Annotated in this window: 49 protein-coding genes and 2 tRNA genes (2 of these 51 cut by a window edge); 27 read left to right on the top strand and 24 right to left on the bottom strand. The window is 35.5% G+C overall.

Translation table 11 applies throughout. From position 1 onward, the window contains the following. Positions 1-85, top strand: the 3' portion of a protein-coding gene (locus A9G24_RS04460; RefSeq protein ID WP_065637952.1) for an ATP-binding protein. Its footprint begins 1,214 nt before the window's first position; only the last 85 of its 1,299 coding nucleotides appear in the window; its start codon lies beyond the left edge, outside the window; its stop codon occupies positions 83-85. Positions 86-95: 10 nt separating this feature from the next. Here A9G24_RS04460 and A9G24_RS04465 read toward each other — a convergent pair whose 3' ends face one another. Further along, positions 96-845 (bottom strand): M15 family metallopeptidase, encoded by a 750-nt coding sequence (locus A9G24_RS04465; RefSeq protein ID WP_065637953.1) that lies wholly within the window; start codon positions 843-845, stop codon positions 96-98. A 158-nt stretch (positions 846-1,003) separates the two neighbouring features. On the opposite strand from A9G24_RS04465, the gene A9G24_RS04470 reads away from it, so the two are divergent. The 3 genes from A9G24_RS04470 to A9G24_RS04480 all read left to right on the top strand — a co-directional run bounded on the left by A9G24_RS04470 (position 1,004) and on the right by A9G24_RS04480 (position 3,418). Continuing rightward, positions 1,004-2,137 (top strand): bifunctional tRNA (adenosine(37)-C2)-methyltransferase TrmG/ribosomal RNA large subunit methyltransferase RlmN, encoded by a 1,134-nt coding sequence (locus A9G24_RS04470; protein WP_065637954.1) that lies wholly within the window; start codon positions 1,004-1,006, stop codon positions 2,135-2,137. A 27-nt stretch (positions 2,138-2,164) separates the two neighbouring features. After that, positions 2,165-2,779: a tetratricopeptide repeat protein gene (locus A9G24_RS04475; RefSeq protein WP_065637955.1), complete on the top strand. Its 615-nt coding sequence runs from the start codon at positions 2,165-2,167 to the stop codon at positions 2,777-2,779. Positions 2,780-2,842: 63 nt separating this feature from the next. After that, positions 2,843-3,418, top strand: coding sequence for a manganese efflux pump MntP (locus A9G24_RS04480; RefSeq protein ID WP_065637956.1), 576 nt, complete (start codon positions 2,843-2,845; stop codon positions 3,416-3,418). A gap of 498 nt (positions 3,419-3,916) precedes the next feature. Here A9G24_RS04480 and groL read toward each other — a convergent pair whose 3' ends face one another. From groL to A9G24_RS04495, 3 genes are all read right to left on the bottom strand, one after another. Next, positions 3,917-5,563, bottom strand: coding sequence for a chaperonin GroEL (gene groL / locus A9G24_RS04485; protein ID WP_065637957.1), 1,647 nt, complete (start codon positions 5,561-5,563; stop codon positions 3,917-3,919). Between the two features lie 47 nt (positions 5,564-5,610). Further along, positions 5,611-5,904, bottom strand: a complete 294-nt coding sequence (locus tag A9G24_RS04490) for a co-chaperone GroES (protein ID WP_034915350.1) — start codon at positions 5,902-5,904, stop codon at positions 5,611-5,613. 145 nt (positions 5,905-6,049) lie between these two features. Next, positions 6,050-6,487, bottom strand: a complete 438-nt coding sequence (locus A9G24_RS04495; protein ID WP_065637958.1) for an FxsA family protein — start codon at positions 6,485-6,487, stop codon at positions 6,050-6,052. 159 nt (positions 6,488-6,646) lie between these two features. Between A9G24_RS04495 and A9G24_RS04500 the strand changes: the two genes are divergently transcribed. The 6 genes from A9G24_RS04500 to A9G24_RS04525 all read left to right on the top strand — a co-directional run bounded on the left by A9G24_RS04500 (position 6,647) and on the right by A9G24_RS04525 (position 13,045). Then, positions 6,647-6,722 (top strand) — tRNA-Phe (locus A9G24_RS04500). A gap of 630 nt (positions 6,723-7,352) precedes the next feature. Beyond that, the gene (locus A9G24_RS04505; RefSeq protein ID WP_065638032.1) at positions 7,353-8,966 is read left to right on the top strand and encodes an ABC transporter substrate-binding protein; all 1,614 of its coding nucleotides are present in this window, start codon (positions 7,353-7,355) and stop codon (positions 8,964-8,966) included. Positions 8,967-9,111: 145 nt separating this feature from the next. Then, positions 9,112-10,128: a dipeptide ABC transporter permease DppB gene (gene dppB, locus A9G24_RS04510; protein ID WP_065637959.1), complete on the top strand. Its 1,017-nt coding sequence runs from the start codon at positions 9,112-9,114 to the stop codon at positions 10,126-10,128. 14 nt (positions 10,129-10,142) lie between these two features. Then, positions 10,143-11,066: a dipeptide ABC transporter permease DppC gene (gene dppC / locus A9G24_RS04515; protein WP_065637960.1), complete on the top strand. Its 924-nt coding sequence runs from the start codon at positions 10,143-10,145 to the stop codon at positions 11,064-11,066. A gap of 13 nt (positions 11,067-11,079) precedes the next feature. Beyond that, positions 11,080-12,057 (top strand): dipeptide ABC transporter ATP-binding protein, encoded by a 978-nt coding sequence (dppD, locus tag A9G24_RS04520; RefSeq protein WP_065581539.1) that lies wholly within the window; start codon positions 11,080-11,082, stop codon positions 12,055-12,057. After that, on the top strand, positions 12,047-13,045 hold the full coding sequence (locus A9G24_RS04525) for a peptide ABC transporter ATP-binding protein (RefSeq protein WP_065637961.1): 999 nt from the start codon (positions 12,047-12,049) through the stop codon (positions 13,043-13,045). Before dppD ends, A9G24_RS04525 begins: the two co-directional genes overlap by 11 nt. A gap of 287 nt (positions 13,046-13,332) precedes the next feature. Here A9G24_RS04525 and A9G24_RS04530 read toward each other — a convergent pair whose 3' ends face one another. Beyond that, positions 13,333-14,730: an RtcB family protein gene (locus tag A9G24_RS04530; RefSeq protein WP_065637962.1), complete on the bottom strand. Its 1,398-nt coding sequence runs from the start codon at positions 14,728-14,730 to the stop codon at positions 13,333-13,335. 553 nt (positions 14,731-15,283) lie between these two features. Here A9G24_RS04530 and A9G24_RS04535 point away from each other — a divergent pair. Then, the gene (locus A9G24_RS04535) at positions 15,284-16,444 is read left to right on the top strand and encodes a restriction endonuclease (RefSeq protein ID WP_141673064.1); all 1,161 of its coding nucleotides are present in this window, start codon (positions 15,284-15,286) and stop codon (positions 16,442-16,444) included. Between the two features lie 165 nt (positions 16,445-16,609). On the opposite strand, the gene rtcR is transcribed toward A9G24_RS04535, so the two are convergent. After that, complete coding sequence (rtcR, locus tag A9G24_RS04540) at positions 16,610-18,223, bottom strand: RNA repair transcriptional activator RtcR (RefSeq protein WP_065637963.1); 1,614 nt, start codon at positions 18,221-18,223, stop codon at positions 16,610-16,612. Positions 18,224-19,319: 1,096 nt separating this feature from the next. Here rtcR and A9G24_RS04550 point away from each other — a divergent pair. The 3 genes from A9G24_RS04550 (at position 19,320) to A9G24_RS04560 (ending at position 23,540) form a co-directional block, all read left to right on the top strand. Further along, complete coding sequence (locus tag A9G24_RS04550; protein ID WP_065638034.1) at positions 19,320-20,462, top strand: slipin family protein; 1,143 nt, start codon at positions 19,320-19,322, stop codon at positions 20,460-20,462. A 75-nt stretch (positions 20,463-20,537) separates the two neighbouring features. Further along, positions 20,538-21,764, top strand: a complete 1,227-nt coding sequence (locus A9G24_RS04555; RefSeq protein ID WP_065637964.1) for an RtcB family protein — start codon at positions 20,538-20,540, stop codon at positions 21,762-21,764. Positions 21,765-21,932: 168 nt separating this feature from the next. Beyond that, positions 21,933-23,540, top strand: coding sequence for a hypothetical protein (locus tag A9G24_RS04560; protein WP_065637965.1), 1,608 nt, complete (start codon positions 21,933-21,935; stop codon positions 23,538-23,540). 342 nt (positions 23,541-23,882) lie between these two features. Here the strand turns inward: A9G24_RS04560 and A9G24_RS04565 are convergent, their stop codons facing one another. From A9G24_RS04565 to A9G24_RS04580, 4 genes are all read right to left on the bottom strand, one after another. Further along, on the bottom strand, positions 23,883-25,664 hold the full coding sequence (locus A9G24_RS04565; protein ID WP_065637966.1) for a DUF2326 domain-containing protein: 1,782 nt from the start codon (positions 25,662-25,664) through the stop codon (positions 23,883-23,885). Beyond that, on the bottom strand, positions 25,651-25,899 hold the full coding sequence (locus A9G24_RS04570) for an ABC-three component system middle component 8 (protein WP_065636373.1): 249 nt from the start codon (positions 25,897-25,899) through the stop codon (positions 25,651-25,653). Before A9G24_RS04570 ends, A9G24_RS04565 begins: the two co-directional genes overlap by 14 nt. Continuing rightward, positions 25,883-26,857 (bottom strand): ABC-three component system protein, encoded by a 975-nt coding sequence (locus tag A9G24_RS04575; protein WP_065636372.1) that lies wholly within the window; start codon positions 26,855-26,857, stop codon positions 25,883-25,885. The genes A9G24_RS04570 and A9G24_RS04575 overlap by 17 nt, the downstream gene beginning before the upstream one ends. A gap of 110 nt (positions 26,858-26,967) precedes the next feature. Then, a complete protein-coding gene (locus A9G24_RS04580) occupies positions 26,968-27,681 on the bottom strand; it encodes a JAB domain-containing protein (protein WP_065637967.1) in 714 nt (237 codons plus the stop codon). Positions 27,682-27,835: 154 nt separating this feature from the next. Here A9G24_RS04580 and A9G24_RS04585 point away from each other — a divergent pair, with 154 nt between their 5' ends. The 3 genes from A9G24_RS04585 to A9G24_RS04595 all read left to right on the top strand — a co-directional run bounded on the left by A9G24_RS04585 (position 27,836) and on the right by A9G24_RS04595 (position 30,573). Then, a complete protein-coding gene (locus A9G24_RS04585; RefSeq protein ID WP_065637968.1) occupies positions 27,836-28,585 on the top strand; it encodes a hypothetical protein in 750 nt (249 codons plus the stop codon). A 156-nt stretch (positions 28,586-28,741) separates the two neighbouring features. Next, the gene (locus A9G24_RS04590; protein ID WP_065637969.1) at positions 28,742-29,497 is read left to right on the top strand and encodes a nucleotidyltransferase domain-containing protein; all 756 of its coding nucleotides are present in this window, start codon (positions 28,742-28,744) and stop codon (positions 29,495-29,497) included. Positions 29,498-29,511: 14 nt separating this feature from the next. After that, positions 29,512-30,573, top strand: a complete 1,062-nt coding sequence (locus A9G24_RS04595; protein ID WP_065637970.1) for a nucleotidyltransferase domain-containing protein — start codon at positions 29,512-29,514, stop codon at positions 30,571-30,573. Between the two features lie 132 nt (positions 30,574-30,705). Here A9G24_RS04595 and A9G24_RS04600 read toward each other — a convergent pair whose 3' ends face one another. The 6 genes from A9G24_RS04600 to A9G24_RS04625 all read right to left on the bottom strand — a co-directional run bounded on the left by A9G24_RS04600 (position 30,706) and on the right by A9G24_RS04625 (position 39,173). After that, entirely contained in the window at positions 30,706-31,257 is a 552-nt protein-coding gene (locus tag A9G24_RS04600) for a hypothetical protein (RefSeq protein ID WP_176701164.1), read from the bottom strand. A 172-nt stretch (positions 31,258-31,429) separates the two neighbouring features. Further along, a complete protein-coding gene (gene treC / locus A9G24_RS04605; protein WP_065637972.1) occupies positions 31,430-33,103 on the bottom strand; it encodes an alpha,alpha-phosphotrehalase in 1,674 nt (557 codons plus the stop codon). A gap of 74 nt (positions 33,104-33,177) precedes the next feature. Further along, positions 33,178-34,605 carry a PTS trehalose transporter subunit IIBC gene (treB, locus tag A9G24_RS04610; RefSeq protein ID WP_065638035.1) on the bottom strand — a complete coding sequence of 476 codons (1,428 nt, stop codon included), beginning with the start codon at positions 34,603-34,605 and terminating at the stop codon, positions 33,178-33,180. Between the two features lie 190 nt (positions 34,606-34,795). Next, complete coding sequence (treR, locus tag A9G24_RS04615) at positions 34,796-35,761, bottom strand: trehalose operon repressor TreR (RefSeq protein WP_065637973.1); 966 nt, start codon at positions 35,759-35,761, stop codon at positions 34,796-34,798. Between the two features lie 152 nt (positions 35,762-35,913). Continuing rightward, positions 35,914-37,026: a 5-methylcytosine restriction system specificity protein McrC gene (locus A9G24_RS04620; protein WP_065637974.1), complete on the bottom strand. Its 1,113-nt coding sequence runs from the start codon at positions 37,024-37,026 to the stop codon at positions 35,914-35,916. Beyond that, entirely contained in the window at positions 37,026-39,173 is a 2,148-nt protein-coding gene (locus A9G24_RS04625) for an AAA family ATPase (protein WP_065637975.1), read from the bottom strand. Before A9G24_RS04625 ends, A9G24_RS04620 begins: the two co-directional genes overlap by 1 nt. A gap of 453 nt (positions 39,174-39,626) precedes the next feature. Between A9G24_RS04625 and A9G24_RS04630 the strand changes: the two genes are divergently transcribed. After that, entirely contained in the window at positions 39,627-40,154 is a 528-nt protein-coding gene (locus tag A9G24_RS04630; RefSeq protein ID WP_065637976.1) for a hypothetical protein, read from the top strand. Between the two features lie 29 nt (positions 40,155-40,183). On the opposite strand, the gene A9G24_RS04635 is transcribed toward A9G24_RS04630, so the two are convergent. After that, positions 40,184-40,516, bottom strand: coding sequence for a winged helix-turn-helix transcriptional regulator (locus tag A9G24_RS04635; RefSeq protein WP_065637977.1), 333 nt, complete (start codon positions 40,514-40,516; stop codon positions 40,184-40,186). A gap of 140 nt (positions 40,517-40,656) precedes the next feature. Between A9G24_RS04635 and A9G24_RS04640 the strand changes: the two genes are divergently transcribed. Further along, positions 40,657-41,292 (top strand): NAD(P)-dependent oxidoreductase, encoded by a 636-nt coding sequence (locus tag A9G24_RS04640; protein WP_065637978.1) that lies wholly within the window; start codon positions 40,657-40,659, stop codon positions 41,290-41,292. Between the two features lie 333 nt (positions 41,293-41,625). Here the strand turns inward: A9G24_RS04640 and A9G24_RS04645 are convergent, their stop codons facing one another. Continuing rightward, positions 41,626-42,114, bottom strand: coding sequence for an NADAR family protein (locus A9G24_RS04645; RefSeq protein WP_065637979.1), 489 nt, complete (start codon positions 42,112-42,114; stop codon positions 41,626-41,628). A 655-nt stretch (positions 42,115-42,769) separates the two neighbouring features. Here A9G24_RS04645 and A9G24_RS04650 point away from each other — a divergent pair. Continuing rightward, positions 42,770-42,846 (top strand) — tRNA-Met (locus A9G24_RS04650). A 39-nt stretch (positions 42,847-42,885) separates the two neighbouring features. Here A9G24_RS04650 and metF read toward each other — a convergent pair. From metF to A9G24_RS04670, 4 genes are all read right to left on the bottom strand, one after another. Next, positions 42,886-43,761, bottom strand: coding sequence for a methylenetetrahydrofolate reductase [NAD(P)H] (gene metF / locus A9G24_RS04655; protein ID WP_065637980.1), 876 nt, complete (start codon positions 43,759-43,761; stop codon positions 42,886-42,888). A 132-nt stretch (positions 43,762-43,893) separates the two neighbouring features. Further along, on the bottom strand, positions 43,894-46,167 hold the full coding sequence (gene metE, locus A9G24_RS04660) for a 5-methyltetrahydropteroyltriglutamate--homocysteine S-methyltransferase (RefSeq protein ID WP_065637981.1): 2,274 nt from the start codon (positions 46,165-46,167) through the stop codon (positions 43,894-43,896). Positions 46,168-46,342: 175 nt separating this feature from the next. Next, a complete protein-coding gene (locus A9G24_RS04665; protein ID WP_065637982.1) occupies positions 46,343-46,894 on the bottom strand; it encodes a YagU family protein in 552 nt (183 codons plus the stop codon). 597 nt (positions 46,895-47,491) lie between these two features. Beyond that, a complete protein-coding gene (locus A9G24_RS04670) occupies positions 47,492-48,055 on the bottom strand; it encodes a hypothetical protein (protein WP_065637983.1) in 564 nt (187 codons plus the stop codon). Between the two features lie 304 nt (positions 48,056-48,359). Between A9G24_RS04670 and recN the strand changes: the two genes are divergently transcribed. The 5 genes from recN to A9G24_RS04695 all read left to right on the top strand — a co-directional run bounded on the left by recN (position 48,360) and on the right by A9G24_RS04695 (position 53,226). After that, positions 48,360-50,021: a DNA repair protein RecN gene (gene recN / locus A9G24_RS04675; protein WP_065637984.1), complete on the top strand. Its 1,662-nt coding sequence runs from the start codon at positions 48,360-48,362 to the stop codon at positions 50,019-50,021. A gap of 51 nt (positions 50,022-50,072) precedes the next feature. Continuing rightward, positions 50,073-51,299, top strand: coding sequence for a bifunctional phosphopantothenoylcysteine decarboxylase/phosphopantothenate--cysteine ligase CoaBC (gene coaBC, locus A9G24_RS04680; protein ID WP_065637985.1), 1,227 nt, complete (start codon positions 50,073-50,075; stop codon positions 51,297-51,299). Then, on the top strand, positions 51,283-51,741 hold the full coding sequence (gene dut, locus A9G24_RS04685; RefSeq protein ID WP_065637986.1) for a dUTP diphosphatase: 459 nt from the start codon (positions 51,283-51,285) through the stop codon (positions 51,739-51,741). Before coaBC ends, dut begins: the two co-directional genes overlap by 17 nt. Further along, positions 51,738-52,331 (top strand): nucleoid occlusion factor SlmA, encoded by a 594-nt coding sequence (gene slmA, locus A9G24_RS04690; RefSeq protein WP_065637987.1) that lies wholly within the window; start codon positions 51,738-51,740, stop codon positions 52,329-52,331. Before dut ends, slmA begins: the two co-directional genes overlap by 4 nt. 61 nt (positions 52,332-52,392) lie before the next feature. Then, the gene (locus A9G24_RS04695; RefSeq protein WP_065637988.1) at positions 52,393-53,226 is read left to right on the top strand and encodes a mechanosensitive ion channel domain-containing protein; all 834 of its coding nucleotides are present in this window, start codon (positions 52,393-52,395) and stop codon (positions 53,224-53,226) included. 58 nt (positions 53,227-53,284) lie between these two features. Here A9G24_RS04695 and cysE read toward each other — a convergent pair whose 3' ends face one another. Beyond that, the gene (gene cysE / locus A9G24_RS04700) at positions 53,285-54,046 is read right to left on the bottom strand and encodes a serine O-acetyltransferase (protein ID WP_065638036.1); all 762 of its coding nucleotides are present in this window, start codon (positions 54,044-54,046) and stop codon (positions 53,285-53,287) included. A gap of 188 nt (positions 54,047-54,234) precedes the next feature. After that, the gene (locus tag A9G24_RS04705) at positions 54,235-55,476 is read right to left on the bottom strand and encodes an oligosaccharide MFS transporter (protein WP_065637989.1); all 1,242 of its coding nucleotides are present in this window, start codon (positions 55,474-55,476) and stop codon (positions 54,235-54,237) included. Positions 55,477-55,684: 208 nt separating this feature from the next. Here A9G24_RS04705 and A9G24_RS04715 point away from each other — a divergent pair, with 208 nt between their 5' ends. Together A9G24_RS04715 and A9G24_RS04720 are read left to right on the top strand one after the other, a co-directional pair. Further along, complete coding sequence (locus tag A9G24_RS04715) at positions 55,685-56,689, top strand: LacI family DNA-binding transcriptional regulator (RefSeq protein WP_065637991.1); 1,005 nt, start codon at positions 55,685-55,687, stop codon at positions 56,687-56,689. 461 nt (positions 56,690-57,150) lie between these two features. Continuing rightward, on the top strand, positions 57,151-57,671 hold the beginning of the coding sequence (locus tag A9G24_RS04720; protein ID WP_065637992.1) for a SulP family inorganic anion transporter. 961 nt of this gene lie beyond the right edge of the window; 521 of the gene's 1,482 nt are visible here — the first part of the coding sequence; its start codon is at positions 57,151-57,153; the stop codon falls past the right edge of the window.

The raw sequence follows: 57,671 nt of genomic DNA on the forward strand, positions 1-57,671 counted from the left end.
TAACGGTACTATCCAAGCAACTAATCGCGATGGTGGTGGTCTTATTGTAACAATAAGTTTGCCATATTGGAGAAAGCTTCAATAATAAAAACATGTTAATAACAATCAGTATTAACAGTTAACACATACTCTTTAACTAGGTTTTCTAACTTGATTTTATCGTGACCTGTAAAAGTTAAAGCTTTCATGATAGCATTTGGATCGCTTTCTAATATAGCTTTATATTGTGCAATATATTGGCTAGCGATCGGTTTGTATGACCAATGCCATTCTTCCGGTTGATATCCTCCTTTTCTTCCATCATTAAATGCTTGGCAAAATCCATATTTGGGAAGATTTTCTTGAAGCCACTTATAAAGAATTACGCCTTTTTTATCATTTCTAAAATATGCTGAAGAAACACTCGTAATATCGATATCTGTACCCCAATGATGGCGAGAAGTACCTGGCATGGATGAATATTTTAAAATCTGTTTCGCAATTTTTTGCGGATCATTGAACTTAGTAGACAATGCATCCCATTTCCGTTGCCAAATTCCATTTTGGTAAGTGTAATTTCGCGTTGCACTTACTACAACAAAAGGGATATCTGGGTGAACTTTTTTAAAGTCATTATAAGCCTTTATAAGTTGTCTAGTTGGCTCTTTCTGCAGGTACATTCCTTTTTTATTAACAGGCAGTATGGTTGAGTCCAAGGCGATAAAGTTATCGTCTTTTTTTTCATCAAACTGTCCAATCAGTTTATTTAATGGGATTTGTTTTGCCATAGTAAAAGTAGAAAATAGAAGTAACGCTAAGTTTAAAGCCAAACTGCCAGTTTTTTTAAATATTATGGATTTTATCATCTTTTAGCATTACCAATATTCTATTAGCCAGATTAAGTTAAAAACAGTATAATCTTTTTCCTAAAAATTGAAATAGCCATAATGTGTAAAAACGAGGCCTTATGTTAACACCATCTACACCCAACACGTCTATTAATTGTTCAGGCGTTACAAATACAATGAATCTTAATACAACTAATCACACAAACGAAAAAATAAATTTACTCAATTTTACACGCCAGCAATTAAGAGAGTTTTTTATATCACTTGGCGAAAAGCCATTTCGAGCCGATCAAGTGATGAAATGGATCTATCATTTTGGGATAGATGATTTCGATCAAATGACCGATATCAATAAAAAGTTACGTGAGCAACTCAAAACTTTAGCTGAAATTAAAGCACCGATGATTGCAATGGAGCAACGCTCATCAGACGGCACAATTAAATGGGCGCTTGATGTTGGAAACAATCAAATGATTGAGTCTGTTTATATTCCTGAGCGTGATCGTGCAACATTATGTGTTTCATCACAAGTTGGCTGTGCATTAGCGTGTAAATTTTGTTCCACAGCACAACAAGGATTTAATCGAAATTTAACCGTCTCTGAAATTATTGGTCAAGTATGGCGGGCATCAAATGCCATTGGTGTAACCGGTAAATTGGCTGATAGGCCTATCACCAATGTCGTTATGATGGGAATGGGAGAGCCACTACTTAATTTATCTAATGTGGCACCAGCTATGGAAATCATGTTAGATGATTTTGGTTATGGTTTATCAAAAAGACGTGTCACACTATCAACGTCAGGAGTTGTTCCCGCTTTAGATAAACTAGCTGGTATGATTGATGTAGCATTAGCAATCTCGCTCCATGCGCCAAATGATACTATTCGCAGTGAAATTATGCCAATAAATGAAAAGTATAACATGGCAATGCTACGAGATTCTATTTTACGCTATCTTTCTACTTCAAATGCAAATCATGGTAAAGTAACAATTGAATATGTATTACTTAATCAAATTAATGATGGCGTTGAGCATGCGCACGAGCTGGCAAAATTTCTTAAAGATGTACCTAGTAAAATTAATTTAATTCCTTGGAATCCATTCCCTGGAGCACCGTATGCTCGCTGCTCTAATACACGCATTGACCGCTTTATGAAAACACTGATGGGATACGGTTTTACAGTAATTGTTCGTAAGACCCGTGGTGATGATATTGATGCAGCATGTGGACAATTGGCTGGCGAGGTTGTTGACCGTACCAAAAGAACACTTTATAAAAAACAAAATCTAGTTCAGCAAACAATATAAAGATAACTCTTTATAAAGGAAGAATAGATGCAAAAATCATTAATTATATCTAGCTGTTTTTTGATGGTGATACTATCGGGCTGTCAAATGAAAAACGGCAATGAGTTTGATCCAGAAAAGGCGGCTTTAGCTAGAATGCGACTTGGATTAGGTTATCTTGCTAAAGCAAATGAATCAGCAGAAAATATCAAAGCAGCACATTATAATCTGAAATTAGCAGCACAATATTCCCCAAATAATCCTAAAGTTATGTTAGCTATGGCAATGTTTGATCAACATGTTGGCGAATACAACGAAGCCGAAATAATTTACAAACGTATTACACAAATGCAACCAGGTAATGGATTATATCATGTGCATTATGGTTCTTTTTTATGTGGACGGGATCGTTATCAAGAAGCAAAGCAGCAATTTCAGCAAAGCCTTGATTTAGATCGTCACCGTTGGAAAGCCGATGCTTATGAGCAATATGGCTATTGTGCTATCCAAAATAAAGATAAAAAAACAGCTGACTTAATGTTTAACCTACTTTTTCAATATGATGCAAACCGTCGAGATAGCGTCAAACAAACAGCTGAACTATATCAAAGTAAAGGCGATATAAAAGTCGCAAATTATTTATTTTCAGTAACAAAAAAATAAATTATAACGAATTATTATTCAATAATAATTAAATTAATATAATGTAAAGCAAGAGTATATGTCATGAGTTTTTGGGCTATTTTGTTGTTAGCACTGGCTATGTCAACCGATGCCTTTGCTGTCGCTGTATGTCGTGGAGTTTCGCTTAAATCAACCCCATTTTTAGGAGCACTCAAAGTCGGTATTTTATTTGGTGTTGTCGAGGCTATTACGCCATTACTGGGTTGGTTAATTGGCTATATTGCACTGCAATATATAGAACAATGGGATCATTGGGTTGTTTTTACTGTCATGTTATTTTTGGGTATTAACATGATTTACAGTAGTTTTAAAAATTCTGATGAAGATTGCCAAGATGATAAAGGAGCCTCATCAAAAAAATCTTCTTTAATATTAATTTTTACAGCTATATCAACCAGTATCGATGCATTTGCTGTTGGGGTTGGGCTGGCATTAGCGAGCGTCAATATCTGTTTTGCTGCAACAATGATTGGGATAGCAACCTGTTTAATGGTAACGATTGGATTATTATTAGGTAATAAATTAGGATGTTTAATTGGTAAACGAGCAGAATTTTCAGGTGGCTTGGTACTTATTGTGATTGGTATAATTACACTTTATCAACATCTATCCAATTAACCTTTTCTGACTTTCATCTAGCATAATACCCCTTGATTTTTTAAAGGGGGAATTATCATAACAATATACTCTAACATTGAGATACCCAACGGGTAACATTGGAACCAATTTTGGTAATTTTCCATAAACCGTTACAGCCTAAAGGTAACAGTTTATAAAAAGCACTTCTACTTTCTCCTTTTTAAATTTTACAAAATGTTATATCAAAACTATGTGTATCTTGATTATAAACTGCTTTGAATGTGCCTTTATCATGATGGTTTTATAAATTGAGTAATCATTTGTTAACGATTAAGTTGCAAATCTTTACTGGCTAACATGACCATTTTTTTATTTTGTAGAATTTCTATATCAATTTATATTTTATGTTTATCAACTAAATTTTATATTTTTATTTAGCTCTAACTAATAGTTCTCGGAAGGGGGATATTACGAAAAAGCCATCCGCATCAGCGGATGGCTTTAGTTGATTTGTATCGGTTGGATTATCGACGAAAATTACATCATTCCGCCCATACCACCCATGCCACCCATACCACCAGCAGCACCTAAATCAGCTTTATCATCTTTAGGCAAATCTGTCACCATACATTCAGTAGTAATCATAAGACCAGCAACAGATGCAGCATATTGTAATGCACTACGAGTTACTTTAGTTGGATCTAAAATACCCATTGCAATCATATCGCCATACTCTTCAGTCGCAGCATTATAACCATAGTTACCTTGGCCACCTTTAACTGCATTGATAACAACAGATGCTTCTTCACCACAGTTAGTCACGATTTGGCGTAATGGTGCTTCCATTGCCCGAAGTGCAACTTTGATACCGACATTTTGATCTTCGTTCGCACCTTTAAGTTCTGCAATTGCCGACGCAGCACGAACAAGGGCAACACCACCACCAGCAACAACACCTTCTTCAACAGCTGCTCGAGTAGCGTGTAACGCATCTTCTACACGCGCTTTCTTCTCTTTCATTTCAACTTCAGTTGCTGCACCAACTTTAATTACTGCAACACCGCCAGCAAGTTTGGCAACGCGTTCTTGAAGTTTTTCTTTATCATAATCAGAAGTTGATTCTTCGATTTGTTTACGAATTTGTTCAACACGCGCATTAATTAAAGACTCTTCACCAACGCCATCAATAATGGTTGTATTATCTTTATTGATAACAACACGTTTAGCTTGACCTAAATCTTCAAGTGTTGCTTTTTCAAGTTCTAAACCGATTTCTTCTGAAATAACAGTACCAGCAGTTAAGATAGCAATATCTTGTAACATTGCTTTACGACGATCACCAAAACCAGGTGCTTTTACCGCAGCAACTTTAACAATACCACGCATGGTGTTAACAACTAATGTTGCTAATGCTTCACCTTCAACATCCTCTGCGATAATTAATAAAGATTTTCCTGCTTTAGCTACAGCCTCTAAAACTGGTAATAATTCACGAATGTTAGAGATTTTTTTGTCTACTAATAAGATATAAGGGCTTTCTAATTCAACAGTTGCCGTTTCTGGTTTGTTGATAAAGTATGGAGATAAATAACCACGATCAAATTGCATACCTTCAACAACATCAAGCTCATCTTGTAAGCCTGTACCATCTTCAACGGTGATGACACCTTCTTTACCTACTTTTTCCATTGCTTGCGCAATTAATGTACCAACAGTTTCATCCGAGTTTGCAGAAATTGTACCAACTTGTGCAATTGCCTTAGAATCGGCACATGGCGCAGATAATTTTTTAAGTTCTTCAACCGCAGCAACAACCGCTTTATCAATACCACGTTTTAAATCCATTGGATTCATACCCGCAGCAACAGCTTTTAAACCTTCATTAACAATTGCTTGAGCAAGCACGGTTGCAGTAGTTGTACCATCACCCGCTGCATCATTCGCTTTAGAAGCGACTTCTTTCACCATTTGTGCGCCCATGTTTTCGAATTTATCTTCTAATTCGATTTCGCGAGCAACAGAAACACCGTCTTTAGTAATTGTTGGTGCACCAAATGATTTATCTAATACTACGTTACGTCCTTTTGGACCTAAAGTTACTTTAACTGCATCAGCTAATACATTAACGCCTTGAAGCATTTTGATGCGAGCATCATTACCAAATTTTACATCTTTAGCTGCCATCTTCGTATTTCTCCTAAATTCTGTCTATAAGTTTAATTATTTGCTGGTTATGCTTGAACAATAGCTAGAATATCGCTTTCTGATAAGATAAGCACTTCTTCATTATCGATTTTTTCTGTTTTAACGCCATATCCTTCATTAAAAATTACGATATCACCAACTTTAACATCTAACGGCTGAACTTGGCCATTTTCTAAAATGCGACCATTACCAACAGCTAAAACTTCACCACGTGTTGATTTACCAGCTGCTGAACCAGTTAAAACAATACCACCAGCTGATTTTGATTCTACTTCTTTGCGTTTAATGATCACACGATCATGCAATGGACGAATTTTCATTAGTTATCTCCTAGCACTAATTTTTAAATAGACAATTATTAAAAATAAATCATAAAATTACGATTTTATAATATAGTTCACTTTACATGGGGACTATTTTAAAATCTTCAAGAGGACAAAATTAAAAAAAATTTCAATTGATTGTTTATTCATCATCCTTACGTTTAAACTCTCCCTCAATAATATCCTCATTGTGGTAACGTGTTTGTGATGATGCAAATGTTGATTTAATCGGCATTTTTTTAACAATAAATTTAACAATATGTTCTTGAACATTGGGTATTAATAAAATTGCACCTAAGATATCCGTCAAAAAACCCGGGATAAGCAATAAAAAACCAGCAAAAAGCAAGGCTACACTTTTAATGATTTCATTTTTAGGACTTTGGTTATTTGCTATTTTTTGTTGCATAATACCAAGATTCTTCAAGCCTTGAGATTTAACTAATGAAAAACCAAGAATAGACGTTGCAATAATACAAATTAAAGCAAGGAAAACCCCCATTGTATTTGCAACTGTTATGAAAAAACTAACCTCAAAATAAACATAAATAAAAAAAATAATAAAACCAATAAATCGCATATAACAATTCCTATAAGCATAGAGACATATTATTAGAAACTAGCTATTAATATGAAGATGATTAGCTATTTTTCAACCGAACGATATGTTTTTTTCAAAATATCTTACAAAAGGGATTGACTGATAATCACAAATCGTGTTTAATGTGCATCCATTGTTGCCCGGATAGCTCAGTCGGTAGAGCAGGGGATTGAAAATCCCCGTGTCCGTGGTTCGATTCCGCGTCCGGGCACCAATCACCAAATTCTAAGACCTGCTTCTAGCAGGTTTTTTTATGCCTAAGGCCTTTTCAGATAAGCCTTTCACCTTGTTGTACTCCTCTACAGTGTTCAATTGAAATTAAGCTAAATCCAGTAATAAGTTAATTTTTCATCAATAATTTAATGATTATTTTATTTACAATAATTATAATACATTCTATAAAAATCAATTATTAAGCCACAAGCTCTATAATAAATCTAGAACTAAACATAAATTGAGAACAAATCAAAGAATATATTTATATGTTCTTTTTTAGTCATACCTTTAATATGAATTGAAATTGGCACTATTTTTGCATGCTATATCGGTTACACAGTATTTAACTACCGTTATGCTTGTGTTAGAAATTATTTTCAATAAAAAATGGAATGTTATTGTAAATTCTTAGGCAATATCGTAATTTTAATTATGGTGCATTTTGCACCATATTAGTGCGATAAATAGCGAAAATATGAATTTAAACAAAGTAAAAGTTAATTGATGTAAAAATCAAAATTAGAGCGTTTTACTAAATCTGTATTTAAAAAATATTAGAAATACGAAGATTTTAACTTTGTTTAATTATGACAAAATAGGTTTACTGTTAAATAATTGGGGTGGTTTTATGAGTAATCTAAGGAAATATAAACATAAATTTTTGTTGGGAGCAGGGCTAATAACGATGCTTGCTAGTGCACAACTTCATGCTGCAGGGACGTTAGTTTATTGTGCAGAGGCTTCACCTGAAACATTTAGTCCACAGTTAGTGACAAGCGGTATTTCAATGGATGCTAGTGCAGTTCCTGTTTTTAACCGTTTGGTGGAATTTAAATTAGGTACTACCGAAATCGAACCTGCTTTAGCAAAATCTTGGGATATTAGCCAAGATGGTTTGGCTTATACTTTCCATTTACGCGATGATGTTAAGTGGCATAGCAATAAAGAATTCAAACCAACACGAAACTTAAATGCTGATGATGTTATTTTTACATTTATGCGACAGAAAGATAAAAATCATCCTTATCACAAAGTTTCTGGTGGACAATATGAATACTTTGAAAGCATGGGATTCCCAGATTTAATCAAAGAAATTAAAAAGATAGATGACCATACTGTTGTATTTGAATTAAACCATCCAGAAGCTCCTTTCTTAGCAGATTTAGCAATGTCATTTGCTTCTATTTTATCAGCCGAATATGCCGATGCTATGCTTAAAAATGGCACACCCGAAAAAGTTGATTTAGTCCCCGTTGGTACTGGTCCATTTACTTTTGTTCAATACCAAAAAGATTCAAGAATTCTTTATAAAGCAAATCCCGATTATTTTGGCCCTAAAGCCCAGCTTGATCGTTTAGTGTTTTCAATTACACCAGATCCTGCAATTCGTTATGCCAAGTTACAAAAAGGAGAATGTCATGCGATGCCATATCCAAATGTAGCAGATATTGAACGAATGAAGTCAGACAATAATATTGTTGTTAAAGAAATGGCAGGGGTTAATATTGGTTATTTAGCCTACAATATGGATAAACCACCACTTGATAACTTGCAAGTTCGTCAAGCATTAAATATGGCCGTGAACAAAGATGCGATTATAAAAGCTGTTTTTCAAGGTGCGGCAGAACCAGCTAAAAACTTTATTCCACCATCAATGTGGGGTTATAACGATGAAGTAAAAGATTATCCTTATGATCCAGAACAAGCAAAAGAGTTATTAAAATCAGCGGGATTAGAGAAAGGGTTTACTATCAATTTATGGGCAATGCCAGTACAACGTCCATATAATCCAAATGCACGCCGTATGGCTGAAATGATTCAAGCTGATTGGGCTAAAATTGGTGTAACAGCTAAAATTGTGAGTTATGAATGGGGAGAATATCTATCTCGTATTCGTGATGGTGAACATGATGCGGTGTTAATGGGATGGTCGGGAGATAATGGTGACCCTGATAACTTTTATTCTGTTTTAATGAGTTGTGATGCGGTTAAAGCAGGTTCAAACTATTCACACTGGTGTTATAAACCATTTGATGATTTATTACAGCAAGCTCGCATTGAGCCTGATCATGAAAAAAGGGTTAAGCTTTACAAACAAGCGCAAGTTGAGATGCATGACCAAGTGCCTGCATTAATGATTGCTCATTCAATGATTTATCTACCGATACGTAAAGAGGTTAAAGGCTATATTATGGCTCCTTTAGCATTACATAATTTTAACCAAGTTACGCTTGAAAAATAATATTCCTTGCGATTAACCACCTGTGTGGTTAATCGCTGCATTAGGTTTGATTGAATTGAGTACTATAAATATATTTTTTTAATAACAATAAAAAATTATCTATTTAATAAACGATAGTTTAGAAGCAATATTTAAGAGCCACTACATGTTTCAATTTATTTTAAAACGGTTAGGTGTACTTATCCCGACTTTTATCAGCATTACACTGCTGACTTTTATTTTCGTTCACCTCATTCCTGGTGATCCTATTACAGTACTTGCAGGAGAGCGAGGTTTAACGCCAGAACGCCATGCTGAACTAATAACACAATTTGGTTTAGACAAGCCTCTGTATGAGCAATATTTTCAATACATTATAGGCATGTTTCATGGCGATTTAGGCATCTCTTTTAAAAGCCAAATTCCAGTATGGGATGAATTTGTACCCCGATTTAAAGCAACTTTTGAGCTTGGATTTTGCGCGATGTTGTTTGCAATTAGTTTTGGGATTCCAATTGGCGTGCTTGCAGCAGTAAAACGCGGTTCAATATTTGATCATACAGCAATAGGTTTGTCTTTAACGGGTTATTCCATGCCAATTTTTTGGTGGGGAATGATGCTCATTACGTTAGTTTCTGTGCATTTAAATTTAACTCCGGTATCAGGTCGTGTTAGTGATATGCTTTTCTTAGACGAAAGTAAACCTTTAACCGGATTTATGTTAGTTGATACTTTATTATGGGGTGAAAAAGAAGATTTTATAGACGCAGTTACTCACTTAATTTTACCTGCCATTGTATTAGGTACCATTCCATTAGCGGTCATTGTCCGCATGACCCGTTCTTCTATGTTAGAAGTATTAAGTGAAGATTATATTCGAACTGCACGAGCTAAAGGCGTTAGTCGAATGCGAATCATCCTTATTCATGCATTACGCAATGCGATGATCCCTGTGATGACAGTCATCGGTTTACAAGTTGGTACAATGCTTGCTGGTGCAATATTGACCGAAACCGTCTTTTCATGGCCGGGAATTGGTCGTTGGTTAATTGAAGCGCTACAACGTCGAGATTATCCCGTAGTGCAAAGTGGCGTTTTAATTGTTGCGGTCATGATTATTTTGGTGAATTTATTAGTTGATATGTTATACAGCGTTATCAATCCGCGTATTAGACATAAATAAGAGTGTGTTTAAAGATGAATAAACAGGTTATTACTGAATCGACCAATACGAGAGACACCAGTTTGGTTGAACCTAAGCCATTAACGCCTATGCGTGAGTTCTGGTTTTATTTTTCAAAAAATAAAGGTGCTGTCGTTGGATTAGTCTTTATTATTATTGTTGTTTTACTCGCTATTTTTGCTAATTTTGTTGCACCACATTCTCCTTCTGAACAATTTAGAGATGCCTTATTAGCGCCACCTGTTTGGATGAAAGATGGCAGTTGGCAATTTATTTTAGGAACTGATGATGTGGGGAGAGATATCTTATCGAGGCTCATTTATGGTGCACGTTTATCTTTGTTAGTTGGTTGCTTGGTCGTCATCATCTCATTGATTTTAGGGATTACAGTGGGATTGATTGCTGGTTATATAGGCGGTTTTTTAGACAACATCATTATGCGTGCTGTCGATATCATGCTTGCTTTACCCAGCTTATTACTTGCACTTGTTTTAGTTGCGATATTTGGCCCATCGATTGTTAATGCCTCAATCGCATTAGCTTTCGTTGCGTTACCTCATTATATCCGTTTAACCCGCGGAGCGGCGCTTGCTGAAATTAATAAAGACTATGTGATTGCTTCCCGAGTTGCTGGGGCTGGTGCTTTACGGCAAATGTTTATAAATATTCTGCCAAACTGTTTAGCGCCATTAATTGTGCAAGCTTCATTAGGATTTTCAAATGCGATTTTAGACATGGCAGCATTAGGTTTTTTAGGTATGGGCGCACAGCCACCGACCCCTGAATGGGGAACAATGCTTGCTGACGTATTGCAATTTGCACAATCTGCATGGTGGGTAGTCACCTTTCCGGGCTTAGTAATTTTAATGACAGTGTTAGCTTTCAACTTAATGGGAGATGGTTTGCGAGACGCGCTTGATCCTAAATTGAAGCAGTAATGGAGATACAGTCATGGCACTATTAGAAGTAAAAGAATTATCTGTTCAATTTGGTGGATTTAAAGCGGTAGACCACATTAGTTATGACGTTGAACAAGGGCAAGTTGTTGGCATTGTGGGTGAATCAGGCTCAGGCAAGTCAGTGAGTTCACTCGCCATAATGGGATTAATTGATTTTCCAGGTAAAGTCAATGCCAATGCATTACATTTTGATGGCAAAGACCTTCAACAAATCTCAACCAAAATGCGTCGTAAAATTGTGGGTGCAGATGTGGCAATGATCTTTCAAGATCCGATGACGAGCTTAAACCCATGTTTTACCATAGGTTACCAAATCATTGAAACCTTGAAAATTCACCAAGGTGGCAGTAAAAAAGCACTCAAAGCAAGAGCGATTGAATTGCTTAAATTAGTGGGTATTGCTGATGCAGAAAATCGATTAAATGTTTATCCGCATCAGTTATCTGGTGGCATGAGCCAACGCGTCATGATCGCAATAGCCATTGCATGTAACCCAAAGCTCTTAATTGCTGATGAACCAACAACCGCGCTTGATGTTACAATTCAAGGGCAAATTATCGAGTTATTGCTTGAGTTGCAACGCAAAAATAACATGGCATTAGTTCTTATTACACACGACTTAGCGCTAGTTTCTGAGGCTGCGCAAAAAATTATTGTGATGTATGCTGGACAAGTCGTTGAAATAGGTGATGCTGAAATTATCTTTAAAAAACCATTACACCCTTATACACAAGCATTATTACGCTCGCTGCCTGAATTTACGCAAGACAAAGAGCGATTAGCATCATTAGCGGGTGTCGTTCCAGGAAAATATGATCGGCCAACGGGCTGTTTACTCAATCCGCGTTGTCCTTATGCTACCGAACGCTGTTATACCGAAGAACCCGCATTAATGAGTTATTCTGCAACTAGAAAAGTAAAATGCCATTATCCATTATCAAGCGAAGGGATACCACAATATGAACAATAATATGGAAAATAAAGAATTACTGCTTGATGCCCGAAACCTGACAAAATATTATCATGTTAAAACGGGATTCTTTTCTGAAGCTAAACAAGTTAAAGCCGTTGACGGTGTATCTTTTACATTAGGTAAAGCCAAAACACTTGCGATTGTTGGTGAATCGGGTTGTGGTAAATCCTCATTAGCAAGATTATTGACCATGATCGAAAAGCCCACATCAGGAGAACTTTATTTTAAAGATCAGAATCTGTTGGATGATGACCTGCAAGCTCAAAAATTGCGTCGCCAAAAGATCCAAATTGTTTTCCAAAATCCATACTCATCACTCAATCCACGCAAAAAAATCGGTTCCATATTAGAAGAACCGCTAATTATCAATACCGATTTAACAGCCAATGATCGTAAAGCAAAAGTACTATCAATGATGAAAAAAGTTGGATTAAAAGAAGAGTTTTATAATCGTTATCCGCATATGTTTTCAGGGGGACAACGTCAACGCATTGCTATCGCAAGAGGTTTAATGCTTGATCCCGAAATAGTGGTTGCTGATGAACCCGTTTCAGCATTAGATGTTTCTGTGCGTGCACAAGTGCTAAATTTAATGATGGATCTACAGCAAGATCTAGGTTTATCTTATGTTTTTATTTCTCATGACCTTTCTGTCGTTGAGCATATTGCTGATGACGTAATGGTGATGTATTTAGGGCGTTGCGTTGAACAAGGACGGAAAGATGAAATCTATCGCAATCCAAAGCATCCATACACTCAAGCGCTATTATCAGCAACTCCAAGATTAAATCCAGATCTTAGGCGAGATAGAATCAAATTAGAAGGGGAATTACCAAGCCCTCTTAATCCTCCTTTGGGGTGTGCTTTTAATGCCCGGTGCCGTTTAGCATTTCCACGTTGCACAATTGAACAACCGCAACTTATTAACTATAACGAACATAAAATTGCCTGTTTCTGTATAGAGGAAAAAAATCATAATGAATAATAAAGGTGACAGTTAATTCTGTCACTAAATTCTATAATAAACCTACTTATTGTATTTCTCTTGTTTACAATAGGAATTGTTGATTGTTATATGTGAATGCTAAATCGGTTAAAAGGAAAAAATATTGTCTCAAACTTATTGGGTTAATAACGCTGAGATCTGGATGAGTAAAACTAACTCAATACCTAGTGATATTGCAACATAAACAAAATACAATGGTAAAAATTTAGAATAGCAATTGATTATAAAAACAGCCCAAACTAACAAAGCTTGGGCTGTTTGCTTGATCACGCTTTAAACGTGATCCAAGGTTTAAGTTTTACCACAGACTGGATTAAATCAGCATTTTCTTGCGATTCGATTACAGGTGTGATCGGTTTATAAGCCGCAGGGGCTTCTTCACGTAGACGTTCCTCTTTTAAGGTAATACATTGCCATGGCAAATTAACCTTATCAGTCACCACTTTTTTGCTACGCATTGATTGCCGTCTTTCAGCTCTACCCGCACCATGCGAGCAAGACCATAACCAATCTGAATTCCCTTTACCAACCGCCACATAAGAGTAATCGCCCATCGAGCCGGGAATTAATACTATTTCCCCTTGATTAGCTGGCGTTGCTCCTTTGCGGTGAATATTCATGCCATGCTCAGGTAAAATAATATTATGCGAAATATCCACGATTAACTGACTATTATCGTGTTTAAAAATCGCCATGAATTCTTTACGTATCAATTCCGTGATAACAATTCGGTTGATCCAAGCATAACGTGCTGCAACGCCCATAGCTTGCAAGTAATTTTGAGCATTATCATCGGCCAAACCAAATAATCCTGATGTTGGATATTTTTCGTTTACTGGCCATAATTCTTTGGCTTTATCTTGCCAACGCTTGCCAATATAAAATCCCACATCTCGTGAACCAGTATGAATCATTATCACAACAGCATCTTTCTTTAGCCCCATTTGATAAGCTAAATGTCGATCAAGGATTTCATCAACAATTTGTAACTCAACAAAATGGTTACCTGAACCAACGGTACCTAAGCTTGCTGGACGGATAATACTGCGTGACTCAAAAAAGGCCTCTGGCGCGTATTTACTATCGGCGGTGACTAACGTCTGTCCTGATATTTGATTAATTTCGGCAAGTAATCGCTTAACGTTAACCTCTTGCCACAACCCTTGTTGTGGTAGTGCTGCAATCCATTCTGCGATTCCTTGATCAAACAACGCTTGAAAGGATTGTGGCGTAACAGGAACATCTCGCTCATCTTGCAATAATACACGTTTTAGTTGCGCAATAATTGTTGATTTTTGGTCATGCACTTGATCATAACTTAAGCCCGTTGTTAAAAGGCGCATACCACAGTTAATATCAGTGCCAATAGCTGCTGGAATAATTAAATCTTCCGTTGTTGCCACAATACTGCCCACTGGCGCAATTGCACCTGGGTGAAAATCGGGAGTAGCTCGAGCGGCACACACGTGTCCTAAGCTATTAGGTACCTTGACCGATGCAAAATCCAGTAACTGCTTGACAGCTTTTTCTTCTAAAGGTAAAGCCTGCGGTAATAAAACTTGAGCGGTCGTATTTTGTTGATTAAAAGTATAAATATCATTATAAAAATGACTTTCAATCCCTAGTCGGAATAAACGTTTTTGTAAACGGGTAAATGTAGACATCATTGCCACCTAGAAAACAATAAAAAACGGTCTCCTCTGTTGAGAAGATAATTACTGTTTTCCTGCAGCAGCACGATTCAGGAAAGCGGGCTTATTCTATACAAAAGGTAACAATCTGTAAAGTGTCAGTAATTATTAAGTTTTGTGCAAATTAAACAACCTCTTTTCGACTTAATAAAGTCAATATAATTAAGTAATAACATATGGCTTTGGTCGAGACTGAAAAATTTTTCTTCTAATATCATATTATTAACAGGAAAAGTAGCTAACTTTAGTTTACCTATTATCTATTTGGATGTAAAAAACATTGAATCTTTTCAAGACAACGACAACAATTCGTTAAACCATATCGAGTTAACAAATTGTAGAGCAAAGCTAGATCGGTATAACCGCATTGCAACCATAATTTAGTTTTCTAATAGATTATTTTTGCTTTTATTTCTGATATGCTTTTTTCGTTATAAAATAAATTAACTTTTAGATTAACTAAATATTATTGCATGTTAAGTGATAATTTTATTGTTTTAAATCACTGAAATACTTTAAGGAATAAATTGTGACCTATAAAACTATAACACCACTATTTCCAACATATGCCCAGACAGCAGCAATGATTAAAGCAGTATCTGGATATACTAAAAAGTCTGTACATGGCATGATTAGTGAGATTCGAGGACAGTCTGGGACACCACAAAAACCAGTGGACTGGTCAATCCCTAATAGCTGGATCGATGAACGACTAAGTGGCGAATACGCTGAAATAGCGAATAAAATATGGTCGCAGGATAACCACGTATTAAATCCTCGCCATAGTTATGGTACTTATATGTTTATAAATAATGGCAACCTAATGACTGTCGATATGCAAGGCTGTTGGCAACCCTCAGCAAAAGGGAAAGCTTTTTTAAAAGGTGATAAAACAGTTTTGCGAGAATTGGATGATGCAGAAGCAATATTACAACTATTAGAATTACTTAGTGTACGTGGACAAGCTAAAAATGGCGATTTATTACCAGAATGGATCACTTATTTGCGCCAGAATTCAAAATGGAATAGTGAACGTGCATGTAAATCAACTTTATATGCTCGACTAGTGAATTTAGTCGATCGCAAACTTGTTAAACGTAATGGTATTGTTTATCAGATAACGGATAGTGGTCAAAAATGGTTAGATGATCTTCCACAAACTAAATTACGTGACCCATTGGATGATATTATGGATTCTGTTGTTCGATATAATGAACAACAAAAAGCATTATTATCAGAACAATTACATAATATGAACCCTTATCATTTTGAAATATTAATTGGTCAATTATTACAAGCGATGGGTTATGAAGATGTTACGGTTACTAAAGCTTCGGGCGATAAAGGTATTGATGTAATAGGTAATGTACAAGTGGGTATTACGCGTATTACAGAAGTTGTTCAAGTAAAACGAATGCAAAATTCAGTTAATCGCCCATTGATCGATCAATTAAGAGGAGCTTTACCTTATCATAAAGCTATACGAGGCACATTAATCACAACAAGCAAATTTTCATCAGGTTGTGCAGAAGCAGCTAACTACCCTGGTGCTGCGCCAATTACCTTAATTGATGGCTCAAGATTAATTGAATTACTTATTGAAAATGGGGTAGGTATAAAACGTAATAATTCTTTAGAATTACTTAGTATTGATATGTCAGTATTTGAAGAACAAACAGAAGATTAAAATAAGAGTTTTGTCGTTGTATGCAGAATCTAATAATTTGTTAACCAACCTTTCAACATTTAATCATCAGTCATAATTAAATTGAATAGCTAAGACTTTGGTCAAAATAAATCCACTTTTGATACCAGTGGATTTACCTCTATCATGTTAGGATTAAATGATTTGCTATTGATGAATCACCTCCCAACTCAAACCAAATTTAGCTAAATATTTCTTTAGCCGATCAGCATCATTACTGCGTTGTTTTTTGGTGCGAGAAACGGCAAATAAATGCCGGCCTGCGGCAGATAATGTTTCACTTTTTTGGCATATTTCGATCACTTTTTCTAGTTGGTAGCGATCAAATTCATCGATATCAATTGGGATTAAAGAATGATCATTTCTGCTTTGTCCCCAGTTTTGTTTTAAGCGCGCAATCTCTTTTTCAACTTGTTCAAGCGTAATATTAGCTTGTGGAGCTAACGTCGCCATTCGAATAATCGAACTATTTAGTTCACGAAAGTTACCCAACCATAAAGCATCGGGACTGGTGGCAAAGGCCAAATAGGCGCGTCGTGATTGTTGATTAAAGCGTGGCATTATGCCATATTCTTTGGCATAACGTGCCAACTCATAATCAATGTTCGGTTCAATGTCTTCTTTACGTTGAGCTAAACTTGGCAGTTGATAACTCCACAAGTTAATTCTGGCGAACAGATCTTCTCGAAACTCGCCTTGTTTTATTGCCTGTTTCAGATCTTTATTCGTGCCAGCGATTAACTGAAAATCACTCTGTATCGGTTTATCACTACCAAATGGATAAAATTGCTTTTCTTCAATCGCTTTTAATAACATGGCTTGCTCATCAAGCCCAAGTTCACCAATTTCATCTAAAAACAATAAACCGCCATCAGCATTTTTAAGTAATCCAGTGCGGGCAAGATTAGCACCTGTAAAGGCGCCTTTGACATGACCAAACAAGGTTGACATTGTACTATCTCCACGCAAAGTGGCGCAATTGACTTCAACAAACTGACCGCTAATTTGATGATTACTGTGTTTGAGTAAATAAATCTGTTTAGCCAAAAATGATTTACCGGCACCTGTAGGTCCACACAATAAAATAGGTGCATGCGATCGACTAGCGACTTGTTCTATTTCAGCAATTAACTGATTGAATTGTTGATTACGCGTTGCGATACCTGACTTTAATAAATCGGTTGCTTGATGGGCATATTGTTGAAAACGCGTTAAGATTTTATCGTAACAATGCAAATTTAAATCGATGATATTCATTTTACCGCAAGGCACTTGCCTAATCAGTTCATTTTCGGTTAACTCCATATAAGATTGCGAGGCAGACTGATGTTTATCTGGCGGTGACATTTGTAATAATTTAGCGGGATAATAGCGTGACTCAGCCAGTAAAAACCAACAAATCTGAGCAACATGCGTGCCTGTTGTAATATGAACATAATAGTTTTCTTGTTCTGGATTAAATGCGTAATTCTTCGAAATATCAAAAAGGCAGGTATAAACTTGCTCAAAATCCCATGGATCGTCTATGTTTATTGCAATTGGTCTTACTTCGATTTGTGGTGATAAAGTTTTAATATCTTTAATCACTTCACAAAGCAGATGATAATCATTTTGATAATAAAGTAGTTCTAACCGATTAAAGCCTATCTCTGACTGATAACATAAATCAATAGTCGGTCGCCAATGCCGCCAGCGTCGTTTACCTTTACCACGTTGATCCAGTACATTTCCTAAAAAACCAAATACTACATTCTTTTTCATTTTTATAAATATTTATAAAACAATATATAAAATTATAATAAATCAGTAATAAAAAAACCATTACAATTCAATCTTAATATATAAATTATTTTTTATTTAATTATAAATCAATTAATTATGTTTTTATTTCAATATTTTGTATTTTTTGGCACGCTTTTCGCAATATTACCTATACCTAAGCAAACAAAACTGTTTTTGATAACAGTAAGGTACATAGCGAATACTTAAGCGAATTATCTATAAGATGAAAACGTAAAAGATTATCAACATGTATTCCTGATTGGGTGATTAGGTTGCTGAGTAAAAGCAATTTTTGAATAGTTCATCAGGTAGAACAATCGATACCATCGATATGTAGTAGGTTCGAGTCCTACTTCAAAAACCAAGAAACAAAAGAAGTAATAAACACAGTCAGTGATCGTGTTGGATAAGAAAGGTATAAAGTTGTATGGCATCAAACTTATCCATTAGTTTAAACCGATTAACTTAGTGATTAATTAGGATGACTAAGATAAAAAAACTGGATAATAGGCAGAAAGTTAAATACCAATAAGAAGGGTTATTTTCTTATTCACTTTAATGCTCCCCCTATTATTTCGTTACTTAAGCCGTTTAAATTAGCACAAACACGATGGCTGATTGTCATAAAAAGGACAATAAAATGATTAAAACAATTAAAGTAAAAAAATATGAAATTGCCGTGTTATATAAACATGACGAGATTGATCAGATCTTAACTGCGGGTGTATACCGAAAAATCGATCCGCTAAATACAATAAGCTACAAAATCATAGATTTAGCATTTCCTAGAGTATCAGATGAAATGACCGAACAGTTACTTAACTTCTATCCAGACATCGTTAAACAATATTGTTATTTGGTTGATGTAGCTGATAATGAGATAGCGTTACGTTATGAACAACAAAAACTGGTTGAAGTGATTTTACCTGCGACCAAAACATTGTATTGGAACAGCTATAAATCGCACTCAATAAAAAAAGTGTTATTACAACAGGATTATGAATTACCAACAGAGATCGCTAACGAATTACTTGAAGCAAAAAATACTAACGCAACAATTACTCATATCGATAAATTGGTTCTACATCATTTTATTCATGAACAAATCGGTACCTTATTTGTTGATAATCAATTAATAAAAATCATTGCGCCAGAAACTATAGTCGGTTACTGCCAATTTAAACACACCATCGTACTGGGTAAATTTAATTTACGAGAAAGCCGTATTGATGATCGGATCGCTAATGCAATCGAACAACGTGCGCCACAACAACTATTACAATTTTGTGTTGCGATGGAAGTTGGAGCCAATGAAGTAGGGCTACGTTATGAAAATGATTTACTTGTTGAAATTCTATCACCTGGAACCAAACGGCTTTACTGGCAAAACGGTGATAAACAACATATAACCAAAATTGATTTAAACCAAGGATATACCTTAAGTGATGAAATAATTGAACAATTATTACAACCAGAATTACGACAAAAAAATATCATTGGTAATAGTGGCGTATTGATTGCCCAAGTGCCTGCTTATTATGTTGGAATACTAAAGGTAAATGGCAAAATCGAGCAACTGTTAACCGCTGGCATTACCGCCTATTGGCGCTTTAACCGTGAAATATCGGTTGATATTGTTGATATGCGCTTACAGGCTTTAGAAGTAACGGGACAAGAGATTTTGACCAAAGATAAAGTAAATTTACGTATTAATCTAGTCGCAAACTGGCACTATACCGATGTATTAACGGCATTTGAAAAAACAGCAACCCCAGTAGAATTGCTCTACCGAGAGTTACAATTTGGTTTACGTGAAGCGATTGGAACCCGAACACTAGATGAATTGCTTGAAAATAAAAATATTATTGATGAAGTAGTAACTAAACATGTGCAAATACGTTTAGACGGTTTTGGATTAACAACGGTTTCACTTGGCGTAAAAGATATTATTTTACCCGGTGATATGAAATCGATTTTATCGCAAGTTGTAGAAGCTGAAAAATCAGCACAAGCCAATGTAATTCGCCGTCGAGAAGAAACCTCAGCCACTCGTTCATTATTAAACACGGCTAAAGTGATGGAAAACAACCCTGTTGCTTTACGCTTGAAAGAGATGGAAACACTAGAACGCATTGCCGAACGGATCGACAAAATCTCGGTGGTCGGTGGGCTTGATCAAGTGTTACATGGTTTGATTAATATCCAACCGAAAATGTAGATATAACCGTAAATATAACCAAAGATATAACATCATGCCATTAACCACGGCATAATAAAACCAAGGAATGAAAAAATGAGACAATATGAAGTATTAAAAACCGAAAATACTAAGCCGATAAAAATGTGGACAAAAGGCGTACCAGTAGAACTTGAAGCCAAAGAACAACTATTAAAATTGGCACAATTACCGTTTATTTTTAAACATATCGCTGTAATGCCTGATGTGCATGTAGGTAAAGGCTCGACTATTGGTAGTGTGATTCCAACTATTGGTGCAATTATACCCGCTGCGGTTGGTGTAGATATTGGCTGCGGAATGATGGCAGTACAAACTTCATTAACCAACGCTGATCTACCTGACAACCTAGCACCCTTACGTTTAGCGATTGAAAAAGCCGTACCGCATGGCTTAACGCCCAAAAAAATAGGACGCGATCAAGGGAGTTGGCAAAATCCACCATTAATTGTGGATCAATATTGGCAACAGCTATTACCAGAATTTGAAAAACTGACTGAAAAATATCCACGTTTTTTAAATACCAATAACTACCATCATTTAGGAACATTAGGAACGGGTAATCATTTTATCGAAATTTGTTTAGACGAAGCTGATCGGGTTTGGATTATGTTACATAGCGGTTCACGTGGTGTGGGTAATGCTATTGGAGAATATTTTATCAACGTAGCTAAACAAGATATGGCTACTTACTTGATTGATAACTTTTTACCAAGTAAAGATTTAGCCTACTTTGTTGAAGGCACTAAGCATTTTAATGATTATCTTATGGCGGTAAATTGGGCTCAAGAGTTTGCCCGTTTAAATCGTGAGGCAATGATGCATAACACAATTAAAGCTATCGGTAATACACTAAATATTGAGTATATTAGTCGTCTACAAGCAGTTAACTGCCACCATAACTATGTTCAAAGAGAGCATCATTTTGGTCATAATATTTTTGTGACACGCAAAGGAGCGGTATCAGCTCGTAAAGGTGAGCTAGGGATTATTCCGGGCTCAATGGGCGCTAAAAGCTATATTGTCCGTGGACTTGGTAATGAAGAAAGTTTCTGTTCATGCTCACATGGTGCAGGGCGAGTTATGAGCCGAACAGAAGCCAAAAAGAAATTTACCATTGAAGACCAAATCAAAGCCACCGCACATGTTGAATGCCGTAAAGATGCTGATGTGATTGATGAAATACCAATGGCATATAAAGATATTGATGCGGTAATGACTGCCCAAAATGAACTGGTCGAAATTGTCCATCAATTACGGCAAGTCGTGTGTGTGAAAGGGTAAAAAATATCGAGGAGTAATCCTCGGTATTGGTGGAAATAAAAATATAAACAACTTAAATTATATCAATTACAATCTAAAAATAATGCATGACTATCGCGATTATTCAATTCAATTTAATTTAAATAACTGATTAATCATTCTAACAATAAAATATTTAAAGGATTAACGATGAAAGAAAATACTCAAAATTCAACCACAGAACCCTCAAATAGGGCGACGACTCAACCATTTCCAATGGTATGGGATAACAATAAAATCAGTATTTATCAATTTTTACTGCTTTATCAACATGCTGAAAAACTACCTGAAATAGCCCAAACACTTCCTGATGAATCATCTGATGATACAAAATTAAAATGGGCCGCAGGGGCGATGGATGGGGTTAGCAATCATCATGGCGCATCATCTGAACACACATGTGTTGAAGAAATTTTAACGTTACTAATCACAATATCAACACAACCCAATAAACACGATATCGAAAAACTTTACACCTTAATAAATACGGAAGGTACTTTAAGTTTTATTGATGATTTAAGTGATGCAATACCAAAAATTGACATTGATTTTGATAAGTTATATGAATTTACCTATTGGTTAGCAACAAATAGCCCTGATCGTGAAATCATTAAATTTAGTATTGCTGTATTAGGATGTTTTACTACCGAACAAACAGACTTATTTTTATTATTAGGCATGCATGAAGAGTTTACCTTGTATTCAGCAGTTGCATTACAAAATACCTTATCATCACCCAAAGAAGTCGAAAATGCCTTAGTTACTTTAGCTAAAAAAGTGGATGGTTGGGGTAGGATCCATATCGTTGAACGATTAGCCGGATATCAATTATCATCAACAACTAAAGATTGGTTATTAAGAGCGGGTTATCAAAATAGCGTTATGAACGAATATCTTGCTTATACTTGTGCAACCACAGGTGAATTAAATCAGGTTTTAGAACAAGATTATGTTGATTTACCTTTATTAGAATCTGCGAGTGAAATTTTAGAGGCACTCATCATGGGCGGACCAGCTGAAGATATGCATTGTTATGAGGAGGGGGCTATTGTTTGTTTAAATTATTTAAAACATTTACTAAAACTACCCTCATTAGCTGAACTCCCCCCTTTACGGACAGTACTGACTATACGTGATTTTGTTAGCAACCAGCTTAATGAAAGCTATCCTAATTGGAATGAAAAAATAAAAAACGCAATTATTGAAAAAGCGAATGAGTTTATTCATCAAGATAAATGGTTAGCATTAATTGAACATGATTTAATGACCGATGATAGCAGTAAATTTTGCCTAGCTGCTGATCTTTACACGCAATTTGGATTTGATGCATGGGAGGCGCGTTTTACATATCAAAAAAATCATCAGGGTGAACAGTGGTATTATTTAATGCAAACCGATGATATACAAAGAGTACAACAAGTTATACAGTTAGCTGGGCAACAATATGACTTTACAAAAATCGCAACTGGGCCAGCGCTAGAATCTGCATTTGGCATCAAATATAAAGCACACCGTGCATTGGATGCTATTTTACAAGAGCTCAATCGATTTCCGGGTATGGGTGAAGATCTTATATTAATAGGTCTAAACAGCCCAGTAATACGCAACCGAAACATGGCATTAAATGCCATTGAAGCTTGGGATCGGCAATGTTGGACAGATAAACTAACGCTTGCCCTGCAAGAACTTATTGCAAACGAACCTAATGATGAAATTAAACAAAGGTTAGTAACGCTACTTGCTTCGCACAATAGTTAAATATTCTATTTACGTGCTAACAAACTTAAAAAGATCGACGCAGTTATGACCGCCCCAAATGGGGGGCGGAATTGTATATTAATGACGGTTGGTGGTGTGCGTTATGGGGTAATACCCCCTTTTATTTTTTGCGAAATGCTCACGATATCACTACATCGATATCAAACTCACCGATAACTTATCCAACCGATAATGTGGCATAAATCAAAACATTCTGAACAGTTTTTTACTATCCTTTTAAAATTCAAATTTCTTCTTCAATGAGAGAATTCATTTAATGTATTCAGACTTAATCAATAATAAGACTTTCATTTACTCAACTTTGTTTTTCGATTAATTTAATTACCAAGATGGTAATTTAAATAATCTTCCTTGTATTCCTTCATCATGTAATACCAATGCAATTTCATCTTTATTAAAGAAAATATTGTTATCAAGTGGAATATCTGAATCAATTACAGTAATAATTTGTTGAATACCTAAAATAGAATATTGCCTTATCACATTCAGAAGATTGATCTTTGTTCTGTCATCTAAAGATTCAAATATCCCATCATGATAAACAAAACGAGGAAAATTATCTTTAAGATGAGCGCGTAATATAGCTAAATCAAAAGCCACACATAATAATTTTTTATAAGTATGCCCATCATCAGCACTTGTTGAATAACCAGCTTCATCTAAAATATCAGCACTAAAGTCAAGATGACCTTCTCGATTAATTTTGACATTAAGTAATGCTTTTCGAGAAATAACATCTTCAATAATGCGACTGAAATACAACCTAATTTCTGAAAATAAACTTGTTTCCTGTTTATTTTGCATCTCTAAATCTTTTTCCATATCAATTTGAATTTTTTGATATTTTTCATTTAACTGCCTAATTTCAGTCCTAAGCTCTTGCAATTTGTGAATAAACTCTTTTTGCCTTTCTAAAAAAGCAATATCAGCTTTTAAGGTAATTAAATCATTAGATATTTGTTTATATTTATCAAAAATATCTGTTTCACCTAAAAATGATAAAGTTTGTGTTCTTTCTTCACCTAATTGCAATAAGGTTTGATTAATATCTATTAACTCTTTTTTTATTGATGATAGTTCTTCTTTTAAATATTTATGTCGTTCTTCCGTAATCGCGCGGTTAAACTTAATAAGTTGATTAAAATCTTTTTTTAATTGCTTAGGGAAAAGAATCCCGACTTCTTTGTATAAGCTTTCGGCCTTATCAGGATCAAATAATATTTGTTGTTTTTGTAAAGATAATTCTATCTTTTTTCGATTAAACTCTAATGAATAACGTCTTTTATTTAATGTGGCTATTTTCAAATCTAATTCATCAATGAGTTTTTTTGTTTTTACTTGATCTACTGAATGAAAATCAAACTGATCCAATAGCCGTTGTCGCTCATTAACATCTTGTTGTTTTAATAATAAGAGCCCATCAATCCGACTAATATCTTCAATTGAACCGCCCAACTCTTTTTGTACTATATCTTCTCTATTTCTTGCATCCTTAAGTTGAGATTCAAGTTCATAGTGTTTTGTAATTAAATCAGAATTAAAACCAAGAATATGAGCAAGAAAGGGTTTCCAGTCTTTATGTTTAGATGCAAATTTTCTTAATTGAAAAACATTACGATAATCATCTTGAGAACGTAATAAATAACCTAATATTTTGCGATAAGGCCATGGTTTGAGGCAGTAAAAATTCAATATACTATCTAAAATTTCTTTCGCTTTATCAAATGGCACATTTTCATGATCCCAATTCGTTAATTGAGTAAAATCTTGGTGTGAATCGTTATGTTTCTTTATACTGATACGAGCTGCATTAGTGACACCTCGACGAATAGTGAGGTAAGAACCATCTTCTAATTCTAATTCTAAAAAAAATACAAATTGGTTAAACAACTGTTCATGCTTAAATAAAAAGAATTCTGATTTTTTTTGAGATAAAAAACAAAAATCAAGTAATTTGCCTAACGTCGATTTACCTAAATTATGGGTATCTTTTTTCTTATTTTCAGGCAAACGGATTTCAGCTTGAATTACGTTCAAACCTGATGAAAAAATAATTGTTTCAAATAAATCTGGTTTATTTGAATATAATTTAGATAGTTTCATTTATCCCCACATATTCGATTGAATCAGTTTTTGCATGATACTCAACTAACCCTAATAAAAAAAGAAGATTAAGCGCAGGTAGAAATAAAAAATGTCCACCTTCAACGGATTTTTTAGCATATTCTAATAAACTATCATACTTTTTTAGTCTCTTTTTCTTAATATAAGTAAGCAATAAAAAAGACATGTTAATAATAGTCTTATCCGGATGAGTATGTTTATTGGGTCTTAGCATCTTCATTCTTACCTATATCACAACTCCAATACATAAAAAACAACATGACATTCACTAATCGTTTATGTTTAACTTGTCTTAAAATTGGGTCTCTATCAACTAATAACTTTGATAAGTAATTCATTATGTCATCAAAAGTCTGATAATCTTTTCTTTTTGCAATAATATTTAAACAAAACTCATTTGCAGCAAGATCATAACGTTCACGTAATTCACTATTTTCAGCTAAAGATAGAAAAGATTCAATTTCATTAACATCTTTGAGGTAACGCCGCTTAAGCTCATTAGCATAAGCCTCAGTCATATTATTTAGCTGATTTTTTCTAGCATAAGTGGTTCGCTCAATATTGATATCGGTTAAACTTCTTTCAAGTGTTCGCGCTTGATTTGCAAATGCCTGGATAACTTCTGCTAAATCGTCAGGACTAACAATTAACGGACTATCGATAGGATCTAGTTCAGCGATTCTCATTATTTCAGGATATCGTTTAAGATAAAGTTCTATCTGATTAATATCTATGATCTTTACTGATACTATATCGACTTCAATATAGTCTGAAATCGTTTTACATATTTCACTCTCTGCATTACCAGTTAAACGACGATTAGTAAACAAGACATAATTATCTAGCTCGCCTTGATCTTTTAACTTTTTGATACGAATCAGTTCACCACCAATCACGGTATTTGGGTTAGTTTTCTTTTCTTTATTATAAAAATCAGATTCAGAGCAATTACGATTATAGCCATTAGTATGTTTGGCTTGAATAATTGTTGTTCCAACCCAAGGTGAACTTCTACTGGGAAATAATTCGGCAGTACCAATAAATTTAGCGTCTCGCCCACCATCAGGCCCCTTAGCAAATCCTTGTGTAGAAATACCCATTATATGTTGGCAGATAACAACAACTAATTTTTCAAATTGCTCATCACTCATATCTTCATAAGCATATTTCATAAAATGTGTATTCCTTGCTACTAAAAATTTCAAATATTATAACTGTGTTTATATACATGACAATAATAAGCTTATTATTTTACGAGACAGTTCACATTTTTTGAAACTCATTACTCTTTCATCGTTTTCTTTTTCAGAATTTTTTGTACTTCTTTAGCATCAATTTCCATAATTGTAGCTATTTGTTCAATGGAACTATCTTTTTGAGATAGTGCATGTACTAACCTTTCTTTTTGCTCTCGTTCATGCTTTGCGACCAGTTTTGCAGTTCTAGCTTTTTCCTCAGCAGTTTTTACTTTATCATTTGCTACCGCCAACTTCTCTTTCGCAATTTGCTTTTCTTGTTTACGAATGCGTTCAACCACTTGGTAAGTCGGAACATATTTCAGGCTTTGTTCGAGTTCTTCCATAAGTTTTATGCTGCGAAAGCTGATATAGGTTTTTGGGGTGATAATTAAGTGGTCGGTAAGTTCGATATTTAAAATATGGGCAACTTGAATTAAGCGGTCGGTGATGTCTTTATCGGCCGCTGAGGGGATCAGCGATCCGGACGGGTGATTATGCACCAAAATCACGCGAGAGGCGTTTTTCATCACCGCAACACGAAATACGTTCATTGGCTCAATGTTGACCGATTTATACGATCCAAGCGCAATTAGTTCAATATACAGGATATAACCGGCTTGATTCATACCAATAATCCAAAGATGTTCCTTTTCTTGGTCGATCTTGTTTTCACGCAATAACACACGTTGCATAATACTGTACACGTCGTCCGTGCTTTCAATATAGCGTTTGTCATGTTTGGTTAGTTTAATATCCATCTTATCGCCTTGTAAAATCACACAAAAAATAATATAGCATATTCTGTTTATGCAGGGCAGTGGTTAATCAAATAATTCCACCTGTTCAGTTTTTAGGTTATATTATTTGTAAAAAATATTCAGGAGTCTATACCGTTTCAAAGGAGGATTAACAATGTATCACTCTATTTTACCCAACGAGCAGCATTCTGCTGCTGAGCGATTTTTGCAACGAGTGCCAGTGTTAATCGCAACAAGTCCATTATGTCGACGCCTTAAGCCTATCGCATTACTGATTGATATTGCGCCCATGACATTAATTGCTCTGCCACATAGCTTGATTGCCAATAAATTTAACCTGTCACCGCGAGCTGCTCAAAGGCGAGATAACGTTATTCGTCATTGGTTAGCGCAGTATGAGCCTGATCTTTATCAAGCGGTACTTAACCTTATACAATCGATGCCGGCAGAAGTGTCTCGACAAGCTCAGGCATTTAAGTCATGGCTGGCCGAGCTACTTGATACGTCAGATATGCCTTGCGATTATTGTGGATCGCTAAGCACAGTTCGCATTGGGCACCGTCTTAATTTTCGTTGCCGAACTTGTCGCCGAACGTTTAATCCACTCAAAAAGTATTATCTTGATAAGTTATCTCATTGTGAACGGTGGTTGCCTTTTATTGATTTATTGCTACAAGGTGAAACATTTAAAACCATTAACCAGCAATTGGGAATCAATACCGATACCGCCGCTAAGTGGCAACGTTATTTTTTAGGAATAATGGAATTACAAGGATTTTTAGTATTGGCTAACTATTGTCAAATAAAGCGACGCCAACGTTGCCGTCAAATATGGTTAGACATTCACACAGGTGACACGTTTTTACTCGCTGGCAAATCGCATTTTAGATCTAAATCATCGTAATGTTTAATGCGGTTGTAAAAAATATTCAGGATTCTATACCGTTTCAATCATAAATCATTATGCTCAATGATTTTTTAATGGTAATAGGCAAAGGGCTTTAAAAGCGTTAAAAATTCAGATATAAAGTAAAATAAATAACCTAAAGGAATAGTTGCAATGCAAAACCGCATAAAACAAAAGTTAGCAGAATTAGCACAACAACATAATATCCATATACTTTACGCCTGTGAATCAGGTAGTCGGGCGTGGGGGTTTCCATCGCCGAATAGTGATTATGATGTGCGTTTTATTTATGTGCATCGGTTTGAGAAATACTTAGCTATTGATAATCCTGCTTCACATTTAACTTTTCCTATTGATGATGAGCTGGATTTGCATGGTTGGGATTTAAAAAAGACTTTACAATTGATCCGCAAATCAAATACTACCCCGTTTGAATGGTTGCAATCACCCATTATTTATCAACAAAATGCACCAATTGCTAACCAATTATGGCAACTTTGTGCTGATTTTTTTAATGCTCGTGGCAATATTCATCACTATTTAGGGATTGCTAAAAGCGCCTTACAAAGCAGTGAAGGGCAGCAGATCGGTGTCAAAAAACTGTTTTATGTATTAAGACCATTATTATGTGCCAAATGGTGTTTAGAAAAACAGCAAATCGCCCCCATGGACATTACGCCATTATTGACACTATTACCTAATGAGTTAAGCCAGCAAATCAATGATATTATTGCCTTAAAAGCAACCATGACTGAATCAACGCCTATCACTATCGATCCAGAAATCTTATTGTTTATTGAACAATCCATGAGTGAGGTTAGCGAAAGCGTACAAGCTATTGCTGAACAACATTTTAAATCTGATAAGTTAGATCACTTTTTTATACAAACATTGATGAGCTTAAAATAAGACAGGAATACAAGATGACAATCGATGATTTAAAAGCACAAAACTTAATCTTATTTGAAGTCATCAGCGGTAGCCGTGCATTTGGTTTAGCCACTGAAACATCTGATACCGATATCAAAGGCGTTTTTTATCTACCTAAAGATAAATTCTATGGAATTGATTATATTCCACAAATTAGTAATGAAACCAATGATATTGTTTATTATGAATTAGGACGATTTGTGGAGCTGTTACTGAAAAACAACCCGAATATTTTAGAAGTGTTAGCCTCGGATCCAAGCTGTATTGTTTATCAGCATCCAATAATGCAGCATTTGACACTCGATCTGTTTTTATCCAAACAGACCAAGCAGACCTTTGCCCACTATGCCATGTCGCAAATAAAAAAAGCTAAAGGATTAAATAAGAAGATTAATAATCCCGTTGCCGTAACACGTAAAACCGTGCTGGATTTTTGCTATATTATTGAAGATCAGCGGGCTTATCCATTAAATGATTGGCTAACTGAGCATAGTTTTAAACAACATTTATGTGGATTGGTAAATGTGCGGCATGGACGGGATTTATATGCCCTGTTTTACGATCCATTGGGCAGTTGTGGTTATCATGGCATAGTACAACAGCAAGATTCGACCGAGCTTTGTTTATCTTCCGTAAAAATAGATACCCCTGTGACAGCTTATTTAAGTTTTAATCGTGATGGTTTTTCATCGCATTGCCGTGACTATAAAGCCTATTGGCAATGGGTCGAAAAGCGTAATGAACAGCGTTATCAAAATAATATTAAAAGTGGCAATGATTTTGATGCAAAAAATATGATGCATACTATTCGCTTATTGCAAGTAGCGCATGAAATTATGACACAAGGCACAATAACCAATAAACGAGCTAATCGCGATGAGCTGCTTGCAATTAAAAATGGTCAATTAAGTTATGATGAGATTATGCATATTGCAGAAACACTGTTAAGCAAAATTGAAACCGCATCAATTACTTCAATATTGCCAGACATGCCTAATTTTACTAAAGCGATTGCGCAGTTGGTAAAAATGCGTGAATGTTTATATAACCATTAATGATATCACTCGATAATAACGATTTTTGATCGAATCATAAAAAATTAGAAATAACGCAATTGGTTATTTCTAATGTATCTCATTTTGTTGATGGTATTTTACTTCCTAAGCTAACCTAATTTGGATATTAAATTATTTTAATTCCGCTTTTTTGGTTTCTTTTCTTTCTTTTAGCGCTTTTAATTCAAATTCCCAAACCTGCCAAAAATCCATGTTTGTTGGTTCTAATATATTCATTTCGTGATTAAATTTTACAATATCACGACTTTCGTTAACACAATACATATCGGCATCATTAATAATTTTCAAAATTGGGATTGCTTTAAGCCCTGTTTCCTGCATAAATTGATGAGCAACAAAATCAAGTCTCATCCAATCAGCACTTAATTTAGAAGCCGTATAAGTATGAAAACCATATAAAAATGTCCAAAAAGGTCCTACATCCATTGCTTGTGGACGACGCCAGATCTCTTCTTTTGCTTCAATATAAATTCCTCTATGGAGGATAACATCACAATCCTCAGCAAGTAAATGAGCGACATATTCTTCAGGAAACTTCATTGCTAAACTATTTTCAATATTGCGGATATCTTGCAACACTATTTTATCTTCAGCCATTGGAAAAACACAATAGTCACGGTCTAAATACTGGTTCATTAATAAAAGCGTTTTATCTTCCATCATCATTCCTCTTTAATTTTTTTATATTTACCCATTTTTTAAACAAAATATTATAACTTTTAGGCTAATTTTTAAAAGGTTTTTTAATTAAATCGATCAACTGGTTGGCATTAAAAATGGGTAATTATCATACATAAAAATGGGCAGCCTTTTATTGATTGCCCATATCGCTTGCTTAATCCGCTTGGTGTAACCAGTACATGGCCTGATAAGGTCTTAACCTTATTTCAACACCTAACAGAGGGCTATCTTGGTAATTACTCAATAACCGCTGCCAGTTCAAGTTTTGTAACGATTTTGGTAATGACCATGTTAACGTTTTATCGGTCAGATTGGTTATCACAAGTAGTTGTTGCTGCTCCGAGCAACGCACATAAGCCCAATAATCGGCAATATTTGGGGTGAGATCTTGATAATCGCCAAAAATAAAGAGCGGATATTCTTTGCGTAATTTAACTAGGGTTTGATAGCAATAAAATACCGAATCAGGATCATCTTGTGCCATCTTGACATTGATTTTCGGATAATTGTTAGCAACTTCAATCCATGGCTTACCTTGTGTAAAACCCGCATTGGCAGAACTATCCCATTGCATGGGCGTTCGGCTGTTGTCTCTGGATTTGCTGGCTAAAATAGCTAAGATTTCCTGTTTTGCCATGCCTTGCGCAAGTTTTTCGTGATAGATATTAAGGCTTTCTACATCGCGATACTGAGTAATATCAGTAAAATGGGGATTAGTCATCCCAATTTCTTCGCCTTGATAAAGATAGGGAGTGCCTTGTAAACCATACAGTAGCATCGCCAACATTTTAGCAGATTGTGTGTGATATTGGTTTTCATTGCCAAGGCGCGAGACAATGCGCGGTTGATCATGATTACACCAAAAAATTGCATTCCACGCCTTACCCTGCATACCCGTTTGCCAATAACCGATAATGTTTTTAAGTTCGATTAAATCTGGTTTGGCTAAACACCACTTATTCCCATTAGGATAATCAACTTTGAGATGATGAAAATTAAAGGTCATGGTCAACTCTTTACCGTCTAAATTGGCATATTTTTGGCAGTTTGCTAATGTGGTAGATGACATTTCACCAACTGTTTGGAGTTGATTAGGTTGAAATACCTCACAGCTGATCTCTTGTAAAAACTCATGAATGCGAGGTCCATCGGTATAAAATCGTCGTCCATCACCGTTATCATCATCAGGGAAATCTTGCTGTTTCGAGACTAAATTAATTACATCCAGTCTGAGGGCATCTACCCCTTTATCGGCCCAAAATTGACACACTTTTTTGATTTCATTGCGAACAATTGGGTTTTCCCAGTTGAGATCAGCTTGCTCTTTCGCAAATAAGTGCAAATAGTACTGCCTTGATGGTTCATGCCATTGCCATGCTTTACCGCCAAATTTTGAGCGCCAATTGTTAGGCTCTGAGCCATCAGCTTTAGCATCTTTCCAAATATAAAATGAGCGATAAGGACTTGACTTATCTAAGGCTGATTTAAACCATGGGTGTTCGGTTGAAGTGTGATTAAACACCATATCCATCATAATGCGAATACCTCGCTCGTGCGCTTGTTTAACCAGTAACTCGAAATCAGCCATTGAGCCATAGCTTGGGTCGATAGCATAATAATCTGATACATCATAACCGTTATCAATTTGTGGTGATGGATAGATTGGCGTTAACCAAATTGCACTAATCCCTAGCGTTTGCAAATAATCTAAGCGCCGAATAATACCTTGCAAATCACCAGTTGAATTTGCACCACTAGCTTGAAAGCTTTTGACATAAATTTGATAAACAGTGCCATTTTGCCACCAAGGAATATTGATTTTGTTCATTGTGTACTCTTTTGTTAATCAGTTGAAAACTGCCATGTGATTAATATAAATGGCAAGCTGTTACCACATATGGCTTAGCGAATATTTAACGTGCCCTTTTTAAGTTTTATTTTATAAACTAGTGCGGTTAAGGTGATTGGTACTACTATCGCCACCAACATAGCAACAGCATAAATCGTCCAATATATCGGCTTAATAGTTAAAATTCCTGGTAATCCCCCCACGCCAATTCCGTTAGATAGCACTCCCGCTAAGCCACAAATTAATCCCGCTAACGCCGAGCCAACCATCGCACACAACATCGGGAACTTATAACGTAAATTAATGCCATACATGGCAGGTTCGGTCACTCCTAAATAGGCCGATATTGCCGCTGGTACTGATACTTCACGTTCGTTTTGTTTTTTGCTGGCCAAGATAATACCGACTACCGCCGAGGCTTGCGCAATATTGGATAGGGCGATAATAGGCCAGATTGGCGTTCCTCCCATGCTATTGGTCATCTGTAAATCAATTGCGAGCGTCGTATGATGAATACCGGTAATCACCAGTGGTGAATAGATAAAACCAAAAATAGCTGCACCGATAAAAGCATAATTCCCCGTCATTAAATATTTAACAATATCAGCTATGCCATTGCCTAACATTCGCCCCGCTGGACCTAAAATAAAATGGGCTAAAAAGACAGAAGTGAGTAACGCAACAATAGGCACAATTACCAAATTTAAATAATCAGGAACGATTTTTCGTAAATGAGTTTCGATCCAGCCAAGGGCCAACCCTGCAAAAATCGATGGGATCACCTGCGCTTGATAGCCAACTTTAGCAATCGTAAACCAACCAAAATCCCACACTTCGGGGATTTTGCTACCAAGATCATAGGCATTCATTAACTGTGGTGAAACTAACGTAATGCCAAGCACAATACCGAGCACTGGCGAACCGCCCATTTTTTTAGTGGTTGACCAACAAATGGCAACCGGTAAAAAGTGAAAAATCGCCTCGCAAGGCAGCCAAAGTAGGCTATAAATTGGCACTAACCAAGAATAGCTATCAGTAAGTGGCTTGTTATCAATAAATGGCATATCACCAATGATATTACGCAATCCCAGTAATAATCCGCCCGCGATTAAAGCTGGTAATAGGGGGATAAAGATTTCGGCTAAATTGGAAATCAGCCTTTCAAAAATCGACATATTCTGCTTGGCTGCGGCTTTGGTCTGCTCTTTGCTTGTCTCAGTAAGATTTAATTGTTGGATGAGTACTTTGTAATAACGATCGACATTGGTACCAATAATCACCTGAAACTGCCCAGCATTTATAAAACACCCTTTGACAAAGGGTAATGCTTCTATAGCGTCAATCTTGGCTGACTTGGGATCAACCAGCGCAAACCTTAACCTTGTCAAACAGTGGGTGACACTCGCAATATTTTTACTGCCACCAACAAAATCAATTAGTTGCTCGATTGATTCTGTGGTTATGTTTAAATCTGTAGCCATAATAACGCCCCCTTTTACTGGTAAAAACTCAGCCGACATCATTTTATTTTTATCAATAATCTGGCTATTTTTTGATTGAAATTAAGCATAGATTGAATTGCTAAATTAATAAATGGGAACGTTCCCTTTTTTGTGATTAATATCACAGATTAGGGCAAAATAAGCACAAATTAAATGGCTATGGCTAAAACTAGCTTATTAAACGGCAAGGAACAGTGATGCAGTTAAGCTCAAGATGATTTTGTAACAGATTCAGTAACGCTTGCGCCGCATAGCGACCCGCTTGATCAAAACCCAGTTCAACCGCACATGTTTTAGGGAAAAGAAAACCCAGCAGCTCACTATTACCAATGCTGGCAACGGTAATATGATCAAGCTGTTTTTCATGTAAATATTTATTTAATCCTAAGGCGATGCTATCGGTTGCACAAACAATCGCTGATGGATTTTGCACTAACACCAACTCGGCAAGCTCATAACCTGAGCGGTAACTTAACTGCCCTAAAACCGCATTCGGAACAAGCTGATATTGCAGGCAAAAATCCACATAGGCTTGATAACGCAGTGCGCCTGTGGTTTGGTCTTGTTGCTCAACACCAATATAACCAATCTTTTGATGTTGTTGCGATTGATATAAATGAGTCAGCAATATTTTAACTGCGCCCACATCATCATAACAAATACAACTGTGTGCGGGGAGTTTTCTTGCGATCACCACGCTTTTATCCTGCCAAACAGATAATAACGACTGCTCAAGGCCGGTAAAGGCAAAGATAACAACGCCATCAGCTTGCTTGTCGTTGAGCATGGATAGATGTTCGTTAACTTTGGTGGTACTAAATTGACTTTCCATAATGATCGGATCATAACCATGCTGGTAAAAAATAGGCAACATGCTTTGCACCGCTTGGTTTTCAGACAGTGAATCAAGCCGAGTGACAATAATACCAATAACTTTACTCCCATAGCCACGCATGGCTCTAGCCGATTTCGACGGGGTAAATTGATGCTGATCAATGATTGCCATTACATTGGCACGAGTACTTGCTTTCACCATCGGATCATGATTAATCACCCGTGAAACCGTCGATTTACTCACCCCACAAAGCTTGGCAATATCTTTAATGGTTAAATGATTTGAAGATCTGCTCATCATAAATTAGCCAACAAAAATCAATAAAATCATACTAAGCTATTTTAGAAAAAATAGCGATTTCAGATTGTTTATGTTAGTTTGGTAAATTGTTTTTTTGCTAAACACTAAACAGTAGTTAGCATTAAAATCAGGTAGAAAAGATAAAATTTGAATTAGCACGAGTCAAAACTATTTAATAACGCCAATAAACTATTTTTAATAGTATTATTATCTTGTGTTAAATCAATAGTACAAAATGATAATTTATGTCCTTGGATAGTCATATTTTCATTCACCGTCGCACCGACAGTGGGGTATAGCAACATGCCAGAGGCACAAACGGATAAAGGATCGCTATCTTTTTCCTGACTTCTTAAATAAGCATACAACTGATAAATATGATGACTACTAAACGAGTTATCTCTAAACCATGATTTTTTTAAAATTGAGGTACATTTAGTATCAATAATTAAACGTTGTGTATGACCGCGATTTTCAAGGATTAAATCGGTTTTCATAGTTGGCAAATAGGTGGTGATATTATCGGTCGCATTGCTATATTGCCAATTTAATTTTTTACCCGCATAAATAGTCCATTGCTGAGGATCTAAATTTACACGGTAAAAGCCAACTATTGCCTTTTCAAACAATTTCCATAACCAATCATCGGTTTTTTTTAGTTGTTCAATGGTATGTAATCCTTGGAATTGAGTGGGAATTGACAAGCTAAAAATCAGTTTTGCTAATGAAATTAAAGTATTATCTTTAAGATTTGCATGGTTAAAACGCTCCTTTTCATAGCAATAATGCGTTGTTTGACCAATTTTCAACGCAGTAAATTGATGAATGATTTTTCTACATTGTTCAATTAAGCTCGTATCTTTCAATTGTTTTACTAATAGATGAGCCGCAGCATGAATATAGCGATTTTTAGGGGTATCAATCGTTAAATCACCATATCGACATTGAATTTTACCTTTTGCCAATAATTGCTTACGCTGAGTGGTTAAAACATCTATTTTTCCTCTGACACGATTAAGCACTTTTGTTGTGAGCTGATAATCTGCGGCAAGATGATGTATTAACCATTTATTTGCTGCCTGACAATATAGTTTGGCTGCGAGCGTTATTAATTCCTCTGGGTTATTTTCTAGTTCTATCCTCTGTTTTTTCCCTACAGTTTTATAATAATCAGAAGCATAGAGCAAAAGTAGCCATATGTTTCTAATTGGTATTTTAGCAACAGTAGTATTGGTTAATTGCCGATGATAATTTATTGTGGTCATTATTGTGCATTACCTAATAATATAGTCATCGCATCGCTAAATTTTTCAGGCTCGCCAAACCAATACTCTTCTAATAGAGGCTCGATTTCTGAACGAACAATATGCTTAAACCAATCTTGCGCAGTCATTTTTTGGTTAGAACAGGTAAAATAGCTATGTCCGATAGTAAATGCCTTGCCGAGTGAACTATCATTACTGATATATTGATTTAATGCCTCTATACGGCGCTTTATATCTTGTAATTGTTGCGGTGAAAAGGCGTGTTTTTCTTGCATATAGTTGAGCCAATTTTCGCCAAAATGAGGACTTAAATGGTAAAAGGCAAAACGACGACGTAAAGCAAAATCGAGCATCGCTAACGAACGATCGGCAATATTCATAGTGCCGATAACATAAAGATTGGCTGGAATAAATACGCCTTTTTCATTTTGGTGTTGGTATGTTAATTCTAATGCCTCATTTGGATTTCGTTTATCAGCTTCAAGTAGCGTTAACATTTCACCAAAAATTTGTGCTGGATTGCCACGATTAATTTCTTCAATCACAATCACATAATTTGATTGAGCATCATTCCTTGCTTGATTAATTATCTCTAAAAAAGGTCCATCAATCAGCGCTAATTTTCCATCACTGGTTGGTCGATAGCCGCGGATAAAATCCTCGTAAGACATATTAGGATGAAACTGAATAGCTTTGATATTCTTTGAATCTTTATAACCAACAATAATATTCGCTAAACGCTTGGCTACCCATGTTTTACCTGTCCCTGGTGGACCTTGTAAAATAATATTTTTTTTAAACCTTAAGCTATTTAATATGGCTTGCAACTGTTGTTTATCAACAAAACAACCTTCATTGATTAGATGTTCTTCGGTATAAGATTGTTTTTTGATTACGGATTCAGTCATATCTTGGTTATTCAAATGATCTTGAGCTTCATAATCAGTATCTAAGATCGCATTTTCATTGTTACGCAATGCAATTAAATAAAGTTCAGGATAAGAGTGAACAGGAAAATTCTCATCAGCAAACCTCACAGTTAAATCATCAAGCAATTTCAGATAATCATTACCGCTGAAATCGCTTTTTCTTAAGTTTTTATTTTTGAAAATTTCTACATACTGACTTAAGTAACTTTTTGTTGCTTTATCTAACACTAAATACGCATTAGGACGAATCCAAAATAAACCATTGGTTAGTTGCCAAGAGCAGTAAGGTTGTGCCATAGCCAAATCAAATTTTTGCTTAAAATCCTCTTGATAATTGTTATCAATATTAGAAAAATTTAAAGCGACAGAATAAAGATCCCAAAGATTATCTATTTCTTGCTGTTGATTTTCTGAATCGGTAAAAAACCAAGAGATTTGATTATTTAATAATGGTATTCCTTCCCAACAATTCGGTACCGGTTCCTTAACATCAAGAAATTCAGCCCATTTTTGAGCAATGTTTTTTCTTGTTTCTTCGGCAATTCCTCTATTGAATGTTCCCAGCGCAGTAAAAGGGCAAATATCGTGCAAATCTTTACCTATTAAATGGGATAGTCTAAACTCTAAAGCTAGCTGATTAATAAAAGTCATCAGTTTAAGTCTTTTATTTTTATCTTGGTAACTTAACAACTTATCAGCAATTTCCTCATAAAAAGGTATCCATTCTAAGAGTGGTTTATTATTATCGTTGTTGTCACCATAACGAGATTTCCAATATGGAGCATTGCGAAAAGCATCAATATCTTGTGGCTGATCATAAAATGCAAAATTAATTAATTGTTTATTCCGCCAGTTATTCGCTCTAATCTTCCAAATAACCGTTCGGTTAGTGTAAAAATACCACTTTTTGTTCAAATTAGTTTGTTGCCAATCAACGTCTAACAACTTTCCATCACCATGATTTTTAGTTACAATGCCAATCGCTTTAATTTCCATAACAGAAACAAACTGACCATTATTATCAAAGGGTAAATTATGTTTTTGGGTATAAGCTGATTTGATGGCAATTTGATCACCAACAGCTATTGAACGCACGTCATCTAAATATTTCTTATCGTAACCATTTTCCCAAATGCCAGAATTAATGAAGCGATCGGTTTGATCTTTATTTCCAGTATAGTTAGCACCTAAAAACCAATATGTTTTTGTCCCGTCCAATTGCTTTCCTTTCTAATCATGTTATTTATTTTTATGTATATTTTAAACTAATTTATTGTTAACAAAAAATAGAATATTGTTAATTATTTGCCAACTATTGTTATAAAGTTATTTATGTTTTTACTTTGCATAATCAAATAGTTAAATAAAATTAGCCGATTTTTACTAAAGCCATTAATGACTTAAAAGTGTTGTGCATGCATATCAGATTGAATTTTTTTACATAAAATGATCTTGTTGCTAGGCAAAAAGAAATTGGTTAAATTAGGCTATAAAATTATGCATCCTAATACATTGTCAATCACATAACTGATATAGGATGTAATATCATGTCCACCATTTAACCATTGCAATTAAAATGACTTTATTTAACTAAATTTTGATAAGCGCTATTCAATACAATTATTGTTATTTATAATATGAAATAATGATTTTAAAAGAGAAAAGATAACAGTGTCATACAGACTTTTATGCAGTTCACTACTTATTTTCGGCTTTTCAACATATGCATTAGCGACCGAAACAAATAATACCATTGAGTCACAATTTAAAGCGGCTTTATTATGCAAGGTTGATCCAATTGATGGTCGTGATGCAAAAGTGGTTAAACAACTCAGCGAGCAAAACATTACCGTAAAAAATTTAGAAGAAGATGGACTGATTAATTTAGAGTATCACTTTGCTAAACCGCTGGAAATAATGAATACCACTGTGTCACAGATTAAATATCAAGGCGATAGTGGTTCATACTTTTATGCGATTGCTAAAGGTGATATAGATACATTTGCCAAATCAATGGCAGCAACCCCAATCCCTGCCGATTTAAAAGAAGAAATGTCTTGGGGTGATATAGGTCAATATTATCAATACACAGCCCCAGTCACGGAAGAAAATCCTTTTCCTAGTATCATTCTTATCGGCCGTGACAAAAATGTTAAATCAGATGAGTTTTATTTTGGCTGTGAAGAATTTGACGGCTAATCATGATTAATTTAAGGATGGGTAAAAGGTTACTCATCCGCTTTTAATTTGTAAGCCTTTCCCCACGCTAACATGGCATCATGCACCTGTTTTAGACTTTGTCCAACCTCAGTTAACGTATATTCAACCCTTGGTGGAACCTCGGCATACACTTTACGGGTTAATAGCCCACTTTTTTCCATAGCGCGCAAATGCTGAGTTAAGACTTTTTGTGAAATGCCGGTCAGCGATTTTTTTAGTTCACCAAAGCGTTTGGTTCCCATAAGCAGGTCTCGCACAATTAAGACTTTCCACTTATCACCCATTAACATTAATGTTATTTCAACAGGGCAAATGGGCAAATCATTATTTAATTTAATCATTAATGCTTAAAATTCAACAATAGTTTCAGAAAAGTTACTATAGCACTATTTAGTACCTACTTTACAGTAGAAACGTTAAAGACTAATCTAAAACCATTCTTATATCATGTTAATCCTTAAACGATTAAAAGGGGTAAAATATGAAAATTGCAGTCATTGGTGCGAGTGGTAAAACAGGGCAACTGTTGGTAAAAGAGGCGATTTCACGAGGACATGACGTTACCGCAATAGCGCGTAAAACGAGTCAACATCTCGATCCAAAAGCAAATGTGCTAATTAAAGATCTGTTTGAATTAACCTATACTGATTTAAAACCCTTTGATGTGATTATCGATGCATTTGGTACTTGGGCACTGGAATCACTGCCATTGCATCAAACCAGTTTAAAGCATTTAACAGATATATTAAGCGGTAAAACAAATCGCCTATTAGTGGTGGGTGGTGCAGGCAGTTTATATGTTAATCCACAGCATTCACTGCGTTTGGTTGATTCACCTGATTTTCCTGATGCATTTAAACCATTAGCCACCAATATGGCCAAAGCACTTGATGCGCTTAAAACGTGCGATGATGTGCAATGGACTTATTTAAGCCCAGCCATTGAGTTTAACGCTGACGGGGAAAGAACCGGACATTATATCTTGGGTGGTGAAGAAGTCTTATTTAACAGCCAAGGAAAAAGCCAAATCAGTTATGCCGATTATGCCATTGCCATGATTGATGAAGCAGAAAAAGCCAAACATATTAAGCAACGTTTTACCGTTGCTAGTGAGTAATATTGCTAAAATACTGCAAATAAGCTTTCTTATACAGAAATAAGCACCGATTTTCCATAATAACAAATACAATATCCCGACATATTTTTCAACACGTTTCCAGGTTTATTATTTTAGCAACGAGTTGGATCTGACTTGGGATATTTTTGAATTTTAATGAAAAAAATGAATTTAACGGCAACGTATTAACCAGAAGTGGGGAGTAGGCAAAGTCAAAAGTTTTGTCAAGAAGTTTCAGGTAACTATGCGTTTAAGTATAAAAACTAGTTGTTTAGGCAAAAAATAGACCTAAAAAGCAAATATTCATCATCTATTTTAATGACTAAATTTAGATTACGCTTTTAGAGCCTCTCTCACTTGCATCAAAACTTTACCAAGTAGGTTTTTGCCACGCCATTTCGTCATATTAAATCTCATTTCGTCATCAATGCTTAAACCAATTCCCCAAATCTTGTCATAAGGGCTTGCTTCGGCTAACACTTTATCTTTGGTGGATAATAGATATTGTTTAAGCTCATCATTTTGCGAAAACTTGGCATAATTACCGGCAAAAACAATCTCTTTTTTATGCTGATTCCAGATATTTTCATCAAAATGACGTACTGCTTGCCCCAACTTTTTTTGCATTTTAGATGACGGAATAGATAAAATGGCGTTAGCACTGTCGATATCTTTAAATAACAACGCTTTAGAATACATCATCCACTGTTCTGCACTAGTAAATTGAATATTATCAATAACAAAATGGCAAGGATACCACTGAGACAAATAATGATCAGGGCTAAAAAAGAAAATCATTTTCTTCTTTCCGACGTGTTTCATCGATTGAAATCGCTCCTTTTGCAAAATAGAAAACCTAAAAATAAATCAACTGACCAATACAATCTAGCTGTTGATAAAAATGATAAAGATTGTATTGGTTTTATCGCATGATTGCCAATTTAAAAAATCGGTTATGAGTAATCAGCTCTCATGTTAATAGCTAGTTTTGCCTATGTCTGTTTATTTTCAATATTTAAAAGGCAATAAAAAATTTAAATATGAATGTTTTGTAGGTGATGATAATAATCTTGAATATGATAAAAAAATCATTAAGTTATCCCCGCAATATTCTCTCACTTATGCTAATAAAACTAGGCTATTTTTAGCATAGAGTCGCAATAACAACCTTACTCTTTTGTGTAAAACTTGCGAATCCTGATAAAAACCACTTAGGTATGGCATTGATCTTATTGAAGTTTCCTTTAACATTTTTAAGTAAAATCAAAAAGTTATAGAGTGATTGCTATTTTAGTGTAGTTAGGTTTCTGGCATATTCGGTTTTGACGAAAATAAAAATACAGGTCAAAACGTTTAGGCAGATGTGTTTATGTAAAAAAATACGCCATATTTACTCAAGAATGTTTAAAAATGTGGCATTTGATTTAAATAGGTATTGCTTTATTATTTTATTACTATAAGATAACTATCTCTTTGACGCGGGGTGGAGCAGCTTGGTAGCTCGTCGGGCTCATAACCCGAAGGTCGTTGGTTCAAATCCAGCCCCCGCAACCAATTCCTATCAATCCTTGATAAATCCTTTTTTCATCATCACTATTTTGATTTTGGTACAGCTAATAACGTTGCGACAGCTTCGCTAATGCGTCTGGCTATGTAGCTATTGTTCATAGTGTATAAATGAATGCCATCCACATTTTGTGAAACTAAATCAACAATCTGATCAATTGCATAAGCAATACCCGCATCACGAAATGCATCAGGATGATGTTCATATTTTTCCATCATTTGTTTGAATTTTTTCGGTAAATTCACCCCACACATCGATACCATTCGCTCAATTTGGTTTTTATTGGTCACTGGCATAATGCCTGCTTCGATCGGCACATTAATGCCCATATCGTGCGCTTTATCTAAAAATGCATAAAAATAGTCATTATCAAAAAATAGCTGCGAAATCAGTTGATCAGTACCAGCATTGACCTTTTCTTTTAAGTGGATCAGATCTTGTTTTAGAGTTGATGCTTCAAGATGACCTTCTGGATAACATGCACCAATCACATTAAAATCGCCGTTTTCTTTAATAAATGTCACCAGTTCGCTGGCAAAACGAAAATCATCTTTAGGCGGCACATTCGGGCTGATGTCGCCACGCAAAGCAAGCACATTATCAATCCCAGCACATTTAAGATCGTGTAGGATTTTTTGCATTTCGGCTTTATCAAAATTGATCCCCGGTAAGTGCGCAACACTTTCGATGCCATAAGTATGTTTAACCGAATGCGCAATATCAATGGTGGTTTGACCATTTAAGCTACCACCAGCACCATAAGTAACACTAATAAAATCGGGCTTAAAATAACCAAGCTCGCGCAGGGTGCTATAAATGGTTTCTAAAGGTGATGTTTTTTTAGGAGGAAAAACTTCAAAAGAGAACACCGTTTTTTGATTAAATAATAGATTTGTTTTCATTTGTATCATCCATTCGTTATATCACTTATTTTCCTTATTAATATTTCCGCCACCAAAATAGGTGACGGAATTTTCAGGCTCGTAAAGTACGATGTCTTAGTAAATAAGCTCAGTTTTTTGTAAAAACAGTGCCTAATTCAGTGTTTTTCTTACTGCTAATGTAGCCTCAACAAGATGCTGTAAGCTTTCAACGACTTCTTTTTCGCCACGCGTTTTTAATCCACAGTCTGGATTAATCCATAATTTTTGCTTATCAATCTTCGCCAGTAATTTTTCGATCGTCGCTTTAATTTCAGCAACAGGCGGAACGCGTGGCGAATGGATATCGTAAACACCAGGTCCAACTTCGGTTTTAAAATTATTAGCATTAAGCACATCAATTAATTGCAGATTAGAGCGAGAAGCTTCGAACGAAATTACATCAGCATCCATTGCATCAATATCTTTAATGATGTCAGCAAATTCGCTATAACACATATGTGTATGAATTTGGGTATCAGCTTGTACTTTGCTGTGTACTAATCTAAATGCCGGAATCGCCCAATCAAGATATTCGCTGTTCCAATCCGCTTTACGCAGTGGTAATTTTTCTTTTAAGGCGGCTTCGTCAATTTGGATAATCTTAATGCCAGCCGCTTCAAGATCTAACACTTCATCACCAATGGCCAATCCAATTTGGAATACTGATTCTTTTTGGGAAATATCTTCCCGTGGGAATGACCAATTTAAAATGGTGACAGGCCCTGTTAACATTCCTTTAACTGGTTTATCAGTCAGGCTTTGTGCATATTTTGAATATTCAACCGTAATCGGTTTAGAACGTGAAATATCACCCCAAACAATCGGTGGCTTAACGCAACGTGTACCGTAAGATTGCACCCAAGCTTTTTCGGTAAACACAAAGCCATTTAAGCTTTCACCAAAATATTCGACCATGTCATTACGTTCAAATTCACCATGCACTAACACGTCAATGCCAATTTCTTCTTGCAATTTAATACACTCAGCAATTTTTTGTTGGTTAAATTCAGTGTATTGATTCAAACAAATTTCACCTTTTTTAAATTTAGCACGATTTAAACGCACATCAGGCGTTTGCGGGAATGATCCAATGGTTGTGGTTGGTAATAATGGTAAATTAAAGGCCTTTTTCTGCGCTGCTTCACGCACTGAAAACTCAGGTAAACGGGTAAAATCAGACGCGTTTAATGCCGCCACTTTTTGGCGAACCGCTTGGTTTGCACCTTCACGTTCACGGGTAAATAGTGTTTGATTAGCTTTATAAGCAGTGTTATTTTCAGGATTTGCATCATTAAATAACTGACCAAGTTCAGCAAGCTCTTGCAGCTTTTCTTGGGCAAAAGCAAAATAAGCACGTTGTTGAATGGTTAATTTGGTTTCATTTTGCAATGTATAAGGAACATGCAGTAATGAACAAGATGTATTTATCACAATATTTGTGGCTTTTTGCTTGATTTTACCAAGTAAAGCTAAGGTTTTTTGGTAATTATTTTTCCAGATATTTTTACCATTAACAACACCAGCAAATAACACTTTATCAGCAGGGAAGCCATTATTTTCAAGTAAAGCAAATGACTGTTTACCTTCAACAAAATCAAGCCCAATCCCATCAAAAGGTAAAGCGACAAGTTCTTTATAACAATCACGCACATCACCAAAATAGGTTTGTAGAACAATTTTGGTGTTACCTTTAACTGATAAAATCGCTTGATAAAGCTCGGTAAATAAGGCGATATCGTCTTGATTAAGATCGGTTACTAAAATTGGCTCATCAATTTGGATCCATTCAGCGCCAAGCGTTGTGAATTTTTGGATGATCTCTTGATAAGCTTTAATAATATCCGCTTTAAAATCAACAAACTGTTTTTTACCTAAATACTGCGCTAATTTAAAAAAGGTTAATGCACCAATCACAACTGGCTTGGTTTGCACGCCTAGCGCTTTAGCTTCTTGATATTCATCAAAAGGTTTCGTACCTGTTAACTTAATCTGTACTGAATCTTCAATTTCAGGCACTAAATAGTGGTAATTGGTATTAAACCATTTTTTCATAGCCAGCGCACGCACATCACCTTTTTCGCCCTGATAACCACGCGCCATCGCGAAATAGCGGTCAAGTTCAGATAAACCTAAATCTTGATAACGTTTTGGAATGACATTCAACAAGCATGCGGTATCAAGTACGGCATCATAAAATGAAAAATCATTCGATGAAATAAAAGCAATTTTTTGTACCACTTGTTGTTTTAAGTGCTCGGCGCGTAACGCCTTGGCTTCGTCTAATAATTCAGCTTGGGTTTTATTGCCTTTAAAATAGGCTTCTGTTGCAAATTTAAGTTCACGAAGCTTACCAACACGAGGATATCCAATAACAGCAGTATTCATTTTTATTTCCTTTTTATCATTTTTCTTTAGTGATAAAAAAGATAACAAAAAAAACAGATATTGAATAATTCTAGTTTTTTATGGATTGTTATAGTTTTTAACTATGACAACTAAAATAAAAAATCCCACTATTTAAATAGTAGGATTGAACATTAACAGATGAAAGCTAAGCCAGTTATTGGCGCCAGTTACCATGAATTGGTCTTGTAAAATGAGCAAGTACCGCAATCATACACACTTCGATCGATGCTCCCCAATAGATATGACCTAGAATTTCACTCCAAAGTTCATAACCATTTAAATTCCATAACCAACCAACCGTACCTTCCGCATCATAAGCAGGATGGCGGAAACCAAGCAATGGAATTAAAAAGCCGTGCATCACAACGGTAATAATAATGCCGTACAATGCCCCATACCATAAGCGGATTTTGTTGCAATAATATGCACCTGCAACATAAACAAAGGCAAAAGCAAAACTAAATAACCAGTGATAAAGTGTCACCGCACCTAAAACGCTTGCCCCTTGGTAAATATAATCAAGCGAGTGGGAATTAATCCCAAGCCAACCAAGCCACGCATCAATATGTGCCGCTGGTGGCGAAATTTCGCCAGGTACGCGCGGAGGCATATTGACCTCTGAACCCCATTTTACTAATGAACTAAAAAATCCGCCAATAATGGTGGTCCATATAATAACTTGGCGATTTGTTTTATTTCCAAACATACTGGGTATCCCATAGTTAAAATAAATACGTCATCGGATTATACTCCACAGCAGTAGATAAAAGAAGAATAAAAGGGATAGGCTGATTGTAAAAGTTATTGGAATGATGGGGGTAGTTACATTCATTGGTTAAAATAATCCTTGAAATCTTTATAAAGTGTTTTATGCCACCTTTAGGCAAAGGTAATTTTCAAAGCAATTAGTCCATGTTGTTGAAAAATAATCGAGCATAACCACTATGTAAATCTAGCTTAAATAAATCATTGAATGTGATTATTTATTATTAAAACGGTATAGAATCCTGAATATTTTTTACAACAATATAATTTAAAATGTGAACAGTTGGAATTATTTGATTAATAAATATTCAGTATAAATAGAATGTGTTATATTATTTTCGTGTGATTTTACAATGTGATCGGGTGGGTGTTAAGTTGACTTATCATGGTAAATCCTTATGAGTTGTACCAATTTGTTGAGTTGTTGAATAGATTTGTACGTAAAAAGTTGGCAGTTTAGAATATTATCAAGATTTTAGAGAGTACGCAGTTAAGGTGATGGAGGGAGCAAAGTAGAATTGGCCCTATAAGTAGAGTCTTATATTTTAATAATCATTGAAGTAAATTCAGCTAACCAATTTTCATACGATAATACGTGTTTAACTAATCCTCTTATATCAGCAATATCATATATAGCATAAAAAATTGCATCAGAGGGACTTATTTGTTTGAATATCTTTTTCATGTCTATTGGATCATTTGTCATAAAAACTATTGCATCTTGATTAGGAATTCTTTTTGCCGCAAAATGAGCAAAAATATTTCTATGATTTCTTCGAAATTTTATTTCTTCAAGTTTCTCTTCTGCTTCTTTTCTTTGTTCATGGCTTAGGTTTAATTCTGAAAGACAAGATATAATTTTATTAACTAAATTAGGAATAATATGTAATTCTTTTTGACTTGTAATTAAAATTCCTTTTGCTTTTAATATATTAAAACAACGCCTAATGTTTAAATCAATAAAATTGTCAGTTTGTATATACATACCTAATATTCTAAAGTCTTCATTAGTTAAATTTTCTAATAACTCAACTTCAAAATTTTTTAATTCATTTTCCAATGCTAATATTTGTTCAGTCCTAAATTCTTTTGGTAATCCCATTTTATTTCTCTTTATTTAACTTTTATCGAAGAATAATCAGTCAATCTAACTTAGAATCAATTATCCCTTTACACTCTGCTTACCGTAATTGATGCAAAACTCAACTAACTCATTTTTTTAAGTTGCATCTAATCATTATTATTAATCTTCATACGACAAAATAATTTTATCAATCTCCCTATACTTGAACACAAGCTTCCCTCCCAAAACACCTCAAAAAATAAAAACAATCACCTGTATTTATTTACAGTGCTTTTACTGCTATACTGCCAATATTATAACTAGTCTTATGTATTAATTTATTATGATAACTCAACTAACTATTAATAATTTTGCTATTGTGGATCAACTTCTTGTTGACTTTACTATGGGGATGACCGCTATTACAGGTGAAACGGGCGCGGGGAAATCTATTGCTATTGACGCATTAGGATTATGTTTGGGTAATCGTTCTGATGCCTCATCTATTCGGCATGGTGCTGATCGTGTTGATATTTCAGCTTGTTTTGTGCTTGATGATACGCCGGCTGCATTTGCGTGGTTGAGAGAAAATCAGCTTGATGAGGGCAATGAATGCATTTTACGCCGAGTGATTAATCAAGATGGGCGTTCTAAAGCATTTATTAATGGTCGTGCGGTACCTATTTCGCAATTAAAAGATTTGGGGCAAATGTTGATTCAAATTCATGGGCAACATGAACATCAGCGCCTGTTACGCAGCGATTATCAACAGTTGTTACTAAATCATTATATGAATGAGCCCACCTTGCTTGCCCAAATGCAGCAAGCCTATAAACAGTGGAAAGAAGCAACACGAGCCTACCAGCAATACCAAACCTCACGACAAGAGCGTGATGCGCATATGCAACTTTTGCAATATCAGTTAAAAGAGTTAAACGAATTTTCACCAATTTCTGGTGAATATCAACAAATTGATGAAGAATATAAACGATTGTCCAACAGTGAACAATTAATCAATCTAAGCCAACAATCTGTGATGTTGTTAGATGAAGCCGATGAATATAACGTCAGTAATTTGCTCAGTAGTGTTAAAAATAGTGTTCAAGAATTGGTTGAGCTCGATCCCACTTTACATAATGTTTGTAACATGCTTGACGAGGCTTCCATTCAGATTAAAGAAGCCAGCTACGAACTTCGTCACTATAGTGAACGTTTAGAGATTGATCCAGCTCGCGTTATGCAACTTGAACAGCGATTATCTAAACAAATTGCTTTAGCGCGTAAACATCATGTTGCCCCCGAAGCATTACCTGATTTGCATCAAACCTTGTTGGCTGAATTTAAACAGCTAAATCAGCAAGATGAACAAAATGAACAACTTAAAACCGATATTAGCAAATACCATCAACTCGCGGTTGAAATTGCCGCTAAATTGCATCAAAAAAGGATCACAATAAGTAAAACTTTAGCCAAAAAAGTGACCACCATTATGCATGAACTATCTATGCCAAATGGACAATTTAGTATCGATATCGCTTTTGACGAAAATCGATTAAATGAAGATGGCACCGATCAAGTCATCTTTTTAGTCAGCACCAACGCTGGTCAAAATCCACAACCGCTTGCTAAAGTGGCATCTGGTGGTGAATTATCACGTATTGCCTTAGCCATTCAAGTTTTAACAGCGCAAAAAATGGATACTCCTGCTTTAATCTTTGATGAAATTGATGTTGGTATTAGTGGTCCAACTGCCGCTAAAGTGGGGCAACTATTAAGGCAACTTGGGCAATCGACCCAAGTAATTACCGTCACACACTTACCACAAGTGGCAGGGCAAGCAAATCAGCACTATTTTGTGAGTAAACAAACAGATAGCAAACAAACCTCAACCGATATGCAAAAATTGGATGAAAATGGACGGTTAAATGAGTTAGCCAGATTATTAGGTGGCGATAAAATTACAGAGGCAACATTAGCCAATGCAAAAGAGCTACTTATTATCTAACTGAATTGTGGTAATATAGCGCTTTCATCTTGATGTGAAGGAAGCTTGATCATGAGTCTATCGGGTAAACATATTTTGTTAGGCATTACTGGTGGCATTGCTGCGTATAAATGCCCTGATCTTGTTCGCCATTTAAAAAAAGCAGGTGCGCAAGTGCATGTCGTGCTGACGGATTCTGCTAGCCATTTTGTGACTAAAATGACCCTGCAAGCTGTTTCTGGCAATCAAGTATCTTGTGATCTCTTTGATCCGTCGGCCGAGCTTTCTATGAGTCATATTGCACTGGCCAAATGGGCTGATTTAGTCTTAATTGCGCCAGCAACTGCCAATATTATTGCCAAAATGGCCAATGGTATTGCTGATGACCTGTTATCAACCATTTGCTTAGCCACGCCAGCACCAATAGCCATTGCTCCAGCAATGAATCAACAAATGTATAAAGCTGTGGCGACTCAACATAATTTATCAGTATTAGCCTCAAGAAATACCTTGATTTTCGGACCAGATAGCGGGTTCCAAGCCTGTGGTGATATTGGATCAGGACGTATGCTTGAGCCACACGCAATTGTTGAAGAAATTGCACACTATTTTAAAGCAACTTCAGTACTTTCAGACATATCCATTACCATTACAGCAGGCCCAACGATCGAAGAAATCGATCCAGTTCGTTACATTAGTAATTACAGTTCAGGAAAAATGGGCTTTGCAATTGCAAATGCAGCCGCTCAAATGGGTGCTACAGTCACATTAATTAGTGGACCAGTCCATTTAGATACGCCAAATGATGTCAAGCGAATTGACGTTAAAAGCGCTAAACAGATGTATGATGAAGCATTAAATTGCGCGCAAAAATCAACTATTTTTATTTCGTGCGCGGCGGTTGCCGATTATCATGCCAAAACAATTGCGCCACAAAAAATCAAAAAAACCAGCGATAACGACGAACTTATTATTGAATTAGTAAAAAACCCCGATATTGTCGCAAGTGTCGCAGCACTAAAAACGAATCGCCCTTTTGTGGTAGGATTTGCAGCTGAAACTCATGATGTCAAAACTTATGCACTAAAAAAATTAATCACAAAAAATCTAGATTTAATTTGCGCTAATGATGTTTCAGACAAAACCATCGGCTTTAATTCTGATCAAAATACATTAACGCTATATTGGCAAAATGGTGAGCAAACGTTACCATTAAGCAGTAAACAACAATTAGCAACACAGTTACTTCAAGCTGTTATAACACGATATAAAGCGAGTCATGATGAAAAGAAAAATTGATATAAAAGTATTAGACCAACGTTTGGGTAATGAATTTCCACTCCCTACCTATGCAACCGCAGGATCTGCTGGTATTGATTTACGCGCGATGTTTGATAAAACCACGGAAATCAAACCCGGCGAAACTATCTTAACGCCGACGGGCTTATCAATGCATATTGCCGATCCTAGTTTGGCTGCCTTAGTATTACCTCGTTCAGGGCTTGGTTCAAAAAATGGTATTGTGCTTGGTAATTTGGTTGGTTTAATCGATTCTGATTATCAAGGCCAATTATTTGTTCCCGTTTGGAATCGTAGTCAAACACCTTTTGTTATTGAGGCAGGCGATCGAATTGCCCAATTAATTATTGTTCCGGTTGTACAAGCCGAATTTAACATTGTTGATGAATTTGTTGAGTCAGCGCGTGGAGAAGGTGGATTTGGGCATTCGGGTAAAAAATGACTGTGAGTAGCAAAAATAAAAATCGTAAAGAAGATATCTTACAAGCATTGGCAAAAATGCTTGAATCCAATGAAGGCACTCAACGAATTACAACGGCCAAATTAGCCGCAACAGTAGGTGTGTCTGAAGCAGCGCTATATCGACATTTTCCAAGCAAAACAAAAATGTTTGAAAGCTTAATTGTTTATATTGAAGATATCTTGTTGTCGCGCATTAATGTGATTATTCAAGATGAGCCTAATACCTTTACGCGTTTACAACTTATTCTTGCGTTGATATTGGGCTTTTCTGAAAAAAACCCGGGATTAACCAGAATTATGACCGGTCATGCATTAATGTTTGAGCAAGAACAGTTACAAGAGCGGATTAGCCAACTATTTGAACGCATTGAGACTCAAATTAAACAAGTTTTACGTGAACGAAAAATTCGTGAGGGAGTGGCTTTTATAACAGACGAACGGATTTTATCTAGCCAGTTATTAGCTTATTGTGAAGGTATGATGGCGCGTTATTCTCGTTCAGGTTTTAAATATCTACCCACCACTAATTTTGATACACGTTGGAGTTTATTAGTTAAACAATTGGTTTAGCCAAATTTGCACTAAAACACATTAACAGAAATTTCTATTCCCTATTACCGAGGATAATAAGATGAATTTTGAAGATTTCTTAAATCATACCCTTACCTTTATCAAACGATATGATGGGGTTGTATTTAGCTATATCGCTCATTTCTGCTTTGCTATTCTTATTTTTGTTATTGGTAGAACGATTGCTAGATTTATTAGCAACCAATTAAAACGGATATTGTTCAACCGACACGTTGATCCGACCGTTGTTAAATTTGTCAGTGCTTTGTCTTATTATGCCATCATTGTCATGACATTGGTTGCCGTTTTAGGTCAATTAGGCGTACAAACGGCGTCGATTGTTGCTGTTATTGGTGCCGCTGGTTTAGCGATTGGTTTGGCATTACAAGGTTCGCTATCTAACTTTGCCGCTGGGGTTATTTTAATTATTTTTCGTCCATTTAAAGTTGGTGAAACTGTTGTCATCAATAGCCAGCAAGGCGTTATTGATTCTATACAAATCTTCTCAACCTCTATTGTTACCCCAACGAATGAACTTGTTGTGATCCCGAATAGTCAGGTAGTGAGTGCCAACATTATTAACTATACACGTTTACCTGAAAGACGTTTAGATTTGGTAATTAATGTGGGTTATAATTCAGATATTCAAAAAGTTTATCAAGTATTAAAACAAGCCGTTGATAAAACCAATAATATATTAACCACCAAAGAGCCAACCATTCGATTAGATGTGTTAGATGCTTCCTCAATGAATTTTAATGTTTTAGTTTGGACATTAAATGAAAATTACGGCACCGTAAAAGGTGAATTGCTTGAAAATATCAAAAATGGGCTAACTGAAAATAATATCAATATTCCATATCCAACCATGGATGTAAACCTTAATACTAAGTAACAGTTATACAAAACGCCGTCGATATCTATTAACGGCGTTTTGTATTATTTAATAACAATTAAATATCTTGATCCATATTTAAAGCTGGCTTGTCGCAATCAGGGCAACCCACCACTTTTGCTGGCACGCCGGCAACGGTGGTATGCGGAGGCACAGGATCTAACACAACTGAACCCGCACCAATTTTAGCTCCTTTGCCTATTTCAATATTGCCTAAAATCGTGGAATGCGCACCAATCATTACGCCCTCACGAATTTTTGGGTGGCGATCACCATTTTGTTTACCCGTGCCACCTAAGGTGACGGATTGTAAAATAGAAACATCGTTTTCAATTACCACGGTTTCACCAATCACAATGCCTGTTGCATGATCAAACATCACCCCATAGCCAATTTTTGCTGCTGGGTGAATATCTACCCCAAACACTATCGCAATCTGGCTTTGTAAAAAAATCGCCAATGATTTACGATTTTGCTGCCAAAGCCAATGAGCAATTCGATAAGCTTGTAGTGATAAAAAACCTTTGTAATAAAGCAGTGGCGTTGAATAATAATGAGTTGCTGGATCGCGAATATAGACAGCTAGAATATCGTTTATTGCGGACTGAATAATATTTTCATCAGCTTTATATGCTTGCCGAGCAATTTCACGAATTTCAATAGCCGGCATAACCTGAGAAACAAGCTTATTAGCTAAAATATAGCTTAAAGCACTACCCAGATCTTCATGATTGAGCAAAGTTGCATGGAAATAACTCGCCAGCATTGGTTCACTTTCGACTAATGTCGATGCTTCTTGTCGAATGGCTTGCCATAACATCTCGGGTTTAACGACTATTTTTGCATCGTTCACGACACGTTCCTGTACACAATAACTAAAATTGTTAACATTGTTTCGCAAACTTAACCTAGAAGCAAGTTTTGTATTCATTTATCACCACGTTAAAAAGCAAAATGGAAATTCCATGTTTCCATTTTGTTATTATTGTTAGCGCGAATTTAAGATTATTATTGTTTTGATTTTTGCTCATCGCTTAAAGTAAATATTGCTATCACCGAAGTCAGTAAAACAACACCGGCAAGGACATAAAATGTTGTCGAATATCCGGTATTATCAAATAATTTACCAACTAGCCATGACAACCCAATAACGCCAAGATTGGATGAAATATTAAACCCAACTAAATAAAGGGTCGCCGATAATCTTGCATCAAAATTACCCACAATATATTTGAACATTGCCAAAATAAATAATGGTATTTCGATCGCATGAAAGAGTTTAACGAAAGAAATCAAATAAATATTATCCAATGTTGCCGATAACGCAATTCGGCAAATCATAACTAGGGCTGCAACTAATAATGATTTTTTAGCCCCCATTTTGTTAATAAAATAAGGCGCAATAATCATACAAGTTGCTTCTAAAAAGACTTGGAAAGAATTTAAATAACCATAAACTTGATAACCATCTTCTTTCTTTTCAAAAAAACTGGTATAAAAATTCGGAAATAATTGCTGATCATAGATGGTATAAAAGCTGTAAGTACCAATAACAAACAAGACAAACAACCAAAATTTTTGTAAGCCAAATAGTGAGAAAATTTCACCCATTGTGGGTATGGACGATGTTTTTTCTGTTAAAGCAGTATTGTTATTTTCGGTCTGCGATCCTTGATAGTGTGTTGGCTTAAATACAATATTAATAACTAAAAAGATAGCGGCAACCACCGATGCCATCCAAAAGTTAATATGCGGATCAATACTAAATAAAATACCCGCAACAAAGGTGGCAGCCGCATAACCAAACGATCCCCAAAAACGCGCAGGACCAAATTCAAAACCAAATAATCGACTAATACGTTCAATAAACGAATCAATCAAAGCACTACCTGAAATAAAGCTAGCACTTAAAACAGGGGCTCCGATACACACACCAAAAATGAAATCATTTTTCAATAAAGGCTCATACACATAAATTAAGAATGGACCAATAAGTACCATAATAATACTTTGAAAGGTTACTACCGCTTTTCCTATTTGTAATTTATCTTGGATAATGCCATAGAAGATCATAAAAAACATGGCTGCGGCAGAATTAGCTGCATAAACAATACCTAGCTGTTCGCCCGATAAGCCTATTTTACCTTTTAACCAAATGGCATAAAAAGACCACCAAAGCGACCAAGCAGCGTAAAACGTAATAAGGTAACCAGACGAGAACCAATAGTTTCTATTTTGTATCATATTCATGTTTATTACTCTTATATTGTTGAAATTTGATGAAGTTTAACGTTAACATGTTAATGTTAACATTATGACCATATTTAATACGAAATAGATAGAATCGATTATCATAAATGTTAACCTCCTCACACTTTTTATCATTTATATTTGTGGTATCATCTCCCATAAGTAATGACCGATAATAATTTTATCTTGTTAAGCAAAAGGATTAACAATGGCTTCACTTAAGGATGTTGCAAAATTAGCATCTGTTTCACTGATGACGGTTTCACGTGCAATAAATAATCCTGACAAATTAAATAAAGAAACTTATAAACGCGTTAAACAAGCTATTGAGCAACTTAATTATGTGCCTGATTTATCGGCAAGAAAGATTCGTGGTGATAACTCGGGACCTTCTGCTATTGGTGTTTTAGCATTAGAAACCGCCATGACACCGTTTTCAGTAGAATTACTCCAAGCCATAGAAAAAACTGCTCAAAATCATGGATGGAATACCTTTATTGTTAATTTATTTGATGATAAAGATGCCGATCATGCCATTAATACCCTACTGTCATATCGCCCTAACGGTATCATCTATACCACAATGGGATTAAGAAAAGTTGAACTGCCTGAAAAGTTATTAGATAAAAATGTTGTATTAGCTAACTGCATAAGCGATTCAAAGCAACTTGCTTGCTATATTCCTGATGACTATTTAGGTCAATATCAAGCCATGCAACAAGTCATAAATAAAGGCTATAAAAAGCCGTTATGTATCTATTTATCAGAAAACACATTAGCAGGCAAAACCAGACGTAAAGCCGTTGAGCAAGCGTGGCTCGATGCGGGTTACCATTTAAATGCTATTACCAGTTATCACACCTCAATATTATCAGATGACCTTGCACAAGAATATATGATGACGGTTGATATATTGAAACAACATTGTCATAAAGCACCTGATTTTGATGTACTGATTTGTGGTAATGATCGAATCGCTTTTGTTGCTTATCAATTTTTACTCGGTCAAGGATTAAGTATTCCAAATGACATTGCTGTATTAGGTTACGATAATATGGTGGGAACGGGTGAACTATTTTATCCACCATTAACGACAGTCCAGTTGCCTCATTATGAGATTGGCCAACAAGCAGCGTTACATATTATTCATGGCAAAAGCCAAAAAGAGATAATACAGGTAGCATCACCTTATTTAGAAAGAGCCTCTTTGTAATTGAAATAAAATATATTAGCTCAAACCAAATAAAGGCATAAAAAAAACAGATCTGAAACATTGTTTAACCCCCCAATCCCATTTTCAATTTTGTCTATTTTGCTTTTAATGATGACGGTTAATTCCGTCATTAAATCCTATAATAAATAGATCTATTGCAACGGCATCATTTAAATTTGCATGGTTAGATTAAAATTTTTAAAGCAATAAAAATATTATAACTTTCAAAGATAATGAGAAAATTATTCATTGTACAATGGGTTAAGTTCTATTATTATAAAAAATATAATTTCATTATGGAGTACACCTGTGTAGCTTTTTGCGCGTTCTTTTTATCAATAATAATTATAGTTACTCGCGTGATGCACACAAGCCATATTTTCCCTATCAACTTTTGATAACCTTATAGATGCATTGCTTCACGCGGCAATTTTCCTTTTTTTCAGTGGTGATTAAATTCAATGCAATCTTTACGTAAACAATGGTTTTCCAATATCAGAAATGATGTTCTATCGGGTGTCGTTGTAGCGCTTGCCCTTATTCCTGAAGCAATTGCTTTCTCAATTATTGCCGGTGTTGATCCTAAAGTAGGACTATATGCGGCTTTTTGTATAGCTGTTGTTACTGCTTTTGCGGGTGGTCGCCCAGGTATGATTTCTGCTGCTACAGGTGCAATGGCGCTAGTCATTGCCGGACTGGTTAAAAATCATGGGGTTGAATATTTACTGGTCGCGACAATCTTATGCGGTATTTTTCAGATTATTGCCGGTTTTCTTCAATTAGGGAACTTAATGCGCTTTGTTTCTCGCTCTGTGGTAACGGGGTTTGTTAATGCATTAGCCATCTTAATTTTTTTAGCACAACTACCTGAGCTAACCAATGTCACATGGCATGTCTATGCCATGACCATTGCTGGGCTTGGCATTATTTACCTGTTCCCTTATATCCCCAAAGTAGGAAAAATGATTCCTTCACCGCTACT

The sequence above is a fragment of the Gilliamella sp. App6-5 genome (assembly GCF_001690525.1).
In the GTDB taxonomy this organism is placed as follows: Bacteria; Pseudomonadota; Gammaproteobacteria; order Enterobacterales; family Orbaceae; genus Gilliamella; species Gilliamella apicola_H.

Bases quoted from the DNA above. Each gene is read 5' to 3' on its own strand.
- A9G24_RS04465 (WP_065637953.1), bottom strand. From the start codon at position 845: ATGATAAAATCCATAATATTTAAAAAAACTGGCAGTTTGGCTTTAAAC.
- A9G24_RS04470 (WP_065637954.1), top strand. From the start codon at position 1,004: ATGAATCTTAATACAACTAATCACACAAACGAAAAAATAAATTTACTC.
- A9G24_RS04475 (WP_065637955.1), top strand. From the start codon at position 2,165: ATGCAAAAATCATTAATTATATCTAGCTGTTTTTTGATGGTGATACTA.
- A9G24_RS04480 (WP_065637956.1), top strand. From the start codon at position 2,843: ATGAGTTTTTGGGCTATTTTGTTGTTAGCACTGGCTATGTCAACCGAT.
- groL (WP_065637957.1), bottom strand. From the start codon at position 5,563: ATGGCAGCTAAAGATGTAAAATTTGGTAATGATGCTCGCATCAAAATG.
- A9G24_RS04490 (WP_034915350.1), bottom strand. From the start codon at position 5,904: ATGAAAATTCGTCCATTGCATGATCGTGTGATCATTAAACGCAAAGAA.
- A9G24_RS04495 (WP_065637958.1), bottom strand. From the start codon at position 6,487: ATGCGATTTATTGGTTTTATTATTTTTTTTATTTATGTTTATTTTGAG.
- A9G24_RS04505 (WP_065638032.1), top strand. From the start codon at position 7,353: ATGAGTAATCTAAGGAAATATAAACATAAATTTTTGTTGGGAGCAGGG.
- dppB (WP_065637959.1), top strand. From the start codon at position 9,112: ATGTTTCAATTTATTTTAAAACGGTTAGGTGTACTTATCCCGACTTTT.
- dppC (WP_065637960.1), top strand. From the start codon at position 10,143: ATGAATAAACAGGTTATTACTGAATCGACCAATACGAGAGACACCAGT.
- dppD (WP_065581539.1), top strand. From the start codon at position 11,080: ATGGCACTATTAGAAGTAAAAGAATTATCTGTTCAATTTGGTGGATTT.
- A9G24_RS04525 (WP_065637961.1), top strand. From the start codon at position 12,047: ATGAACAATAATATGGAAAATAAAGAATTACTGCTTGATGCCCGAAAC.
- A9G24_RS04530 (WP_065637962.1), bottom strand. From the start codon at position 14,730: ATGTCTACATTTACCCGTTTACAAAAACGTTTATTCCGACTAGGGATT.
- rtcR (WP_065637963.1), bottom strand. From the start codon at position 18,223: ATGAAAAAGAATGTAGTATTTGGTTTTTTAGGAAATGTACTGGATCAA.
- A9G24_RS04555 (WP_065637964.1), top strand. From the start codon at position 20,538: ATGAGACAATATGAAGTATTAAAAACCGAAAATACTAAGCCGATAAAA.
- A9G24_RS04560 (WP_065637965.1), top strand. From the start codon at position 21,933: ATGAAAGAAAATACTCAAAATTCAACCACAGAACCCTCAAATAGGGCG.
- A9G24_RS04565 (WP_065637966.1), bottom strand. From the start codon at position 25,664: ATGAAACTATCTAAATTATATTCAAATAAACCAGATTTATTTGAAACA.
- A9G24_RS04570 (WP_065636373.1), bottom strand. From the start codon at position 25,899: ATGCTAAGACCCAATAAACATACTCATCCGGATAAGACTATTATTAAC.
- A9G24_RS04575 (WP_065636372.1), bottom strand. From the start codon at position 26,857: ATGAAATATGCTTATGAAGATATGAGTGATGAGCAATTTGAAAAATTA.
- A9G24_RS04580 (WP_065637967.1), bottom strand. From the start codon at position 27,681: ATGGATATTAAACTAACCAAACATGACAAACGCTATATTGAAAGCACG.
- A9G24_RS04585 (WP_065637968.1), top strand. From the start codon at position 27,836: ATGTATCACTCTATTTTACCCAACGAGCAGCATTCTGCTGCTGAGCGA.
- A9G24_RS04590 (WP_065637969.1), top strand. From the start codon at position 28,742: ATGCAAAACCGCATAAAACAAAAGTTAGCAGAATTAGCACAACAACAT.
- A9G24_RS04595 (WP_065637970.1), top strand. From the start codon at position 29,512: ATGACAATCGATGATTTAAAAGCACAAAACTTAATCTTATTTGAAGTC.
- A9G24_RS04600 (WP_176701164.1), bottom strand. From the start codon at position 31,257: ATGATGGAAGATAAAACGCTTTTATTAATGAACCAGTATTTAGACCGT.
- treC (WP_065637972.1), bottom strand. From the start codon at position 33,103: ATGAACAAAATCAATATTCCTTGGTGGCAAAATGGCACTGTTTATCAA.
- treB (WP_065638035.1), bottom strand. From the start codon at position 34,605: ATGGCTACAGATTTAAACATAACCACAGAATCAATCGAGCAACTAATT.
- treR (WP_065637973.1), bottom strand. From the start codon at position 35,761: ATGATGAGCAGATCTTCAAATCATTTAACCATTAAAGATATTGCCAAG.
- A9G24_RS04620 (WP_065637974.1), bottom strand. From the start codon at position 37,026: ATGACCACAATAAATTATCATCGGCAATTAACCAATACTACTGTTGCT.
- A9G24_RS04635 (WP_065637977.1), bottom strand. From the start codon at position 40,516: ATGATTAAATTAAATAATGATTTGCCCATTTGCCCTGTTGAAATAACA.
- A9G24_RS04640 (WP_065637978.1), top strand. From the start codon at position 40,657: ATGAAAATTGCAGTCATTGGTGCGAGTGGTAAAACAGGGCAACTGTTG.
- A9G24_RS04645 (WP_065637979.1), bottom strand. From the start codon at position 42,114: ATGAAACACGTCGGAAAGAAGAAAATGATTTTCTTTTTTAGCCCTGAT.
- metF (WP_065637980.1), bottom strand. From the start codon at position 43,761: ATGAAAACAAATCTATTATTTAATCAAAAAACGGTGTTCTCTTTTGAA.
- metE (WP_065637981.1), bottom strand. From the start codon at position 46,167: ATGAATACTGCTGTTATTGGATATCCTCGTGTTGGTAAGCTTCGTGAA.
- A9G24_RS04665 (WP_065637982.1), bottom strand. From the start codon at position 46,894: ATGTTTGGAAATAAAACAAATCGCCAAGTTATTATATGGACCACCATT.
- A9G24_RS04670 (WP_065637983.1), bottom strand. From the start codon at position 48,055: ATGGGATTACCAAAAGAATTTAGGACTGAACAAATATTAGCATTGGAA.
- recN (WP_065637984.1), top strand. From the start codon at position 48,360: ATGATAACTCAACTAACTATTAATAATTTTGCTATTGTGGATCAACTT.
- coaBC (WP_065637985.1), top strand. From the start codon at position 50,073: ATGAGTCTATCGGGTAAACATATTTTGTTAGGCATTACTGGTGGCATT.
- dut (WP_065637986.1), top strand. From the start codon at position 51,283: ATGAAAAGAAAAATTGATATAAAAGTATTAGACCAACGTTTGGGTAAT.
- slmA (WP_065637987.1), top strand. From the start codon at position 51,738: ATGACTGTGAGTAGCAAAAATAAAAATCGTAAAGAAGATATCTTACAA.
- A9G24_RS04695 (WP_065637988.1), top strand. From the start codon at position 52,393: ATGAATTTTGAAGATTTCTTAAATCATACCCTTACCTTTATCAAACGA.
- cysE (WP_065638036.1), bottom strand. From the start codon at position 54,046: ATGTTATGGCAAGCCATTCGACAAGAAGCATCGACATTAGTCGAAAGT.
- A9G24_RS04705 (WP_065637989.1), bottom strand. From the start codon at position 55,476: ATGAATATGATACAAAATAGAAACTATTGGTTCTCGTCTGGTTACCTT.
- A9G24_RS04715 (WP_065637991.1), top strand. From the start codon at position 55,685: ATGGCTTCACTTAAGGATGTTGCAAAATTAGCATCTGTTTCACTGATG.